General features: G+C 72.2%; 49 protein-coding genes (2 of these 49 running past the window's edge). 24 read left to right on the forward strand and 25 right to left on the reverse strand.

Going from position 1 to position 57348, the window contains the following annotated elements; translation table 11 throughout:
• Positions 1–695 carry the 3' portion of a winged helix DNA-binding domain-containing protein gene (locus tag ACZ6TV_RS43065; protein WP_465305161.1) on the forward strand. It extends 421 nt beyond the left edge of the window, so the window shows 695 of its 1116 coding nt (coding positions 422–1116); its start codon lies off the left edge, out of view; the stop codon is at positions 693–695.
• A 10-nt stretch (positions 696–705) separates the two neighbouring features.
• Here the strand turns inward: ACZ6TV_RS43065 and ACZ6TV_RS43070 are convergent, their stop codons facing one another.
• The 4 genes from ACZ6TV_RS43070 to ACZ6TV_RS43085 form a co-directional block, all read right to left on the reverse strand.
• Positions 706–1233, reverse strand: coding sequence for a DinB family protein (locus ACZ6TV_RS43070; RefSeq protein ID WP_465305163.1), 528 nt, complete (start codon positions 1231–1233; stop codon positions 706–708).
• Between the two features lie 123 nt (positions 1234–1356).
• A complete protein-coding gene (locus ACZ6TV_RS43075; protein WP_465305165.1) occupies positions 1357–1755 on the reverse strand; it encodes a PaaI family thioesterase in 399 nt (132 codons plus the stop codon).
• A gap of 44 nt (positions 1756–1799) precedes the next feature.
• Positions 1800–2270, reverse strand: coding sequence for a hypothetical protein (locus ACZ6TV_RS43080; RefSeq protein WP_465305167.1), 471 nt, complete (start codon positions 2268–2270; stop codon positions 1800–1802).
• Between the two features lie 291 nt (positions 2271–2561).
• Positions 2562–5843 carry a condensation domain-containing protein gene (locus tag ACZ6TV_RS43085; protein ID WP_465305169.1) on the reverse strand — a complete coding sequence of 1094 codons (3282 nt, stop codon included), beginning with the start codon at positions 5841–5843 and terminating at the stop codon, positions 2562–2564.
• A gap of 214 nt (positions 5844–6057) precedes the next feature.
• Here ACZ6TV_RS43085 and ACZ6TV_RS43090 point away from each other — a divergent pair, with 214 nt between their 5' ends.
• The 9 genes from ACZ6TV_RS43090 (at position 6058) to ACZ6TV_RS43130 (ending at position 20836) form a co-directional block, all read left to right on the forward strand.
• A complete protein-coding gene (locus ACZ6TV_RS43090) occupies positions 6058–7440 on the forward strand; it encodes an MFS transporter (protein WP_465305171.1) in 1383 nt (460 codons plus the stop codon).
• 45 nt (positions 7441–7485) lie between these two features.
• Positions 7486–9381 (forward strand): non-ribosomal peptide synthetase, encoded by a 1896-nt coding sequence (locus tag ACZ6TV_RS43095; protein ID WP_465305173.1) that lies wholly within the window; start codon positions 7486–7488, stop codon positions 9379–9381.
• An 86-nt stretch (positions 9382–9467) separates the two neighbouring features.
• Entirely contained in the window at positions 9468–10673 is a 1206-nt protein-coding gene (locus ACZ6TV_RS43100) for a cytochrome P450 (RefSeq protein ID WP_465305175.1), read from the forward strand.
• Between the two features lies 1 nt (position 10674).
• Positions 10675–11709: a methyltransferase gene (locus ACZ6TV_RS43105; protein WP_465305177.1), complete on the forward strand. Its 1035-nt coding sequence runs from the start codon at positions 10675–10677 to the stop codon at positions 11707–11709.
• Positions 11709–12446 (forward strand): thioesterase II family protein, encoded by a 738-nt coding sequence (locus tag ACZ6TV_RS43110; protein ID WP_465305297.1) that lies wholly within the window; start codon positions 11709–11711, stop codon positions 12444–12446. The genes ACZ6TV_RS43105 and ACZ6TV_RS43110 overlap by 1 nt, the downstream gene beginning before the upstream one ends.
• 151 nt (positions 12447–12597) lie before the next feature.
• The gene (locus ACZ6TV_RS43115) at positions 12598–15906 is read left to right on the forward strand and encodes a non-ribosomal peptide synthetase (RefSeq protein ID WP_465305179.1); all 3309 of its coding nucleotides are present in this window, start codon (positions 12598–12600) and stop codon (positions 15904–15906) included.
• An 82-nt stretch (positions 15907–15988) separates the two neighbouring features.
• Complete coding sequence (locus ACZ6TV_RS43120; RefSeq protein ID WP_465305181.1) at positions 15989–16780, forward strand: thioesterase II family protein; 792 nt, start codon at positions 15989–15991, stop codon at positions 16778–16780.
• Positions 16777–20385 (forward strand): SDR family NAD(P)-dependent oxidoreductase, encoded by a 3609-nt coding sequence (locus ACZ6TV_RS43125; RefSeq protein WP_465305183.1) that lies wholly within the window; start codon positions 16777–16779, stop codon positions 20383–20385. The genes ACZ6TV_RS43120 and ACZ6TV_RS43125 overlap by 4 nt, the downstream gene beginning before the upstream one ends.
• Positions 20386–20413: 28 nt before the next feature.
• Positions 20414–20836, forward strand: a complete 423-nt coding sequence (locus ACZ6TV_RS43130; protein WP_465305185.1) for an ABATE domain-containing protein — start codon at positions 20414–20416, stop codon at positions 20834–20836.
• Here ACZ6TV_RS43130 and ACZ6TV_RS43135 read toward each other — a convergent pair.
• Positions 20823–21428, reverse strand: coding sequence for a CGNR zinc finger domain-containing protein (locus tag ACZ6TV_RS43135; protein WP_465305187.1), 606 nt, complete (start codon positions 21426–21428; stop codon positions 20823–20825). The two genes, ACZ6TV_RS43130 and ACZ6TV_RS43135, sit on opposite strands and share 14 nt — an antisense overlap.
• A gap of 60 nt (positions 21429–21488) precedes the next feature.
• Here ACZ6TV_RS43135 and ACZ6TV_RS43140 point away from each other — a divergent pair, with 60 nt between their 5' ends.
• On the forward strand, positions 21489–21854 hold the full coding sequence (locus tag ACZ6TV_RS43140; RefSeq protein ID WP_465305189.1) for a nuclear transport factor 2 family protein: 366 nt from the start codon (positions 21489–21491) through the stop codon (positions 21852–21854).
• Positions 21855–22039: 185 nt separating this feature from the next.
• Complete coding sequence (locus tag ACZ6TV_RS43145) at positions 22040–23389, forward strand: DUF4419 domain-containing protein (protein WP_465305191.1); 1350 nt, start codon at positions 22040–22042, stop codon at positions 23387–23389.
• On the opposite strand, the gene ACZ6TV_RS43150 is transcribed toward ACZ6TV_RS43145, so the two are convergent.
• From ACZ6TV_RS43150 to ACZ6TV_RS43175, 6 genes are all read right to left on the reverse strand, one after another.
• Complete coding sequence (locus ACZ6TV_RS43150; protein WP_465305193.1) at positions 23376–23975, reverse strand: hypothetical protein; 600 nt, start codon at positions 23973–23975, stop codon at positions 23376–23378. The genes ACZ6TV_RS43145 and ACZ6TV_RS43150 overlap by 14 nt on opposite strands.
• A complete protein-coding gene (locus ACZ6TV_RS43155; RefSeq protein ID WP_465305195.1) occupies positions 23972–24883 on the reverse strand; it encodes an NAD-dependent epimerase/dehydratase family protein in 912 nt (303 codons plus the stop codon). The genes ACZ6TV_RS43150 and ACZ6TV_RS43155 overlap by 4 nt, the downstream gene beginning before the upstream one ends.
• Positions 24884–24996: 113 nt before the next feature.
• The gene (locus ACZ6TV_RS43160) at positions 24997–25812 is read right to left on the reverse strand and encodes a carbohydrate ABC transporter permease (protein ID WP_465305197.1); all 816 of its coding nucleotides are present in this window, start codon (positions 25810–25812) and stop codon (positions 24997–24999) included.
• Positions 25809–26672, reverse strand: coding sequence for a carbohydrate ABC transporter permease (locus ACZ6TV_RS43165; RefSeq protein ID WP_465305199.1), 864 nt, complete (start codon positions 26670–26672; stop codon positions 25809–25811). Before ACZ6TV_RS43165 ends, ACZ6TV_RS43160 begins: the two co-directional genes overlap by 4 nt.
• Positions 26673–26729: 57 nt before the next feature.
• Positions 26730–28010: an ABC transporter substrate-binding protein gene (locus ACZ6TV_RS43170; RefSeq protein WP_465305201.1), complete on the reverse strand. Its 1281-nt coding sequence runs from the start codon at positions 28008–28010 to the stop codon at positions 26730–26732.
• Positions 28011–28297: 287 nt separating this feature from the next.
• Positions 28298–30148, reverse strand: coding sequence for an ABC transporter ATP-binding protein (locus ACZ6TV_RS43175; protein ID WP_465305299.1), 1851 nt, complete (start codon positions 30146–30148; stop codon positions 28298–28300).
• Positions 30149–30261: 113 nt separating this feature from the next.
• Here ACZ6TV_RS43175 and ACZ6TV_RS43180 point away from each other — a divergent pair, with 113 nt between their 5' ends.
• From ACZ6TV_RS43180 to ACZ6TV_RS43190, 3 genes are read left to right on the forward strand one after another with little or no spacing between them, the layout of a single operon-like run.
• Entirely contained in the window at positions 30262–31065 is an 804-nt protein-coding gene (locus tag ACZ6TV_RS43180; RefSeq protein ID WP_465305203.1) for a MerR family transcriptional regulator, read from the forward strand.
• A 38-nt stretch (positions 31066–31103) separates the two neighbouring features.
• Complete coding sequence (locus tag ACZ6TV_RS43185; protein WP_465305205.1) at positions 31104–31457, forward strand: VOC family protein; 354 nt, start codon at positions 31104–31106, stop codon at positions 31455–31457.
• Positions 31458–31479: 22 nt separating this feature from the next.
• Positions 31480–32301 carry an isocitrate lyase/PEP mutase family protein gene (locus tag ACZ6TV_RS43190; protein ID WP_465305207.1) on the forward strand — a complete coding sequence of 274 codons (822 nt, stop codon included), beginning with the start codon at positions 31480–31482 and terminating at the stop codon, positions 32299–32301.
• Between the two features lie 892 nt (positions 32302–33193).
• On the opposite strand, the gene ACZ6TV_RS43195 is transcribed toward ACZ6TV_RS43190, so the two are convergent.
• The gene (locus tag ACZ6TV_RS43195; protein ID WP_465305209.1) at positions 33194–33514 is read right to left on the reverse strand and encodes a TSCPD domain-containing protein; all 321 of its coding nucleotides are present in this window, start codon (positions 33512–33514) and stop codon (positions 33194–33196) included.
• Between the two features lie 153 nt (positions 33515–33667).
• Entirely contained in the window at positions 33668–34507 is an 840-nt protein-coding gene (locus ACZ6TV_RS43200) for an RNA polymerase sigma factor (RefSeq protein ID WP_465305211.1), read from the reverse strand.
• 111 nt (positions 34508–34618) lie between these two features.
• Here ACZ6TV_RS43200 and ACZ6TV_RS43205 point away from each other — a divergent pair, with 111 nt between their 5' ends.
• Positions 34619–35560, forward strand: coding sequence for a hypothetical protein (locus tag ACZ6TV_RS43205; protein ID WP_465305213.1), 942 nt, complete (start codon positions 34619–34621; stop codon positions 35558–35560).
• Positions 35561–35585: 25 nt separating this feature from the next.
• On the opposite strand, the gene ACZ6TV_RS43210 is transcribed toward ACZ6TV_RS43205, so the two are convergent.
• The gene (locus ACZ6TV_RS43210; RefSeq protein WP_465305215.1) at positions 35586–36050 is read right to left on the reverse strand and encodes a peroxiredoxin; all 465 of its coding nucleotides are present in this window, start codon (positions 36048–36050) and stop codon (positions 35586–35588) included.
• A gap of 87 nt (positions 36051–36137) precedes the next feature.
• Between ACZ6TV_RS43210 and ACZ6TV_RS43215 the strand changes: the two genes are divergently transcribed.
• The 3 genes from ACZ6TV_RS43215 to ACZ6TV_RS43225 all read left to right on the forward strand — a co-directional run bounded on the left by ACZ6TV_RS43215 (position 36138) and on the right by ACZ6TV_RS43225 (position 38304).
• Complete coding sequence (locus ACZ6TV_RS43215; protein WP_465305217.1) at positions 36138–36680, forward strand: GNAT family N-acetyltransferase; 543 nt, start codon at positions 36138–36140, stop codon at positions 36678–36680.
• Between the two features lie 79 nt (positions 36681–36759).
• Entirely contained in the window at positions 36760–37335 is a 576-nt protein-coding gene (locus tag ACZ6TV_RS43220) for a hypothetical protein (RefSeq protein ID WP_465305219.1), read from the forward strand.
• A gap of 84 nt (positions 37336–37419) precedes the next feature.
• Complete coding sequence (locus ACZ6TV_RS43225) at positions 37420–38304, forward strand: SDR family oxidoreductase (RefSeq protein WP_465305221.1); 885 nt, start codon at positions 37420–37422, stop codon at positions 38302–38304.
• 37 nt (positions 38305–38341) lie between these two features.
• Here the strand turns inward: ACZ6TV_RS43225 and ACZ6TV_RS43230 are convergent, their stop codons facing one another.
• The 7 genes from ACZ6TV_RS43230 to ACZ6TV_RS43260 all read right to left on the reverse strand — a co-directional run bounded on the left by ACZ6TV_RS43230 (position 38342) and on the right by ACZ6TV_RS43260 (position 45338).
• Entirely contained in the window at positions 38342–39124 is a 783-nt protein-coding gene (locus ACZ6TV_RS43230; RefSeq protein WP_465305301.1) for a zinc-binding dehydrogenase, read from the reverse strand.
• A 195-nt stretch (positions 39125–39319) separates the two neighbouring features.
• Entirely contained in the window at positions 39320–39694 is a 375-nt protein-coding gene (locus ACZ6TV_RS43235; protein WP_465305223.1) for a MerR family transcriptional regulator, read from the reverse strand.
• Between the two features lie 17 nt (positions 39695–39711).
• Positions 39712–40569, reverse strand: coding sequence for a sugar phosphate isomerase/epimerase family protein (locus tag ACZ6TV_RS43240; RefSeq protein WP_465305225.1), 858 nt, complete (start codon positions 40567–40569; stop codon positions 39712–39714).
• Positions 40570–40579: 10 nt separating this feature from the next.
• Complete coding sequence (locus ACZ6TV_RS43245) at positions 40580–41776, reverse strand: substrate-binding domain-containing protein (protein ID WP_465305227.1); 1197 nt, start codon at positions 41774–41776, stop codon at positions 40580–40582.
• A 36-nt stretch (positions 41777–41812) separates the two neighbouring features.
• Positions 41813–42796: an ABC transporter permease gene (locus ACZ6TV_RS43250; protein ID WP_465305229.1), complete on the reverse strand. Its 984-nt coding sequence runs from the start codon at positions 42794–42796 to the stop codon at positions 41813–41815.
• Positions 42793–43818 carry an ABC transporter permease gene (locus ACZ6TV_RS43255; RefSeq protein ID WP_465305231.1) on the reverse strand — a complete coding sequence of 342 codons (1026 nt, stop codon included), beginning with the start codon at positions 43816–43818 and terminating at the stop codon, positions 42793–42795. The genes ACZ6TV_RS43250 and ACZ6TV_RS43255 overlap by 4 nt, the downstream gene beginning before the upstream one ends.
• Positions 43815–45338 (reverse strand): sugar ABC transporter ATP-binding protein, encoded by a 1524-nt coding sequence (locus tag ACZ6TV_RS43260; protein WP_465305233.1) that lies wholly within the window; start codon positions 45336–45338, stop codon positions 43815–43817. Before ACZ6TV_RS43260 ends, ACZ6TV_RS43255 begins: the two co-directional genes overlap by 4 nt.
• 584 nt (positions 45339–45922) lie before the next feature.
• On the opposite strand from ACZ6TV_RS43260, the gene ACZ6TV_RS43265 reads away from it, so the two are divergent.
• Complete coding sequence (locus ACZ6TV_RS43265) at positions 45923–47482, forward strand: sigma-70 family RNA polymerase sigma factor (protein ID WP_465305235.1); 1560 nt, start codon at positions 45923–45925, stop codon at positions 47480–47482.
• Between the two features lie 9 nt (positions 47483–47491).
• Here the strand turns inward: ACZ6TV_RS43265 and ACZ6TV_RS43270 are convergent, their stop codons facing one another.
• Entirely contained in the window at positions 47492–48688 is a 1197-nt protein-coding gene (locus ACZ6TV_RS43270; RefSeq protein WP_465305237.1) for a substrate-binding domain-containing protein, read from the reverse strand.
• Between the two features lie 582 nt (positions 48689–49270).
• Between ACZ6TV_RS43270 and ACZ6TV_RS43275 the strand changes: the two genes are divergently transcribed.
• Together ACZ6TV_RS43275 and ACZ6TV_RS43280 are read left to right on the forward strand one after the other, a co-directional pair.
• Positions 49271–52816: a ThuA domain-containing protein gene (locus tag ACZ6TV_RS43275; RefSeq protein WP_465305239.1), complete on the forward strand. Its 3546-nt coding sequence runs from the start codon at positions 49271–49273 to the stop codon at positions 52814–52816.
• Between the two features lie 140 nt (positions 52817–52956).
• Positions 52957–53403 (forward strand): Rieske (2Fe-2S) protein, encoded by a 447-nt coding sequence (locus ACZ6TV_RS43280; RefSeq protein ID WP_465305241.1) that lies wholly within the window; start codon positions 52957–52959, stop codon positions 53401–53403.
• Here ACZ6TV_RS43280 and ACZ6TV_RS43285 read toward each other — a convergent pair.
• On the reverse strand, positions 53369–53941 hold the full coding sequence (locus ACZ6TV_RS43285) for an RICIN domain-containing protein (protein ID WP_465305243.1): 573 nt from the start codon (positions 53939–53941) through the stop codon (positions 53369–53371). The genes ACZ6TV_RS43280 and ACZ6TV_RS43285 overlap by 35 nt on opposite strands.
• 72 nt (positions 53942–54013) lie before the next feature.
• Positions 54014–54478: a GNAT family N-acetyltransferase gene (locus tag ACZ6TV_RS43290; RefSeq protein WP_465305245.1), complete on the reverse strand. Its 465-nt coding sequence runs from the start codon at positions 54476–54478 to the stop codon at positions 54014–54016.
• 37 nt (positions 54479–54515) lie between these two features.
• Between ACZ6TV_RS43290 and ACZ6TV_RS43295 the strand changes: the two genes are divergently transcribed.
• Complete coding sequence (locus tag ACZ6TV_RS43295; protein ID WP_465305247.1) at positions 54516–55679, forward strand: MFS transporter; 1164 nt, start codon at positions 54516–54518, stop codon at positions 55677–55679.
• Positions 55680–55881: 202 nt separating this feature from the next.
• Here ACZ6TV_RS43295 and ACZ6TV_RS43300 read toward each other — a convergent pair whose 3' ends face one another.
• Positions 55882–56547: a hypothetical protein gene (locus tag ACZ6TV_RS43300; RefSeq protein WP_465305249.1), complete on the reverse strand. Its 666-nt coding sequence runs from the start codon at positions 56545–56547 to the stop codon at positions 55882–55884.
• Between the two features lie 202 nt (positions 56548–56749).
• Between ACZ6TV_RS43300 and ACZ6TV_RS43305 the strand changes: the two genes are divergently transcribed.
• Positions 56750–57348 carry the 5' portion of an ABC transporter ATP-binding protein gene (locus tag ACZ6TV_RS43305; protein ID WP_465305251.1) on the forward strand. 109 nt of this gene lie beyond the right edge of the window, so 599 of the gene's 708 nt are visible here — the first part of the coding sequence; its start codon is at positions 56750–56752; its stop codon lies beyond the right edge, outside the window.

A 57348-nucleotide genomic window follows, 5' to 3' on the forward strand; every position in this document is an offset into this window, starting at 1 on the left:
AGCTCATCGCCGACAAGCGCTTCCAGAGCATGGAGGAGCGGCTGCGGTCCGGCTGGGGTTCGGTGCTCAAGCCCCTCGCCTGGCGCGGCGCCCTGTGCCACGGCGTCAATCAGGGCAACAAGATCACGTTCACGTCGCCGGCGAAGAAGTTCGGCAAGGACTGGCAGGGCATCCCGGAGCCCGACGAGGCCGCCCCGCTGGCGATCGCGGCCTACCTCGGCGCCTATGGGCCCGCCGCCCCGGACACCTTCGACCGCTGGCTGACGCTCAACAGCACCAGCAAGCCGAAGCTGCGCAAGTGGTTCGCCGACCTGGGCGACAAGGTGACCGAGGTCGACGTCGAGGGCCGCAAGGCGCTGATCCTGGCGGAGCACGCCGACGAGCTCGCCGGCACCACCGAGTGCAAGGGCGTCAAGCTGCTCGGCCACTTCGACCAGTATGTGCTGGGCCCCGGCACCAAGGACGACGCGCTGCTGGACGCCAAGCACCGGGTCAAGGTGAGCCGCGCCGCGGGCTGGATCTCACCCATCGTCGTGGTCGACGGCCGCGTCGAGGCGGTGTGGGAGATCGACGGCAAGGAGCTCGTCGTGACGCCGTTCGACGGCGTCCGCCTGCCGCAGAAGGATCTCGAGAAGGAGGCCACCCACGTGGGCAAGGCCAACGGGATCAGCGGCCTGAAGGTCCGCGTCGCCTGACAGGACGCCGTTACGAGAAGTGGGCACGGTAGAGGTCGCGCAGCAGCGCGACCTCTGCGCCGTGGTGCATGATCTCGCGATTGACGTGCAGCATCAGCGTCGCCATCGGCCGGTCGCCCCACGGCCCCTCCGCCGCGCCGATCGGGCGCTCCAGCGCCGCCCTGTCGAGGGCGCTGACGGCGTCGCGCCAGTCCTGATAGTGCCACTTCAGCGCGGCGACGGCCGCGTCGGCGGACACCGGCAGCCGCGCGGTCGCCATCGTCAGCGAGCCGTCGCCGAAGTGCGTGCTGGTGCGGATCCCCAGCACGTGGAAGGCGACGTGCGTCATCCGCCATGCGATCGTGGTCACCGGTGGCGGCTCCGGGGTGTCCTTCGCGCCGTCGAGCGTCGCGCGGCCGTCCGCGGCGGTCCGCACCGACCAGCAGTCCTTCACGGGCTCCCAGAAGTACTCGTCGTCGGTGAGCCCGGCCAGCCGGGGCGTCAGGTTGTGCTCCCAGTAGAGGTCCAGCTGATCGAGCACCTCAGCGCGCCAGTCCATGCACGGCCCCCGTCCGGTTCTGTTGCGGCCCCTTCCTGCACCGTAGGACCGCCGCAACAACCGGCTCACCGGGATCGGCGCGCGTTCCCCCGTTCGGGAGAAGCGCGCCGAAACGCCTGCCGATCAGCGCAGATTCTGCAGCCTGACCTGCCCGCGGGCGACGAGCCCACCGGACGCGTCGACCGTCTCCACGACCCACACCTGCTGGGTGGCGCCGCGGTGGACGGGGACGGCCGTCGAGGTGAGCCGGCCGTTGGCCACGGTGACCGGGGCGTAGAAGTCGGTGGCGTTGCTGACCCCGACCACGGTGCCCCGGTCGCCGATCCAGCGGTCGGCGGCCACGCTCGCGACGGACTCGACGACCGCGCAGTGCACCCCGCCGTGCAGGATGCCGTGCGGCTGCAGCAGGTCCGCACGCGCCGACCAGGCGGCGACCACCCGGTCCGGGCCGACCTCCTCGAACTGCAGGCCCAGGTGCTCGACATAGGGTCCGAGTCGCTGCGCAACCATGTCCGTCGTCATGTCTTGAGTATCCCAGTGTCTGCCGGACTCTGCAGAGTCCGCAGTCAGTTGTCGAAGAACTCGAGCTGCCCGTTACGGCGCAGCCGGTCGACCCACGCCTGCGCCGTGTAGCGAGGGACGTCGAAGTGCCGGGCGAGCTGCCCGACGCTGCCGGTGCGGCGCAGCTCCGCGGCGACCAGCTCGGCGTCGGGCATGCGCCGGTAGGGCCGGTCGGGCTTGGCCCGGCTGACCTGCCGCTCCTCGGTCTCCGCGACCGCGACGCCGGGGAGCACGGTCGCGGCGACGGCGCTGCTGAGCGACCGGGCGAGCATGTCGAAATCGATGGACCTGGCGGCGTTGGTGGGCAGGGCCCCACCCTCGGGGGCCATCACGGACAGCTCGACGACCTGCGCTTCGAAGTTCTGGTTGATCCGGATGCGTGCGGTGATGGTGGCGGGCGCCTTGTCAGTGTCCGGGCTCTCGGCCACAATCTTGACCGTGTAATGCGTTTCAACGAACTCCTGATCGGGTTCCATCGGGACCGCCTTATTCTGTTGCGCTCCTCGGGGCGAGCCGAGGAAAAGGTGCGTGTCGAGTGGCACAGCCATCCTGTGGATACTATACTCCGGACGAATCTTGGGAGGCTGCCCCGAAGGGTGAGGCTTCGAAGGCCACGCACGGCGATCACACCGAGCCTGACCTGGGAATTCGCCGAAGCCCCGACCGTCAGGGAGTCGCAGTCTGCGACGCCTCGCCGCCGCGAGGCATGCGTAGATTTTCCGACTCTGTGCGACCGACTCACACCATAGGGTGACGGACGTCGCCGGTCAGGCCCCGCCGGGCGCGCCGGTTAACGCCAGCTCCCCGATCGGCGCGCCGGGCGACTCGGCGACCGCCGCCAGAAGATCGAGCACCTGATCGATGCGCCGGTAGCCGGACGCCTGGTCCCACAGGTCGGTGTTGAGCTCCACCATCGCGGACAGGCCGGACGGGCGCAGCAGCCCGTGGAACGCCATGTCGTAGCGGGCCGTGCCGTGGGAGATGAAGCGGTACTCGCACCCCAGGCCGGCGAAGGACGCCGGCATCCACGACTCCAGCTGCAGCTCGCAGGTCACCTGGTAGATCGGGTGCACCCCGGTGACCCGCTCCGGCTGCACGGTCTGCACGATGTCGGCGAACGGCGCCTGCTGGTGCTCGTAGGCGCGCAGCACCGAGGCGCCGACCCGCTGGACCAGTTCGTCGAAGCGCGGGTCGCCGGACAGGTCCAGCCGGATCGGGATCACGTTGAGGAAGCAGCCGACGAGGTGCTCCGCGCCGCGGGTGGTCCGGTTCGCCGTGGGGATGCCGATGACGATGTCGTCCTGGCCGCTGAGGCGGTGCAGCAGCACGGCGACCGCCGCGCAGAACACGGTGAACGGGGTGGTCCGCCCGGCGGCCGCGACGTCGCGCAGCGTGCGGGCCGCGCCGGCGGAGACCGGCCGCTCCAGGAACTCGCCGCGGAAGCGGGCCTTGTCGCCGCGCGGGTGGTCGGTCGCCAGCCGCAGCGCCGGCGCCCCGGCGAGCTCGCGGGCCCAGAACCGGCGCAGCCGCTCGCCCTCCGGCCCGTCGAGCAGCTCCTGCTCGGCCCGGGCGAGCTCGGCGAAGGAGACCTCGTGCCGGGGCAGGTCCGGCGCCCGTCCGGCGGCCCTGGCCTCGTACGCGCTGCCGAGCCCCCGCATCAGCAGCGTCATCGACACCTCGTCGGTCACCAGGTGGTGGAACAGCAGCTGCGCCTGGTGGTGCTCGGCGGCCAGCCGGACGACGCGCGCCTGCAGCAGCGGCCCGCGGGTGATGTCGAAGCCGGTGTAGGCGATGTCCCGCTCCAGCCGCGCCCGCTCGGTCTCCCGCGCGTCCTCGTCGAGCCCGCTCAGGTCGTGCAGCGGCACGCCGATCCCGGTGTGCGGGTGGATCCGCTGCATCGGCTGCCCGTCGACCTCGACGAACGTGCCGCGCAGGCCCGGCTGGTGCGCGACGACGTCGTTGACCGCGGCGGCAAACGCGTCGGCGTCCAGCGGCCCGGTCAGGTCCAGCACCAGCGGGATCGTGTGGGTGAGCGAGCCCGGGTCGGCCTGCTCGGCGAGCCACAGCTGGCGCTGCCCGGACAGCAGCGGCACGTCCACCACCGTGTCGGGGTCGTCGGCCGGTACGACGTCGTCCACCGCCTCGGGTTCGTCGCTGTCGGGCAGGTCGGCGACGAGCTCCAGCATGCCGTCCAGCTCCGGGTTGGCGGCCCGCAGCTCGGCGGTCAGCTGCGCCGGGGTCGGGTTCTCGAACAGGGTCCGGACCCGCACCCGCGCCCCGAGCGCCTCCGTCAGGTCGGCGACGAGCCGGGTGGCGAGCAGCGAGTGCCCGCCGCTTTCGAAGAAGTCGTCGTCCGGCCCGATCGCCGGCCGCTCCAGGGCCTGCGCCCAGATCTCGGTGACCAGGTCGAGCAGCCGGTCGGGCCCCGCCGGCGAGACGGCGGGCGCGGACCCCGGCTGTTCCGCGGCGGGCAGGCCGTCCACGACCTGCAGCCGGCCGTCGGCGCTCCGCCGGGCGGTGAGCCCGGTGGGGGCGCCGCCGCGCAGCAGCGCGGCCGGGTGGTGCGGCGACAGCCCGCCGGCCAGGGCCAGGTCCTCGGCGCGGGCACCGTCGAACGCGGTGAGCACCGGCCAGTCCTCCTCGCCGCGGGAGCGGTCCAGCCGCACCGTCACCGCCGTGCCGTCCGGCAGGTCGATCCGCGTCGCCTCCCCGGCGTCCTGCTCCAGTGCCGCGGCCCGCGGCTCGTGCAGTTCCAGCTCCGGCAGCCGCAGCTCCGGGTGCTCCAGCCACTGCCGCAGCACCCGGCCGTAGTCGTCCACCAGCGCCTGGACCCCGTCCGGGGTGTACAGGTCACCGTCGTACTCCAGCCACAGCCGGACCTGCCCGCCCGCGAACTCGATCTCCACGACGGTGTCGAACCGGCCACGGCCGCGCTCCACGTCCAGGACCCGCACCGGCAGCCCGCCGAAGCGCAGGTCGCCGACGGCGTCGATCCGCGGCAGGAACAGGTGCTGGATCAGCGGGGTCCGGTCGGTGGGCCGCGGCGCGGACGCGGCCCGCACGATCCGGTTGAACGGCAGCCGGACGTGCTCGATCGCCGCCGCGACCCGCTTCGAGCAGCGGGCCACCGTCTCGGTCAGGTCGGGCGCGCCGGCGAGGTCCAGGCGCAGCGGGACGGTGTTGGACAGCTGCCCGACGAGCGACTCCAGCTGCGGCGCGCCGCGGTTCGCGGCGAGCACGCCGAGGATCAGGTCGTCGCGGCCGGTGGAGCGGGCGATCGTGGCGGCCCACCCGGCGAGGCACAGCGCGTACGGCGAGCTGTGCAGGTCGCGGGCGGTGGCGCGCAGCGCGGGCCCGCCGACGCCGGGCAGGACGAACTCGACGCGGCTGCCGACCCCGCGCCGGATGCGCCGGCGCGGCCGGTCGGGTCGCACGTCGAGACTCGTCGGCGCGTCGCGCAGGGTCTCGCTCCACCACGCGGTGTCGGCGTCCTGGGTGGCCGGCAGGAGCGCCTCACGCTCCCAGAAGACGAAGTCGCCGTACTGCAGCTCGGGCGCCGGCACGGTGGAGGGGCGCCCGTCCACCGCGGCGGTGTAGTCGGCGGCGAGCTCGGCCAGCAGCAGCCGGACGGCGGTCGCGTCGGCGACGATGTGATGCACCGCGAGCGCGAGGACGTCGCCGTCCGGGGCGCCGCCGTGCACCAGCAGGAACGCGACCCCGCAGCCGGCGGAGGGGTCGATGCCCCGGGCGGCGAAGCCGTCGAGCTCGGCGCCGGTCGGCTCGTCGACCACGGTCACCGGCAGCGGGTCCGGCACCGGCCGCACGACCTGGCCGGGCTGTCCGTCGCGCAGCAGCAGCGCGGTGCGCAGGACCTCATGCCGGGTCAGCAGCGCGCCGACCGCGGTGCGCAGCGCGGACTCGTCGAGACGGCCGGGCACGGCCAGTGCCACGCACTCCGTCAGCGGGGCCTGCTCCGCCGCCGACGCGTCGGAGGACCAGAAGTGCTCCTGGATGACCGCGAGCGGCATGAAGTCTTCGTAGTCTCTCATGGAAATACGGTAACTCACTGCGCCTCCAAACGCGCGAGAGTGACCGGTTCGGGTGGCTTCTGCCCCGGCAAGATGCGCTGTCTGCAGACTCGCGTTACCGTAAGGCCGTCGGCAGTTGTGGTGTGTGGGTGAAGACTCATGCCGACAAACAGCGCAGACCCGCGCACCGGAATACGAGCGTCTCGCACGAATTCCCGCAGAGGAGTCATGGGGCATGACCTCAACCAACGCGCAAAACAGGACACCAACCGCACGGGTCGGGCATCCCGAGGGCGCTGCCCCGAAGACGCCGCAGCAAGCTCCGAAGCCCGCCGACGGCGGTGGCCGACGGCCCTCGGTGCTGCGCAACCGCGACTTCGCCCTGGTCTGGGGCGGTGAGTCGATCAGCCTGCTGGGCAGCGAGATCAGCGTCATCGCGCTGCCGTCCCTCGCCGTGCTCGTCTTCGGTGAGGGCGCGCTCGGCGTCGGTCTGCTGATCGCGCTGCAGTGGATCCCGTTCGTGCTGCTCGCCCCGGTGATGGGGGTGCTCACCGACCGGTTGAACCGGCGGATGATGATGCAGGTCGCCAACCTCGCCCGCTTCGTCGTCCTCGGCTCGCTGCCGCTGCTGTGGGCGCTGGACGGGCTGACGATCACCCACCTGTACGTGGCGGCGGTGCTGAAGGGCATCTTCGACGTCGTCTTCCAGCTCGCCTATCAGGCGTACCTGCCGCAGCTGCTGCCGCGGGAGGACCTGGTCGACGGCAACGCCAAGACCCAGCTGAGCCGGTCCGTCGCGCTGATCTTCGGCCGGAGCGCCGGTGGCGCCCTGGTCGGTCTGCTCGGCGCCGCGCGGGCGATCACCGCCGACGCGGTCACCTACCTGTTCGCCGGGCTGAGCCTGATGTTCGTGAAGTTCCGCGAGCCCGCGCCGCAGCCCCGCCCGGGCGGTGTCCAGGCCACGCTCAAGGACCTGCGCGGCGGGGTGTCGATGACGTTCGGCAACCGGCTGCTGCGGTACCTGACGCTGATGGCCACGTTCGGCAACACGGCCGTGTCGATGGTCCTCGCGATGATCATCGTGTTCGGCTACCAGGACCTGGACCTCAGCGCCGCGCAGATCGGCCTGGTGCTCGGCGTCGGCGGCACGCCCGTCATCCTGGGCGCGATCCTGTCCCGCCGGATCAACGAGAAGCTCGGCATGGGCCGCACGCTGCTGCTGACCCACTCGATGCTGATCGTCGCGTTCCTGCTGCTGCCGTTCGCGCAGTTCGGCAACACCGCGACCGCGGTCACCATCCTGATCGTCTCGCAGGGCATCTCGTCCTTCACCACCCCGGTCGGCAACGTCGGTGTCATGACGCTGATCCAGAAGGCCACGCCGCCGCAGGCGATGGGCCGCGTCGGCGGCGTCGCCCTGCCGTTCGTCTGGGGCGCCAATGCCGCCGGTCCGCTGCTGGGCAGCGCGGTCGCCGTGGCGTTCGCCAACATCACCGCGTTCTACCTCGCCGCGGCCCTCGCCGTGATCGCTGTCTGCTGGGTCCTGGCGGGCCGGGTGCACAAGCTGATCGACGACGTCCCGGAGAACGAGCGGGTGGTCGTCCCGGACGCCGCGTAGGCCGACCGGACAACCAGCAACCAGCAACCAGGGAGGAGCGCAGACATGACCACCCACCAGGACACGACGACCCTGGTGTCCCGGATCGAGGAGTTCGCCCGGACCGCACCGCGGTCGCCGGCCGTCCGGCACGGCGACCGGGCGCTGACCTACGGGGAGCTCAACCAGCAGGCCAACCAGCTCGCCCACGAGCTGTCGGTCCTCGGTGTGCGGCGCGGTGACATGGTCGCCATGTACCTGGGCCGCTCGATCGAGTGGGTGGTCGGCATGCTCGGCTGCCTGAAGGCCGGCGGTGTCTGCATGCCGCTGGATCCTTCGGTGCCGGCCGAGCGCTTCCACCGGGCCATCACGGCGGGACGCCCCACCGCCGTGGTGGCGGCCGCGCACTGCCCCAACGCGGCCGAGGTGCCGCCCGTCCCGGTCGGGGTGCCCGTGGCACCCTGCCCGGGCGGCGGGAACCCCACGCCGCCGGTGCCCAGCGGGCTGCCGGTGGTCACCATCGACGCCGGTGTGCCCGCCCGCGAGCAGCTGCCGGACCCCGGTCCGGCGGCGCGCCGCGACGAGCTCGCCTACGCGATGTTCACGTCCGGCTCCACCGGCGCGGCGAAGATCGTGCTCGCGCAGCACTCGTGGCTCGCGCTGAGCGCCGCCCGCAGCGCCACCATCAACGGCACCACCGCCGCGGACCGCGGCTCCTGGCTCGGCGCGGCCGGCGCCGGGATCGCCATCCACGAGGTCGGTGGCCTGCTCTGGCAGGGCGCGCAGATCGTGATCGGGGAGCACGACGTCATCGCGTCGCCGCCCGCGCTGCGCGACTGGCTCCTCGACGAGGAGATCACCCTCAGCTTCGTCATCACCCCCGTCGGGGAGGTGCTGCAGAACCTGCCGTGGCCGCGGGAGACCCCGCTGCGGCTGCTCACGCTCGGCGGCGACCGGCTCAACAAGTGGGGGCCGCCCGGCCTGCCGTTCGAGATCGCCGTCTCGTACGGCAGCCTCGAAGCCTTCCAGGTCGCCAACTCCAGCTACCCGTGGGACCGGCGGTGCACCCCGTCCACGGCGACGGACGCCGACCGGCAGGCCGCGCCGCCCGTGGGACGGCCGATCGAGGGCGTGACCGTGCACCTGCTGGAGGACGACGGCCGCACCCCGGTGGGTGACGGCATCGGCGAGGTCTGGATCGACTCCGACTGCCTGAGCCTCGGCTACCTGGGCGACCCGGCGCAGACCGCGGACCGCTTCCGCCCCAACCCGTTCGGCGCGCCCGGCACCCGGCTGTACCGCTCCGGCGACGCCGGCCGCTTCCGCCCCGACGGCGTCCTGGAGCACCACGGCCGCATCGACGACATCGTGAAGATCCGCGGGCACCGCGTCGAGCTCGGCGACGTCGACTGGGTGCTCGGCCGGCACCCCGCGGTGCGGCAGGTCTCGGTCGTGCCGGCGATGGACGGCGACCAACGCCGGCTCGTCGCCTGCTTCACCGCCGAGACCGCCGTGTCGCCGCTCGAGCTGCGCGACTACGCCCTGCAGCGGCTGCCCGACTTCATGATCCCGGTCGCCTTCGTCCAGCTGGACGAGCTGCCCCTCAACACGTCCAACAAGATCGACCGCCGCCGGCTCCCCCCGGCGGACTGGGCCCGCGGCCGTCCGGTGCGCGCCTGGCGCCCCCCGGCGCCCGGCGCGGAGACGGAGCTGGCGCGGCTGTTCGCCGAGCTGCTGCACGTCGACCGGGTCGGCGCGGACGACCACTTCCTGGAGCTCGGCGGCGACTCGCTGCTGCTGGCCCGCCTGCAGGGCCACATCGAGCAGGACCTCGGCACCCGGGTCGAGATGAACGACCTGGTGACCGACCCGACCGTCAGCGGCCTGGCGCAGCTGGTGTCCGCGGCCGGTCCCGCCACCGCGACCCCGGCGATCCCCGCGATCACCCCGCGGCGGCGCTGACCCTTCCAGTACCCGCAGACCCCAAGAACGTCACGGGCCCATGGGACGCACTCCCATGGGCCCACCGACCCGGCTTGGAGGCCGGCATGACCGCACAGACGACAGACGCCACCGACAGACTGGTCACCGCGTTCGACCATCACGACCCCGAGTACACGCCGCAGACCGCGCAGGCGGTCAACAGCGGCATCCGCGACCGCGGCGTCACCTACTCCCCCGCGTACGGCGGGGTGTACATCCTGTCCCGCTACGCCGACGTGCGCGCGGCCCTCACCGACTGGCAGACCTACAGCTCGGCCCGCGGCGTGCACTTCCCGCGCGCCGAGGGGATGCCGATGTTCTCCCCGATCGACTTCGACCCGCCGCAGCAGCGCGAGATCCGCGACCGGATGGCCCCGCCGATGACGCGCGAGACGATCGGCGGCCTCGAGGCGCAGCTGCGCGAGATGGCCGACCGGCTGCTCGCCCCGGTCGCCGAGCGCGGGCACGGCGACCTCATGAAGGAGCTCGCGGAGCCGTTCGCGATCGAGGTGCTCGGCGTCGCCTTCGGGCTGTCCGAGGAGTGCCGCGGCCGGGTCCGCGAGGCGACGAAGACGATGTGGACCTACATCTCCACCGACAAGGACGCGAGCAAGTTCTGGCCCGCGTTCCACGACATCCTCGCCGAGGAGATCGACCGGGTGCGGCGCGAGCCCGACGGCGGCTACATCGCGCAGCTGGCGGCGATGACCCGCGACGGCGAGCCGCTGCCGGACGAGGAGCTGTACTCGATCATCGTCAGCTTCTGCGTGGCCGGGCACGACAACACGATGAACTCGATCACCCGCCTGGTGCACACCCTCGGCCAGGATCCCGTGCTGCAGCTGCGGTTGCGGCGCGAGCCGGAGCTGCGCGCGGCCGTCGCCGAGGAGACGCTGCGGCGCTGGTGCCCGACCGACCGGTTCACCCGGATCACCACCCGGGAGGTCACCGTCGCCGGCACCACCATCCCGGAGGGCGCCCGCGTGGTGCTGCTGTTCGACGCCGCCAACCGCGACCCGGAGAAGTTCCCGGATCCTGACGCGTTCGACCCCGACCGCGGCAACTCCCACCAGCATCTGGGTTTCGGGCACGGCATCCACCACTGCATGGGGGTGCACCTGGCCCGGGCGGAGTTCGCGGCGGTACTGGACGCGCTCGCCGAACTGCCCGTGTTCGACCTGGACGGGCCCAGCGAGCTGCACTTCGAGAACGGCCGGCACATCATGTTCGACCAGGTGCCGGTGCGGTTCCGGGTCGGGGAGGAGCGCTGAGATGACCCTCGATGTAGCACCTGAGACCACGTTGGCGCCGCCGCCGACGCTGCTGATCGACCTGGCGACCGGCCTGTGGCGGTCGCAGACGCTGACCGCGGCGATCGAGACCGGGACGTTCGAGACCCTCGCCGACGGCGGCGCCACCGCGCCGGAGCTCGCCGAGCGGATCGGCATCGCCCTGCGCCCGGCGGAGATCCTGCTGACCGCGTGTGCGGCGCTGGGCCTGCTGGAGCTGCGCGAGGGCCGCTACTACAACAGCGCCGTCGCCGACACGTACCTGGTGCCGGGGCGGCCGGACTACTTCGCCGACTACGTGCAGATGGTCGCCAAGTACACCGCACCCGGCTGGCTGAAGGCGACGGAGGCGGTGCGCACCGACGCGCCGACCAAGCCGGTGCCGGACCCGGACCGCAACATGTTCGAGGAAGGCAACCGGCCGGACTCGTTCTGGGACGGGCTGTTCGCCTTCTCCACCCTGACCGCCCGGCACCTGGCGCGGGCCGTGGACCTGTCCGGGGTGCGCGGCCTGCTGGACGTCGGCGGCGGGGCGGGCGCGACGCTGCTCGAGCTGTGCCGGCAGTACCAACACCTGAACGGCACCGTGCTGGACCTGCCGCACGTGTGCGGCCTCGCCCGGCAGCGGATCGACGCGGCGGGCCTGCGGGGGCGCGTCGGCACCGCGGCCGCGGACTTCTTCAACGACCCGCTGCCCACCGGGCACGACGCGGTGCTGCTGTCGATGATCCTGCACGACTGGGACGAGGCGCAGAACCGCAGGATCATCGCCGCGTGCCTGGACGCGCTGCCGTCCGGCGGCACGCTGCTCATCAGCGAGCTGCTCGTCGACGACGACAAGGCGGGACCCGTCGACGCGGCGCTGATGAGCATGAACATGCTCGTCGGGTGCTGGGGGCGCAACTACACGGCGGCCGAGTACAGCGGCTGGCTGCGCGACGCCGGGTGCGCCCGGGTCCGCACGGTCCGCTTCGCCTCGCCCGGCGCGAACGGCGTGGTGATCGGGGAGAAGGCGTGATGGACCCGCAGCAGCGACGCTGGTTCCTGCGGGAGCCGTCACCCGAGTCGAAGATGCTCCTGCTCGCCATGCCCTACTCCGGCTGCGGCGCCTCCATGTACAAGGCCTGGCCGGCGAGCATCGGCGACGCCGAGGTGGTGCCGATCCAGCAGCCCTTCCGGGAGAACCGGATGCGGGAGCCGCACTTCGGCACCTACCAGGACGTCACGAAGATGATGTTGGACGACATCGGCGACATCGTCACCGGCCGCCCGTGGGCGGTGTTCGGGCACTGCGGCGGCGCGCTGCCGGCGTTCGAGACGGTGATCCAGGCCCGCGAGCGCGGGCTGCCGGCGCCGCACCAGTGCTTCATGTCCAGTCAGGTGGCGCCGCAGGACGGCCCGTGGGGCCGGTTCCTCGGCCTCGACGAGGAGGGCCTGCGGGGCGAGATCGCCGGCCTGCTCAGCGCGATGGGCGCCGCGGAGTCCGCGGCGGAGGAGCTCGTCGACCTGTTCATCGACACGATGGAGGCGGACGTCGAGGCCAACCGGGTGTACTGGCGCCCGGCCGGCACCGTCGACTGCCCGATCACGGGCATCGGCTGGGACGAGGACGTCGAGGTGCCGCACGGGCTGATGACGGGGTGGCCGGTGTGGGCGCCCTACGAGAAGGTCCTCCTGCACGGCACGCACTACAGCTTCCTGGAGGCCCCCGGCGAGCTCGTCGATGTCATCGCCGAGCGAATGCGCGCCGGCTGACCGGCCCCTCGCGCGTACACGCCTCAGGGACCCCGGCGACGTCGGGGTCCCTTGTCGTGCTGACTGTGAAGTATTCATGCACTCAAATGGCAGACTCAGCAAAGTCTGTATAGCCTGTACTGAAACGCACGCTGACTGGGAGGACCGTTCCATGCCTCAACAGAGCGAGTTGCTTCGTCGACTGCGCCGGCTCCCCGGGGAGCGCCGGGACGAATTGCTGGCCCGGCTGGAAGGCGTCTCGTCGGGGATCCGATCGGCGCCGCTGTCGTTGCGGCAGGAGCAGCTGTGGCTGTTCGACCGGTTCGCCCCCAGCAGCCGGGCGTACGGGCTCGGCTTCGCCTTCCCGATCGAAGGCCCCCTCAACCCCGAAGCGCTGCGCGCCGCGCTCGTGGACCTGCAGCAGCGGCACACGGTGCTGCGCTCGACGTTCCCCGACGACGACAAGCAGGGCACCCAGCACGTCCAGCAGGCGCCGCAGGACGTCCGCCTGGACGTCGAGGACGTCGCCACCGAGCGGCTGCGCGAGCGCGCCGACGAGGTCGTCAAGGACGAGCTGCGCCGCGGCCTCGACCTCAACTCCGGCCCGATGGTCCGGTTCAAGCTGCTGCGCGCCGACGAGGAGCGCCACCTGCTGGTGCTCACCAGCCACTACATCGTGCTCGACCCCCGCTCCGCCCGCGTGCTGCAGCGTGACCTCGCCGTCGCCTACGAGGCCCGGCTGGCCGGCGCCGCACCGCAGTGGAAGGAGGAGCCGGTCGACTTCGGCGCCTACGCGAGCTGGCAGCGCGAGTGGTGCGAGCAGGACAGCGTCCGCGAGGCGAGCGACTACTGGCGCGGCGCCCTCGCCGGCTGGGAGGGCACCGAGCTGCCCGCCGACCACCCGCGCCCGCGCCTGCTCGACCTGACCAGCGACGTGGTCCGCGTGCCGGTCGCGCCCGAGCTGCTCGCCGCCGCGGACGCCCTGCCCGGGCACGAGCGCCGCGACGTGCTGCTCGCCGCGTTCCTCGTCGTCGTCGCCCGGCACACCGCCCGCAGCGACCTCACCATCGGCGTCCCCACCGACGTGCCCGGCCCGTTCGACGCGGACCTGCTCGTCGGGGACTGCGGCAACCTCGTGCCGCTGCGGGTCGAGCTCGACGAGGCCGACACGTTCGCCGCCGTCGTCGCCGAGATCCGCGCCGCCCGGCACGCCGGCGCCGACCACGCGATCCTGCCGTTCAAGCTGATCCTCGACGCGCTCGGCGTCGAACCCGACGCCGGCAGGCTGCCCCTGGTGCAGATCGGCTTCGCCGACACCGGCGAGCCGCCCGCGCCGGTGGAGGCCGACGGCCTGCGCATCGGCTGTGAGCAGGTCGACGCCGGCGCCGGCACGTTCGAGCTGGCGCTGGAGGTCAGCGGCGGCGAGCGGCCCACCGCGGCGGTCCGCTTCGCGACGTCGCTGTACGAGCGCCGCACCGCGAACCGGCTCCTGGAGCGCTTCCTGCAGACGCTCGGCGCGCTGTGCGCCCAGCCGGACCGGCCGCTCGGCGACGCCCGCCTCGGCACCGGCGAGGAGCGCGCCGACGTCCTTTCGCGCTGGAACGCCCCGATCGGCGACCCGGCCGACACGACGCTGCACGAGCTCTTCGCCGACGTCGTCGCCGCCGACCCGGACCACACCGCGCTGTCCTGGCAGGACGGCAGCCTCACCTACCGCACCCTCGACACGTGGTCGTGCCGGATCGCCGACGAGCTGGTCGCCACCGGCGTCGGTCTCGGCGACCTCGTCCCCGTCGTCATGGAACGCGGCCCCGCGCTCATCGCCGCCGTGCTCGGCATCATGCGCGCCGGCGGCGCCTACGTCCCGATCGACACCGGCCAGCCCGACGAGCGGCTCGCGATGATCCTGGAGGACACCGGCGCGGGCACCGTCGTCGTCTCCCCCGGCACCGCCGAGCGGATCCCCGCCCCGCTGCGGCTCGTCGTCGGCACCGACCCCGCCGACGTCGCACCGGCGGAGGAGGTCGCCTGCCACCGCTGCGCGCCCGCCGTCGTGCCGCCCGCGTCCGCGGCGTACGTCATCTACACCTCGGGCTCGACCGGCCGGCCGAAGGGCGTGATCGTCGAGCACCGCAACGCCGCCAACTTCGTGCGGACCGTCAAGGAGATGTTCGACCTCACCCCCGCCGACCGGGTCCTGCACTTCGCGTCGCCCGGCTTCGACGTGTCCGTGTTCGAGATCTTCGGCTCGCTGCTCAACGGCGCCGAACTGTACGTGATGGACGAGGACCAGCGCCGCAACGTCGACGCCCTCGACACCGTCCTGCGGGAACGGCGGATCACCGTCGTCGACCTGCCGCCGGCCATCATGGAGCTGCTCGCCCCCGAGGGGTACCCGGACCTGCGGATCGCGTTCGTCGGCGGCGAGGCGTTCACCGGTGAGCTCACCACCCGGTGGGCCCGCGGCCGGGGCTTCTGGAACGGCTACGGCCCGACCGAGACCACGGTGACCGTCGTGGCCAAGCGGTGTGAGGGCGAGTGGACGTCGTCGCCGCCGATCGGCCGGGCGATGGCCAACCACCGCGCCTACGTCGTCGACGCCGCCGGCGCCGGGGTCCTCCCGGTCGGCGCGATCGGCGAGCTGGCCATCGCCGGGCTCGGCGTCGCCCGCGGCTACCTGGGCCGCGCCGACCTGACCGCCGACCGCTTCCGGCCCGACCCGGACGGCCCGCCCGGCTCCCGCCGCTACCTCACCGGCGACCTCGCCGTCTGGAACGACGAGGGCGAGCTGGAGTTCGTCGGCCGCGCCGACCGGCAGGTGAAGGTCCGCGGGGTGCGGATCGAGCTCGGCGAGGTCGAGGCCGCGCTGCAGGCGGTCGACGGGGTCGCCCAGGCGGTCGCCGACGTCGCCAACGACCCTCGCACCGGTGCGCTGCTCATGGCGTACGTGGTGCCCGAACGCGCCGGGGAGCTGCAGCTGGACACGGTCCGCTCGGCCGTCGCTGGCCGGCTGCCGTCGGCGATGGTGCCGTCGGTGCTGGTGCCCCTCGAGGCCGTGCCGCTCACCCCGAGTGGCAAGATCGACCGGCGCCGGCTGCCCGCGGTGGAGTTCGCCGCCGTCGACGAGCTCACCGAGGCCGACGAGGAGAACAGCACCCCCACCGAGCGCACCATGCGCGAGGAGGTCTTCGCCCCGCTGCTGGGCGCCCGCATCGGCAACGACGTCAACTTCTTCGCCGCCGGCGGCACCAGCCTCCAGGCGATCCAGCTGTCGTCGCGGGTCAACGCGGTCTTCGGGGTCGCGGTGCCGATCGCGGAGTTCTTCGCCACCCCGACCGTGTCCGGCCTGTCCGCGCTGGTCGACGCGGCCGGCTCCGCCCAGGGCTCGCAGCGCGACGCCCTCGCCGAGGCCCTCGCGGCCGTCGAGGGCCGCAGCGACGAGGAGATCGCCGAGCTCGCCGCCGAACTGGACGCGCGATGAGCGGCCGGCGCAGCGGAAAGGCTGCGAATCGGCATGGCAGGTCCGGCCCAGGCCGACGCCGGAGCATCGCGGAGGCGGCGGCATGAGCGCGCCGACGGTCAGTTTCGCCACTGACTCGCAGTGGGTCCGCCGGGTGCCCCGGGAGGGCGCCCGGCTCCGGCTGATCTGCCTGCCGTTCGCCGGCGGCGGCGCGTCCGTCTACCAGGGCATGGCGGCGCACCTGCCGCCGTGGGTCGAGGTCATCGCCGTACAGCCGCCGGGGCACGAGGACCGGTCCCGTGAGGACCTGCCGGGCAGCATCCCCGGGCTCGTCACGGGGTGCTCGATCGCGCTGCGGCCGTACACGACGATGCCCTACGCCCTGTACGGCCACTGCGCCGGCGCCCTGCTCGCCTACGAGGTCGCGCACGAGATGGGCCGGCGCTTCGGCACCTGGCCGCGGCGGCTCGTCGTGGCCGAGCAGCCCGCACCCCAGGCCCCGCCGCCCGCGGACCCGCTGCACCAGCGGTCCGACGAGGAGCTCCTCGCGTCCATCCGCGACCGCGGCGGCCTGCCCGACGCCGTCGCCGGCAACGCGCAGCTGCTGGAGTTCCTGCTGCCCCTGCTCCGTAGCGACTTCGCCCTCTGGGAGAACTACCGGCACCGCCCGCGCCCGCCGCTGCCGGTCCCGATCACCACCGTCCGCGGCACGACCGGATCGGTCGACGAGGCCGCCATGGCCGGCTGGGACGAGCAGACCACCGCCGGGCGCACCGGCGTGACCGTCGAGGGCGGCCACTACTTCATCGTCGGACTGACCGCGGCGGCCGCGGGTGGGATCGCCGCCGCCCTCGACGCCGCCCTCGACGCCTCAGAAGGAAGGACACCCCAGTGAGCAGCACCGAGACCATCGCCCGCATCGCCGCCGGCGCGGCCGGTGTCCAGGACGCCGCCGCCGTCTACGACCGCAAGCTGCGCGCCCCGAACGCCCGCAGGTCCGCGGTCCAGGACACCGGCCTGCCCGACGGCGTCGAGGTCCCCGCCGACCGGCCGGCGCTGGTCCGCGGCCCGGAGCCGGTGCTGCCGCCCGACGCGGTCGCGACCCTGCCGGAGGCTCTGGAACGCGCCGCCCGGATCGCGCCCGGCCGCGGCACCACCTACGTGCTCCCCGACGGCGGCACCGACCGGCAGACCTACGCCGAGCTGTACGACGAGGCCCGCCGCGTCCTGGGCGGCCTGCGCGGGCACGGCCTGGCCCCGGGCGACGCGGTGCTGCTGCAGTGCGCCGACAGCCGCACGTTCGTCACCGCCTGGTGGGCGTGCGTCCTGGGCGGCTTCATGCCCACGGCCGTCGCGCCGGCACCGGAGTACACCGGCGACAACGCCGCCGTGCGCAAGCTCGCCTCCGCGTGGGAGCTGCTCGGCAAGCCCCCCGTGATCGCCGACGACGCGCTGGTGGACGGGGTGCGGTCCCTCGCCGGCCGCATGCCGGGCCTGCGCGTCCTGGCCGCCTCCTCGTTGCCTTCGCAAGAGCCGGCGCAGTGGGCCGTGCCCGACCCGGAGACGCTGATCGTCAACCTGCTCACGTCCGGGAGCACCGGCACCCCGAAGTGCGTCCAGCACCGGCACCGCACGATCGTCGCCCGCACGTACGCCACCATCGCCGCCAACGGCTTCACCGAGGACGACGTCTCGCTCAACTGGATGCCGCTCGACCACGTCGGCGGCATGATCATGTTCAACCTGCGGGACGTGTTCCTCACCTGCGAGCACGTCAACGTCCGCACCGAGTCGGTGATCCGCCGGCCGCTGCTGTGGCTCGACTGCGTCGACAGGTTCCGCGCCACCTGCACGTGGGCGCCGAACTTCGCCTTCTCCCTCGTCGTGCAGCGCGCCGACGAGATCGCCGCCGGGTCCTGGGACCTGAGCACGCTCACCAACATCTGCAACGCCGGCGAGGCCGTCGTCGCCCGCACCGCCCGCCGCTTCGTGGAGCTGCTCGCCCCGCACGGCCTGCCCGCCGACGCCATGATCCCCTGCTGGGGCATGTCGGAGACGTCGTCCGGGGTCACGTACTCGCGCATGCACCGCGACGACCCGGGCGCCGGCACGATCGCGCTGGTGCCCGCGTCCCTGGACGGCGCGCTGCGCGAGCTGCCCGCCGGCACCCCGGGCGCGGTCGTCGTCACCGAGGTCGGCGCGCCCATCCCCGGCGTCGCGCTGCGCATCGTCGACCCCTCCGGCGCGGTGCTGCCCGAGGGGCGGGTCGGCCGGCTGCACATCAGCGGCACGACGGTGCAGAACGGCTACGCGCACAACGACAAGGCCAACGCGGAGAGCTTCACCGCCGACGGCTGGTTCGACACCGGCGACCTCGGCTTCCTGCGCGACGGGCGGCTGTTCCTGACCGGCCGGCAGAAGAACATGGTCATCGTCAACGGCGCCAACTTCCCCGCGCACGAGATCGAGGCCGTCGTGGAGCAGGTCGCCGGTGTACGCCCGGCGTGCTCGGCCGTCGCGGGCGTGCCCGACGAGGACACCGGCACCGACGCGCTCGTCGTGTTCTTCGTGCCCGCCACCGACGACGTGCCGGCGGTGGTCGACGACATCCGCACCGCGCTGTCCCGCGACCTGGCGCTGCGCCCCACCTTCCTGGTGCCGGTGACGGAGCGGGAGTTCCCCCGGCAGAACGGCGGCAAGGTCCAGCGCGAGCGGCTCCTGGAGGGCTGGCGCGAGGGCACCTTCGACGACCGCTGCTACGCCGACTCCACCGCGCCCGCCGCCGCCGGGGACGACGCCGATCTCCCGGCGCTGTCGGTCGTCTGGGAGTCCGCCGGTACGCCGCTGCGCCCCCGCCCGTCCGGTCCCGTCGCGGTCTTCGTCAGCGGGCCGCGGCCGGCGTGGCCGGACCGGGTCGCCTCGCCCTCCGACCTCGGCTCGGCCGCGCAGGTGCTGTTCGTGGCCACCGAGGCGGCCCCGGACCCGCTCGGTGACTTCCTCGCGGTCGCCGCGGCCGTCCGGCCGGACGCCGAGCTCACCGTCCTCACCCAGGGCGCCGTCCGGGCCGCCGACGGCGACGTGGTCGTGCCGGCGCTCGCGGGGCTGACCGCGCTGGTGCGGACCGCCGCCTCGGAACGCGTCGCCGCCCGGGTCCGCCTGCTCGACGCGCCCGCCGGCGCCGACCTGGCCGCGCTCGCGCAGGTGCGGCACGACGACGACGTGGTCGCGGTCCGCGACGGCGAGCCGCTCGTCCAGCGGCTGCGCACCACGTCGCTGCCCGAGGCGTTCGACGTCCCGGCCGGTGTCCTGCCCCGCGGCGGCACCTGCCTGGTCACCGGCGGGCTCGGCGGCCTCGGCCGGACGATCGCCGAGCACCTCGTCGCCGCGCACGGGGCGCGGCTGCTCATCGTCGGGCGCACCCCCGCGTCGCGGCTGGACGACGGCTCGCGCGAGGCGCTGGAGATTCTCGCGTCGGTCGGCGACGTGCGGTACCGCACCGCCGACGTCGCCGACGCCGACGCCCTCGCCCGTGCGGTCGCCGACGCGGAGGCCGCCTGGGGCCGCGGGCTCGACCTGGTGCTGCACCTCGCGGGCGCGCCGGTCGCGCCGCAGTGGGAGCACCTGACGGACCACGAGCTGCGGACCGAGACCGCGGACTGGCTCGCCGGGATGCTCCGCCCGAAGGCCGGCGGGTGCGCCGCCGTCGACGGGCTCCTGCAGACCCGCCCGGACACGGCCGTCGTGGTGTTCTCGTCCGTCAACGGCGTCTTCGGCGGCACCGGGTTCGGCGCGTACGCCGCCGCCAACGCCGTCCTCGACGGGTGGGCGCAGCGGTGGGCGGCCACCGGCCGGCGGGCGCAGAGCCTCGGCTGGAGCATGTGGGACGGGCCCGGCATGAACCAGGGCAGCCCCCTGGTCGCCGCGGCGCGGCACCGCGGGCTCAGCCTGATCGACCCGGCCCGCGGGACCGTGGCGTTCCTCGGGGCGCTGCACGCCGGGGTGGTGCACCTGCTGATCGGCGCGGACCCGTCGAACGAGCAGATCAAACCGTTCCTGGCGGCGGACCAGCTGCGGGGCGGCACGATCGCGGTCGCGGTGGTGCCCGGTCCCGGGGAGGACCCGCAGACGGTCCGGTCCGCGGTCGCCGCACGGCTCGCGGGCGAGGGCATCTTCGCCCGGATCGCGGTGACGACCCGGATCGAGCGGGACCGCAGCGGCGCCCCTGACCCGTCGGCGGTGCTCGCGGCGATCGGCTCCGGCGGTGCGGGCTACCTCGCGCCGGAGGGGCGCCTGGAGGAGCTCGTGGCGGGCGCCGCGGCCGATGTGCTGTCGGTGCCCCGGATCGGGCGCGAGGACTCGTTCTTCAGCCTCGGCTGCGACTCGGTGCGGGCGCTGCAGCTCGCCCAGGCGCTCAGCGAACGGCTCGGCGCACCGGTCACGGTCGGGTCGCTGTACGAGTCGCCGACGGTCCGTGCCCTGGCGGCCACGATCGCCGCCTGACTCGCCGCCGCCCCGCTAGGGTGGCCGGATGGCGCAGCACTGCCGACCCGGACGGATGGCCCTGGATCTGCTGCACGACCCCGTGCAGCACGATCCGGGGCTGCTGGGCCGCTGGCTCGAGGTCGTCACGGGGATCGACGGGATCGTGGCGATCGCCGCCGACATCGGGCCGGTGCACGCCCTGCGGGACGCCGTGCGCCGCACCGCGGAGCGGGCCGTGGCGGGCGCACCGGTCGGTGTCGTCGACCGGCTGGCGCTCAACGCGGCCGCGGCGGTCACCCCTCCGGTGCCCGTGCTGCGCGCCGACGGGCGCCGGGCCGTGGACGGCGGCGCGGCCGGCGTGCCTGAGGTGCTGTCGCTGGTGGCCAGGGACGCGATCGACCTGTTCGGCGGGCCGGACGCGGCCCGGATCCAGCAGTGCGCCTCGTGCGGCCGTTTCAGAGTGGTGTGACCGCCCGCCGGTTGCGGGCCTTGTTCCTGTTGCCGCAGCGCTCCATCGAGCACCAGCGCCGGTTCCCCGGCCGGGACGTGTCGAGGAAGATGAGCCGGCAGCGGTCGCCGGCGCACTCCCTGACCCGTTCGCGCAGCCCGGGGGTGCCGATCACGTCGAGCGCGTCACGGGCGAACGCGCCCAGCAGCTGCCGCCCGGTGACCGGGGTGACCCACCGCCGGCTCAGGTCCGCCGCTTCGACGCGGAAGCGGGGCGGCGTCCCGGCGTAGCCGTTGATGACGTCGACGTCGTCCGTGCCGACGCCGCGACGATGCGCGAGGGCGGCCGCGACCGACCAGAAGGTGTCCCGCAGGTGCCGGATCCGGTCCAGGTCGGCGGACCCGATCCGCAGGTCACTCACGGTGAGCGGGGCGGGCGCCGCGAGGCGCGTGCGGGTCAGCCAGCCGGCGAGATCCTCGGGGCGGTGCAGGATCTCCCACCGGCGGCCCTCGCCGGGCCCGCCGGTGGCGAGAAGCTCGATGCTGAGACTGCCGGGATCGAACGAGAACCGCTGCCCGTCCGCGCTGGTCAGCACGTGGATGCCGGGGTGCACGTAACCAGTTTAACCGGTGCAGAACGCGGGTATCCCGACCACGAACCGGAAGGGGGCGACATGACCATCGCAACTGAGTTGAAGCAGCTCGAGAAGGAGATGTGGCGCGCCAACCGCGAGGGCGACGGCCGCTTCTACGAACGGGTCGTACGAGATGATGCGCTGACCGTGAGTAAACACGGGGTCGCCGGGAAGGCGGACATCGTCCCGAACGTCACCAAGAACGAGAACCCGTTCCTCAAGACCGATCTGACCCACCTGAAGGTCGTCCAGATCAGCGAGGACAGCGCCCTGGTGACCTACAAGGCGACGGTGACCGCGCTGATCGACGACGAGAAGAAGAAGTTCGAGGTCTTCGCCACGAGCGTCTACGCCCGCGAGGACGACGAATGGCGCAGCGTGTTCCACCAGCAGACCGAGGTCTGATCCTCGTCGTGGGTGGGCCCCGGTCACTCGACCGGGGCCTTCAAACCGCCCGGGCTCCCTTACAGTCTGCGGGTGGTCACGTTGAGGTCGATGCCGTCACGCCCGCCGCCGCCCCACTGCCCACCCGCCCGCTCGGCACCGCGTTCCCGGACGCGCTCGCCGTCGGCGGTGACCCCGCACTGCCGGTGCTCGAGCCGGACGGGGTGCACCCGCTGCTGAGCGCGGTCGCCCGGGCGTTCGCCGACCACCGCCCGCTCGTCCTGTCCCCCGACGCGGTGTGGCTCACCATCGCGCAGGGCGTGGCGCAGCACATCCGCCTGCACGCCGAGGAGCTGCGGCCGCTGCTGGTCGGCCACACCGGGCGCAAGCGCCTCACGGTCACCGTGGACGTCCCCGTGCGGTCGGTGTCGTGGCCGGACCTAGTCGACACGTTCGCCGGTCTCGTCGCCGGCTCGGCCGCGGACGCCGGCCTGTTCGAGTGCGACTTCTCCACCAGCACCGCGGTCGAGCGGACCGCCGCCCGCATCGTGCTGCTCGACGCGTACTCGCCGTACTTCTCGCTGTGGCTGGACAGCATCTGCGGCATCCCGTCGGTGACGCTGACCGGCACCGCCGAGGACTGGCGGCGCATCCGGTCCCGGATCGACGAGATCGCCCGGTTCGGGCTCGAGACGTGGTGCCGGTCCCTGGCCACGCTCGCCGACGCGTTCGTCGCGGCCGCGGAAGGCAACCCCGACCGCGCGTTCTGGCAACGCATGTACAACCCGTCCGACGCCTACGGCGGCGACGTCATCACCGGCTGGATCGCCCGCTTCTACCCCTACCTGAAGAGCGCCTCGATCGACCGGCCGAACCGGCTGCTGGACCTCCCGGTCGGCGAACCGCGCGACGTCACGATCAGGCCCGGCGACTTCTATTTCGGCCCCGGCATCACCAGCGCCGACGTCCCCGCCACCCTGTCCCGGGTCGTCGTCAACGTCTGCGACGAGGACGGCGCCGCCGGGGCCGTCGCCCTGCACGGTGGCCTCGTCGCGGTCGCCCAGGACCCCGGCGGCGCGCTGCGCCCGGTCGCCGGCTGGCACCTCACCCGGGCCGACGTCCAGATCGACGACGTGATCGACCGGATCGTCGAGGAGCACGAGACCACCCCCGTGGGCGAACGGGCGGAGGACGTGCCCGCCGACGTGGTCGCGCTGTACACCCGGATCGGCTCGGCGACCCTGTTCGGCGGCGCCTGGCACCTGCCGCCCGCGGGCCCCCGCCGCACCTTCCGCACCGGCCTGCCGGGCGTGTGGGGCACTACGGTCATCGAGCTCGCCGACGGCCGCAGCATCGCCTTCGTCAAGCACGACGAGACCGGGGCCGAGTCGTGGGTGCTGTGCCGGATCGGCGAAACCGGCGAGCTGATGGACGACCCGGCCACCGTGCCGGTGCTCGGCCCGTCCCTGGCCGCGCTGCTCGCCGCCGCCCTCGGCTCCGGCGGCGACATCACCCACCTGGAGACCGGCCGGCTCAGCGGCCTCACATCGGGGTGAGCCGCACCCAGCGGCAGCTCCAGGCGTCGTCGTCCGCCGGCACCGGCGGCCCGTACTGCTCCTCCAGCGGCGCGTACCGCCCCCGCACGCCGTCCAGCCACCCGGCGCTGACCCGGCAGCGCGCGCCGGCCAGGTCGACCTCGACGGCGTGTTCCGCCTGCGCGGCGGTGACCGGCGCCCAGGCCACGGTGACCGGACCGGCCGTCAGGTCCAGCTCGGCGACCGGCAGCTCCCTCGCGCGGGCGGCGGCGCTGCCGGCATACCGGCGCGGCGCATCGCAGTTGCGCACCCATGACCGCATCACGAGCAGCCCGCCGTCGCCGGTGACCGCGACCTCCGCGGTGCCCGGGCCGTCCATCGCCCACACGAGACCCGTGTGCCGGTCACCTTCGCCGAACCGGACGACGCCGGCCTCGAACTCGTCGTCGTCCGACGGGTACAGCACCGCGGTGGCGCGGGCCAGGTCGCAGGCCGGGTCGAGCTCGTAGTCGTCGGACAGCACCGCGCCGCCCCAGTCCTGGAACGCGGCCGAGGCGCACACGAGCAGCGGGCCGCCCTCGCAGCCGACCCTCGCGACCCAGTTCACGCGGCGCTGAACGTCTCTTCGATGGACCCGCCCAGCGACTCCCCGGTCAGCGGCGCGACGTAGAGCTCGGCGAGCAGCACGTCCGCCAGATACGACGGGTTGACCCCGGCCTCCTTGCGCCCCAGCGCGTGCATCGCCCCGCCGAGCCGCAGCGACGCCCGGACCGCGGCGGCCGGCATGCGGCGGACCTTGCGCGGCCGCCCGACCGCCGCCGCGACCCGCCCGAGCATCTCGTCCCAGGTGAGGTTCTCGTCAGCGACGGGAATGTCCTCGCCGCTGCCCCGCTCCAGCGCGTCGGCGGCCACGACCGCAACGGCCCGCGCCGACGTCACCGCAGTTCCGCCCGCCGGGGCGAGCAGCGGGGAGCCCGACCTCGCCCACTTGTCCAGCGGTCCCGCCCAGTTCGGCAGCCGGTCCCCCGCCCGCCCGAACACGAACGGCAGCTCCAGCACGGCGACGGGCAGCTGCGGCCCGGCCGCGGTGCGCGCCTCCCGGGCCTGCTCGACCCGGCAGCGGATGTACGCGTGCCGCTGCGTCAACCGCAGCTCGGGATGCAGACGGTCCCAGTACGTGTAATACGACCCCATCACGACCCCGCGGGTGAGCCCCTCCTCCCGGGCCGCGGTGAACAGCCGCACCACGGGGTCCACGATGTCGCGGCGGAACTGCGGAAGGATCGGCTTGCGCAGCGGCTTCTGCTCGTCGGTGCGAGCCGCGAACACCACCCCGTCATGCCCTGCGAGCACCGCCCGCAACCGGTCCCCCGGCGCGCTCTCCATGTCGAGCAGGTGGTCCACCCCGGGCTGCGCGCTGCGCGCCACGGTCGTCACCTGGTGTCCCCGCTCGCGGAGCACGTCCACGACGTGCGCCCCGATCAACCCACTGCCACCCACCACGAGAATCCGCACGCCGAATCCTGCCCGTCTCCCCCACCCACTTGTCAACCTCCGATTCCCGGCCGGACCTGCCGAGGGCCAGGCGACCCGTGCTCCGGCCGAGCCGAGCGAACCACCGGCGGCGGCTATTTGACGGCGCCCGCGGTGAAGCCGTTGTAGATGAAGCGTTGCAGGGCCAGGAAGGCGATCAGCGTCGGGATGATGACGAGGATGACGCCGGCTGAGATGACCTCCCATTGTGCGCCGAACGGGCCTTTGAAGCGGTACAGCGACGTCGAGATGACCCCCAGCTCCTGCGAGGGCATGTACAGGAAGGGGATGTAGAACTCGTTGTACATGGCGATGCCCTTGATGATGACGACGGTCGCGATCGCGGGTTTCAGCAGTGGCAGGATGATTTTCCAGTAGATGCCGAACGCGGTGGCGCCTTCCATCGCGGCGGCCTCGTCGAGCTCGCGGGGGACGCCGCGCAGGAACTGCTGGAAGATGTAGATGGAGATGATGTCGGTGCCGAGGAAGAGGACGATCGCCGACCAGCGGGTGTCGTAGAGGTCGAGGGCGTCGACCACCTTGAACGTCGCGACCTGGGTCGTCACGCCGGGCACCAGGGTGGCCAGGAGGAACAGGGCGACGACCACCCCGCGGAGGCGGAACCTGAAGCGGTCGATGGCGTAGGCCGCCATCGACCCGATGAGGACGGTGCCGGCGAGCGAGACGGCCATGATGACGGACGTGTTCACGAAGCCGCGGAGCATGTGCCCCTTGGTGAACGCCGTGGCGTAGTTGTCGAAGTTGAACCAGTCGCCGGGCGGGTCGAAGGGCCCGCTGGTGAGGTATTCCTGGTTCGTCTTCAACGATGCCATCACCAGGACGACCGGCGGCAGCAGCACCACCAGGGAGGCGCCGATCAGCGACAGGTACTTGAGCAGCCGGCCGATCACGTCAGGTCCACCTTCTCGTCGGGTGCGATGCGGCGCTGCAGCCACGTCACCAGCAGGATGATGAGCAGCAGCACGACCGCCATCGCCGAGGCGAGACCGAGCTTGTAGTACTTGAAGGCCATGTTCACGGTCTGGATGACGAACGTCTCGCTGTCGTTGGCGCCGCCGGTCATGATGAACGGGATCTCGAAGACCGAGAGCGAGCCGGAGATCGCGAGGATGAACGACAGTCCGACGATCGGCCGGATGCCCGGCAGGATGATGTGCAGGAACTGGTCCCAGCGGTTCGCGCCGTCGAGTTCCGCGGCCTCGTACAGGTGCGCGGGAATCGACTGGATGGCGCCGAGGAACAGCACGAAGTTGAGTCCGAGATAGCGCCAGACCGAGGTGCCGGCGAGCGAGTAGTTGACGACGGCGGGGTCGCCGAGCCATTGCTGGGTGGCGCCGCCGAGACCGACCGCCGACATCGCCGAGTCGAGGGTGCCGCCGGGCTGGAAGAAGAACAGGAAGATCATGCCGATGGCGACGCCGTTGATGAGGTACGGGAAGAAGAGCACGCCCTTGAACAGGTTCCGGAACCGCGTGTTGAAGCTCAGGATCGTGGCGAAGTACAGGGCGAGCACGATCTGCACGACGGACGCGCCGATGTAGTACAGGCTGACCTTCAGCACCCCGAAGAGCTCGGGCCGGGTGGCGATCTCGACGTAGTTGCCGAATCCGACGAACTCCCGGCTGGGGCTCAGCCCGTCCCAGGACGTGACGCTGTAGCCGAACATGTTCACCACCGGGACGTAGGTGAACACGACCAGGAACGTCAGCGGCGCGACGAGAAACAGGTAAGGCGTCAGCGTGCGCCTCATGAAGTCCTCCAAGAAACGCGTGCGGCCCCAAGCGCTGGGGCCGCACGCCGAATGCGTCTACTTGAGCTTCGCCCGGGTGTCGGCCCATTTCTTGTTCAGGTCGGCGAAGATCTGCTCCTTCGTCTCCTTCTTCGCGCCGCGCGCCGCGTCGACGAGCCGCTGGCGGTACTTGCCGTCGAACAGCGCGATCTCCGCCGTGTTGCCGATCTTGTCGGCGAGCCCTTCCTCGCCCTTCGGCGCCGGGTTCAGCTCGATGAACTCCGTCTTCGCCGCCTGCAGGTCGGCGAGGGAGGCCGGCAGCTGCGCGCTGGTCACCACGGACACGCCGCCCTGGTCGGTGGCGTAGTTCGACTCGTCGGCGAACCAGTCGACCCACGCCCGCGCGGTCGCCTTGTTCTTCGAGTTGACGTTGATGCCGTTCTTGTAGTCGCCGCCGACGACCGTGTGGAACTTTCCGCCGACCTGGTTGGGGAACGGCCAGTAGCCGATGTCGTCCTTGCTCGCGGCGGCCGCCTGCATCTGCACGACGGACCAGGAGCCGAGCATCATCGTGGCGATCTTCCCGGTGCCGAGCAGGCCCTTGGACTGCTCCCAGTTCGTCGTCGTCGGGTCCGCCTCGGTGTAGCCGCCCTTGACCGCGTCGAAGAGCAGCGAGTCGATGATGTACTGCTCCTTGCCGGGGCTCCACGGCGCGTCGTCCTTGGCGAGCTTCGTCGCCGCCTCCGGGTCGCCGCTGACCGCGCCGCGCACGCCTTCCCACTGGCCGAGCGGCCAGCCGTCCTTGTAGTTGGTGTACAGCGGGGTCACGCCCGTCTTGTCCTTGATGGCCTTCAGCGCCGTCAGGAACTCCTCCGGCGTCTTCGGCGGCTCGGTGATCCCGGCGGCGGTCCACACCTTTTTGTTGAACACGTAACCCTGGGCGTTGCCGGTGATCGCGAGGCCGTAGACCTTGCCGCCGAACGTCTGCTCCGAGCGCACGAAGCGATACTTGTCCTTGAGCTCGTCGACGGTGCCGAGGGGCTCGAAGAACAGCGGGAGCTGATCGGCGGTGACGGAGTTGGGGATCGGCAGCACGTCGCCGTAGTTCTTCGTGTTCATCCGGACGCGCACCTCCCCCTCGTAGTCGGTGATCGCCTCGAACTTCACGTTCGTGCCGGGATATTTGGCCTCGAACTTCTTCTTGTACTCGGGCAGGACGGTGTCGACGAGGTCGGTCCGCTGCGTCAGTACCGTGATGTCACCGGCGATCTTGCCGTCGCCGCCGCTGCCGGCGTCGTCCCCGCAGGCGGTGAGGACGAGGGACGACACGGCGAGCAAGGCGATGAGGTGCCGCTTCATATGCGCGGGTACCACCTTCCGATTCGTGGGGTGTTATCGGTCGTGCCGCACAGGTGCCAAGCTCGGAACGCATTCACTGAACCGGATAAGTTTCATCAAGGTAGGCCCGCACCCTGACCCTGTCAATCCCACGGCGCGCAGCACGCTCCCGCTCATCCCGCGACGCCGGCGGCACCATGCCGGGCGCTCCGGCACGACCACACTGAAGCGCATAATCAGGCAGGCGGCACAACGGAAACCGCCCGCGGAGACCGTCGGTCTCCGCGGGCGGCGGGGGTGGGCAAGGCCTATGAACGGACGGGTTCGGGTTCGTCGGCGAACTGGGTGCGGTAGAGCTCCGCGTACCGGCCGCCCGCGGCGAGCAGCTCGGTGTGCGTGCCGCGCTCGGCGATCCTGCCGCCCTCCACGACGAGGATGAGGTCGGCCGCCCGCACGGTGGACAGGCGGTGCGCGATGACGACGGCCGTGCGGCCGCTCAACGCTTCGGCGAGCGCCGCCTGTACCGCGGCCTCCGACGTCGAATCGAGGTGGGCGGTCGCCTCGTCGAGCACCACCACCTGCTGACCGGCCAGCAGCAGCCGGGCGATCGTGAGGCGCTGCCGCTCGCCACCGGACAGGCGGTAGCCGCGCTCCCCGACGACGGTGTCGAGGCCGTCGGGGAGCGCCTCGACGAGCTGGTCGAGGCGGGCCCGGCGCAGGACCGCCCAGAGCTCGTCCTCCGTCGCGGTGGGCCGGGCGAGGAGCAGGTTGGCGCGCACCGACTCGTGGAACAGGTGGCCGTCCTGGGTGACCATGCCCAGCGTGGCCCGGATCGCGTCGGCGGTCAGGTCCCGCACGTCCACGCCGGCCAGGCGCACGGCGCCGGAGTCCACGTCGTACAGGCGGGGCAGCAGCTGCGCGATGGTCGACTTCCCGGCGCCGGACGAGCCGACCAGGGCGATCATCTGCCCCGGTTCGGCCTTGAACGACACGCCGTGCAGGACCTCGACGCCGCCGCGGGTGTCGAGGGTCGCGACCTCCTCCAGGGAGGCGAGGGACACCTTGTCGGCGGCGGGGTAGCCGAAGCGGACCGCGTCGAACTCCACCGACACCGGGCCGGCGGGGACCGTGCGGGCGCCGGGCTTCTCCGCCACCAGGGGACGCAGGTCGAGGATCTCGAAGACGCGTTCGAAGCTGACCAGGGCGCTCATCACCTCGACCCGGGCGCTGGCGAGGGCGGTCAGCGGCGCGTACAGCCGGGTCAGCAGCAACGCGAGCGCCACCACGGCACCCGCGTCCAGGCTCCCCTTCAGGGCCGCGACGCCGCCGACGCCGTACACGAGGGCGAGGGCGAGCGCCGACACGACCGTCAGGGCCGTGACGAACACGGTCTGGTTCATGGCGGTGCGGATGCCGATGTCGCGGACCCGCCGGGCCCGCGCCGCGAACTCCGCCGACTCGTCCGCCGGTCGCCCGAACAGCTTGACCAGGGTCGCGCCCGGTGCGGAGAAGCGCTCGGTCATCTGGGTGCTCATCGCCGAGTTGTGCGTGGCCGCCTCCCGCTGCAGCCGGGCGAGCCGAGCGCCCATCCGCCGGGCGGGCAGCACGAACACCGGCAGGAGCAGCAGCGCCAGCACCGTGATCTGCCACGACAGGCTCACCATCACCGCGAGCGTCAGCGACAGCGTGACGATGTTGCTCACGACGCCGGACAGGGTGCCACTGAACGCCCGCTGAGCGCCGATGACGTCGTTGTTGAGCCGGCTGACCAGCGCGCCGGTGCGCGTGCGGGTGAAGAACGCGACCGGCATGCGCTGCACGTGGTCGAACACGGCGGTGCGCAGGTCGAGGATCAGCCCCTCGCCGATCTTCGCCGACAGCAGCCGGGCGAGCAGCCCGACCCCGGCCTCGACCAGCGCGATGACCGCGATGAGCACGGCGAGGGTCACGACGGTGTCGCGCGATCCGCCACCGACGATGGCGTCGACGACCCTGCCGGCCAGCACCGGGGTGGCGACCGCGAGCAGCGCAGCCACGACGCTCAGGGACAGGAACCCGGCGAGCCGGGCCCGGTGGGGGCGGGCGAAAGCGACGATGCGCCGCAGGGTGACGGCCGAGAACGGCCGCCGGTCCTGGGTCGCATGGGAGGCTTGATACATCTGGTTCCAGGCGGTGACTTCCATGCTCACGTCCGCCACCGTACGACCTCGAGTGTGGTTGAGGTCCAGTCGGCTTGACCTTCCCCCTACTGGAACGGGTTCTAATGAGCGGCATGACACCGGGCGTGACCATCGGGGAGTTTTCGCGGCTGTGCCACCTCAGCGCCAAGACGCTGCGGTACTACCACGACATCGCACTGCTGGTCCCGGCCGGCGTCGACGAGGACACCGGGTATCGGCGGTACGCGCCCGGCCAGGTCGACGACGCGCACCTCATCCGGCGGTTGCGCGACCTCGACATGCCGATCGCGGAGATCCGCACCGTGCTCGCCGAGCCCGACCCGGCGGCGCGGCAGGACACCCTCGCCAGGCACCTGGACCGGATGGAGGCCTCGCTCACCCGGACCCGGGAGGTCGTCCTGTCGCTGCGGCGGCTGCTGGGGGCCGCGCCCTCGCTGCCCGTGCGGCACCGGCTCGCCCCGGGATCGCCGGTGCTCCGCGTGTCGGCGCGGATCTCCCGGGACGAGGTGTCGGCGTGGTGCGGGCAGGTCTTCCCGCAGCTCTACGGCACCCTCGCGGAGCTGCGCACCGACCCGGCCGGGCCCTCCGGGGCGACCTACTCGTCCGAGTTCTTCGCGGGCGAGACCGGGGAGGTCATGGCTTTCGTCCCGGTTCCCGCGGCCGCGGTACCGCCGGGCGACGACCGCTTCGGGTTCCTGCCGCCGCGCCGGTACGCCGTGGCCGTGCACAACGGGCCGTTCGCCGACTGCGACACCACGTACGGACGGCTCGGGCTGCACGTGGCCTCGCACGACACCGCACTGCCCGACCCGATCGCCGAGGTCTACCTCGTCGGTCCTGACGACACACCGGACCCGGACGAGTTCCGGACCGAGATCTGCTGGCCCATCGCCTGATCGCTTTGTCGCTCCATCGCTTAGGGGTGTTTTTCCGAATGTCTGATCTCGCCATCGCCCACGTCACCGTCGACTGCGCCGACGCGGCGCTGCTCGCGGGCTTCTACGCCGCGCTGCTGAACAGCACCGTCGACCCCTCGCCGACCCCGTTCTTCGCCACGGTCGGCCGCACCACGGGCGCCCAGCCGGCGCTCATGTTCATCCAGGTGCCGGACAGGACCCCGGGCAAGAACAGCATCCACCTGGACCTGCACACCAGCGACCTGCCGGGCGCCGTCACCCGGGCCGTCGGCCTCGGCGCGAAGCACGTCGCGGACTTCTCCGAATACGGCGTCGTCTGGACAACATTGTCGGACCCCGAGGGTAACCTCTTCGACATCGGTGCCAGCTGATCGGATCTCGGGGGTCTGTGCCGTGGGTCGGTTTCTCGAGCTCCACCAGTCGGGCTGTTTCCTGCTGCCCAACGCGTGGGACGTGGGCAGCGCCCGGCTGCTCGAGTCGGCCGGCTTCCCCGCCGTCGCGACGACGAGCGCCGGGATCGCGTTCTCCCTCGGCCGGCCCGACCACGACTTCTTCACCGAGCACGGCCCGCGCGGCCGCCTCGACCGCGACACCATGCTCGACCGGGTCCGGCAGATCGCCGCGGAGATCGCGGTGCCCCTGAGCGCCGACCTCGAAGACGGCTTCGGCCCCTCACCCGACGCGGTGGCCGCCACGATCACGACGGCGGTCACCGCCGGCGCCGCGGGCGGCAACATCGAGGACTTCACCGGCGACCGCACCACCCCGCTGCACGACCTCGCCCTCGCCACCGACCGCATCCACGCCGCCCGCGCCGCCGCCCCCTCCGACGAGTTCGTGCTGGTCGGCCGCACCGACGCACTCCTCGTCGGCGGCACCCTCACCGACGCCGTCACCCGCGCCAACGCCTACCTGGCGGCCGGCGCCGACTGCGCCTTCGTCCCGGGCGCCGCCGACGCCACGACGATCGGCACCCTGGTCCGCGAGCTCGACGGCCCGCTCAACGTCGTCATGGGCCTCACCGGCGGCGCCCTGTCCCTCGCCGACCTGCGCGCCCTCGGCGTCCGGCGGGTGACGATCGGCGGCAGCCTCGCCCGCTCCATGTATCACCACCTGCGCCGCGCGGCCCAGGAGCTCGCCGAGCACGGCACCTTCACCTACGCCGACGACCAGATCTCCCAGTCCGACCTCAACGACCTCTTCCGCCCCCGCTGACCACGGACGCCTCACCGCAGCCCGCCCGCGCCGCGCCACACGGACGCGCGCAGGTCGCTCGGCACCATCTCCGGCGCCCGCCACCTGCACGCCCCGGGGGTCCTGCGCGCTTCCACCAACCACGCCGCACGGACGCGCGCAGGTCGCTCAGCACCATCTCCGACGCCCGCCACCCTCACCGCCCGGAAGGCCCCCGCGGTTTCACCAGCCACGCCTCGCCACACAACCGCCCGCGCGCGCCCCACACCGGGCAGACACCCGCAACTCGCCCGGCACCATCTCCGGCGCCGGCGACCACATGCCGGGAGGTCGACGCGCCCTCACCAACCACACCTGCACGCGCATGCCCACGCCGCACGGACGCCCGTAGCTCGCTCGACGCCATCTCCGACGCCGGTCACCCTCACGTCCAGGAGGCCCCGCACGCCCTGACCAACCACGTCCCACAACCGCCCGACCACACTCACCACGCGGACATCCGCCCACGCGCGGTCGCCAGTGACGAACGCCGGCAACAACCGATCACCCAGCCGCCCGCCATGCCCTGCGCGAGGCTCCCCGCCCGGCCCTGCGTGGAGGTTGCCGCCAGGACGGCGTGGAGGACGCCACCCCGGGGGCGGTGCGGAGCGGACGCCCGGCGCTCGCCACCCACTCAAGGGGAGCCGCACGGAGCACGCCGGCCCAGACGGTGCGGTGTGTTCGCTGTCCACGGCGGTGCAGAGGGGCCGACCTCGCCGAGATCCCGAGGCGTGACGCAGCGCCGTCCTCGAGACCGGCGTGGCACACGGTGTCTTCGGGCAGGCCGTTCCGCCGGTGACGCCGCAGGTGAAGCGCCGCGGCCGGGGGTGCGGTGGGCTCTCCCGCACAAGGTCCCGGACCCGCGGGCCTCTCGTCAGGGTTCGAGGGCCTCGGCGAGCGGGTGGCCCGCGGCTTCGGTGTCGAGCTGCAGGCGGCGCAGGGCGTCGACGTACGCCGCGGGCGGGGCGCCGTGCTGGAGGCCCAGTGTGATCGCCGTTGCGAGGGCGTCGGCGAGGCCGGCCAGCTCCGAGCCGTGCACGCCGGCGCGCAGGTCGACCCGGCGCAGGGTGCCGTCCAGGCCGTGGCCCGTGGTCATCACGCCCGGGACGCCGGCGATCGTGAAGTCCACCGTGCAGCCGGTGGTGTGCCGCTCCCGCTGTCCCGGCACCGACGAACCCCGTGTCACACCCGTCATCGTTCCACCCCGTCCGGTTTCCGGCCGGTCCCCGAGGACCGGCGACGTCCCGAACCGTAGGGCACCCGGGGCCGGACCGACAGCACCGACACGGCCCGGTGTCGAACACCCGATCGACACGCCGTGCGACACGCGGCGGGAAGGCCTGCGACCCTACGGCGCCGGGGGCATCGTCGTCGGCCTGGCCGAGCACCTCACCTGACGACCGTCGCGCCGCACGACGTTCAGGTGCGGCGGCGGTACCAGCAGCGGCAACGTCGCGAGGAGCCACTCCGGCGGGACCAGAGGCCCTCCGGTCCGGGCGGCGCAGCCGGGGCACACCGGCAGGTGCCGGGCGATCCGCTTGCGCCACAACGGATCCGGCTCCCCGTCCCATCCCGCGGTCAGCTCCCGCAGCAGACCGCACCGCGGCGAGGCCCGCAGCGCGGCGACCACCCGGCGGGCGGTGTCGAGCTGCTCCCGCATGCGCTGCACCCGCACCGCCACGTGCGGCACCGGCAGCGCCACCGCGGCGGCGACGTCCGCCCTACCGAGGTATCCGCCGGTCTCCAGCCACCAGAGTGCCAGCAGCTCCCGGTACGACGGGTTCAGCCACCGGGAAGCGGACGCCACCTGCCGCTGCTCGTGCGTCAGCGCCTGCCGCAGCAGGACCAGCCGCTCGACGCGGGGGCCGGGCCCGGGGGCGGTGTGGCGACCGTCCCGCGTGAGCCGCTGCCGGTGGGCGGCGCCGCGCGCGTCAGCGAGCTGCCGCATCGCGATCGTCACCGCCCAGGCGCGCAGCCGCGCCGGGTCGCGCACCGCCGCCAGTCCCGTCACCACCCCGAGCATCGCGTCCCGCACGATCTCCTCGACGTCCAGGTCCCGGTCCGCGGCGCGGCCGACCACGCTGTACACCAGCGGCAGACACCGCGCGGCGAGCTCACGCATCGCGTCGTGGTCCCCGCCGCGGGCCGCCGTCACGAGCTCGTCGTCCCGCCGTTCCGGTGCGTCCACTGCCTGCTCCCGCACTGTCGCGGACGCCGGGCGGCGTCCCCTTCACCGGCAACAGACCGGAACCCGGCCCCCCGGATAACACTTTCTCCACCCGGCCGGGAGGATGCGGGGATGGCGGAGCAGGTGTGGGACGGGACGACGCAGTCGACGGCGCAGGAGCGGCACCGGCTCGCCGACCTCGCGAAACGCTACGACTGGCCCGGCGTGCTGGCGCTCCTGGCGGAGCATCCCGGCCTGGTCAACGCGACCCGTCCCGGCGGCACGTCATGGTTCGCGCCGCTGCACCAGGCCGCGCACGGCGGCGCGCCCGCGGAGGTCGTCGAGCGGCTCGTCGGGCTCGGCGCCTGGCGCGGGCTGCGGACCGCCGCCGGGGACCGCCCCGCCGATCTCGCCGGGCGGGCGAAGCACCCGCACCTCGCCACGCTCCTGGAGCCGCCCCGACGGGCCGACGTGCCGATCACGACGTTGCGGCGGATCCAGGTGTACTGCCATGCCGTCATCCGGGCACGGCTCCAGCACCTCGTCGACGAGCAACGGCTGCGGCTGCCGGAGCTCGAGGTCCTGCTCGAGCTCGACGACCCGCGGATGACGTTCCGGGTGCCCGGCGCGCACGGCGCGTTCGAGCTCCGGCTGCGGGCCGCCGGGCCGGACACGACGCTGACCGTCGACGTGTTCGGCGACCGGCACGAGGTCACCGCCAGGGAGGTCCGCGTGCGCCCGCACCCGGCGCCGGACCTCGTCGCCGTGCCGGGTGAGGGCGCCGGGTTCGCGGAGCTGGTGCGGTTCGCTCACACGTACAACGGCTATGACCTGCACGGCGGCTCCCCCGGGCTGGCCGAGCTGGTGGTCGCGGCGCGGGAGCGGTGGCAGCGCACCGGCGACCTGCCCGGCGACGTCGACGAGCTGCGCGCGTGCCTGTTCTTCCAGCAGCGGTCCCACTACTGGGACGGCGGCCTGTGGGACTTCGGGACCGAGCCGTTCGTCGTCGCGCTCCTCGACCGGATCCGCGGGCTGTCCGGCGGCACCGCGCCACGCCGGTCCGTGCCGTCCTGACGGCACCGACCGGTCCGGCGAGACGCTACGCGCCCTGCTGCCGCTTGCGCAGCGCCTCGATCGCCTTGTCCGCGTGCGCGTCCATGCGGATCTCGCTCCTGATGACGTCGAGGACCCGGCGGTCGGTGTCGATGACATACGTGACGCGCTTCGTCGCGGTCAGCCCGAGCAGGCCGCGGCCCAGCCCGAACCGCGCGCGGACCGTGCCGTCCCTGTCCGACAGCAGCGGATAGCCGAGCCGGTGCCGGGTCGCGAACTCGGCCTGCCGCTCGACCTCGTCGCCGCTGATCCCGACGGGGTGCCCGCCGACGGCCCTGATGTCCGCGGTGAGGTCCCGGAAGTGGCACGCCTCGGCGGTGCAGCCCGCGGTCAGCGCCGCCGGGTAGAAGAACAGGACCACCGGCCCGTCCGCGAGCAGCCCGGTCAGCGACCGGGTCACGCCAGTCTCGTCCGCGAGCTCGAAGTCCTCGACGATGTCCCCGACCTTCATGCCGCCCATCATCTCACCCGCGTCCGGCGGGCCCGGCGCAACCCGGCGGGGCGGACAACCCCCTGGGCGGGCTGCGACGATCGCGGCATGCCGAACTCAGGTGAGCCGCCCCGCGGCGCACTCCCCGGGCCGTCCTTCGTCCGCGCGACCGCCGCCGACGTGGCCGACGTCCTCTCCGTCCTCGACGAGGCCGCGGCGTGGCTCACCGCCGGCGGCGTCCGGCAGTGGCCGGCCTGCTTCGACGCCGCCTGGGTCACGCCCGCCGTGCGGCGCGGCGAGACGTGGCTGGTCCGCGCCGGTGACCACACGGCCGGGACCGTCACCCTCGACTGGTCCGATCCACTGTGGACCGACGAGCCCGCACCCGCCGGCTACGTGCACCGGATGGCGGTGCGGCGCCGGTACGCCGGCACCGGCCGCACCATCCTGGCCTGGGCCGCCGGGCAGGCCCGCGACCGCCACGCCACCGCCCTGCGCCTCGACTGCGTCGCCGGCAACGCCGCCCTGCGCGCCTACTACGAGTCCGCCGGCTTCCGGCACCGCGGCGACGTCGAGGTCGGCGGCGCACCCGGCCAGCGCTCCACCGGCGGGACCCGCACCCTCGTCAGCCGGTACGAGCGTCCCCTGTAACCGGCGTCGTCGACGACGTGACCGGTGGTTGCGGGAGGGCACTAGCATCGCGGCTGCCTTCGGCGAAGGGGACCATGACATGCGACCCATCGGATTCGCGCTGCTGCTCGCCGTGGCGGCGCTCACCGGCTGCTCGGGCGGCACCGCCGCCGACCCGGCACCGTCGACACCCACAGCGACACAGGCAGCGACACAGACCGCCGCGGCGGCCAGTGCGACGGCCGTGGCGGCGACGCCCGGCTGCGAGTTCTACCAGGCCGCCGACGCGCGGGCGGTGCTCGGCGGGGAGCTCAAGGGCGCGGCGAAGTTCACCGACAACGAGCCCGGCAAGACCGACACCAGGTTCAACTCGTGTGTGTACTGGTCCGCCGACGACCAGCGGTACGCCAACGTCGGCTACCGCAAGGCGCTCACGGCGGCCGGCGCCACCGACAACCGCAAGCAGTTCACCAGCCAGCGGACGGGCGACGCGGCCGCGGTCGCGGGGCTGGGCAGCGACGCCTACTGGGACACCCCGAACGGTCAGGTCATGGTGCTCGTCGGCGACGACCTGCTGGTCATCTCCACCGGCGTCAAGGACGCGCCGAAGGAGGGCCGCAGCCGCACCGACACGGAGAAGCTCGCCAAGCTCGTCGTCTCCCACCTGCCCGCCTGAGGCGGCGCAAGTTCGTCGCAAGTGATCCGAAAGGTCGCTGCCGCAGGTTCTGGGCAGCGACCTTTCGACTGCTTGGAGGAAACGATGACGGTTCTGGTGACGGGCGCGACCGGCAGCATCGGCGGCGCCGTGACGAGGGCGCTGCTGGCCCGCGGCGCCGACGTGCGGGCGCTGGTCCGCGACGCGGGCCGGATCCCGCTCCTGCCCGCCGGGGCGGTGCCGGTGCACGGCGACCTCGCGGCCGCCCTGGTGGGTGTCCGGGCGGCGCTGTACGTGTCGCCGCACCATCCCGACGAGCTGCGGCTGGCGGAGGCGTTCGCCCGGACCTGCGCGGACCGCGGGGTGCGGGTCGTCTTCGCCGGCGTGTACCTCGGCGGGCGGACCGCCGTGAGCAGGTGGCTGCTGCGCACCGCGCTCGGGCTGGCGCTGTCGCACTACCGCGGCAAGCTGCGGATCGCGCACCTGATGTCCCGCGCCGGTGCGGACGCCGTGGTGTTCGGCCTGCCGAACTACTACCAGAACGACGAGATCGTCCGCGACGACATCCTGGCCGGCGGCTACCCGCTGCCCGTCCACGACAAGGGCGTCAACCGCATGGACCTGCGCGACGCGGCCGAGGTCGTCGCGCGGGCCCTGACGGAGCCCGCGTTCCCGTCCGGCGGGCACGTCCTGTCCGGTCCCGCGTCGATCAGCGGCGCCGGGGCCGCCCGCGTGTGGAGCGACGTCCTCGGCCGCCCGGTCCGCTACGACGGCACCGGCGACTGGCGGGCGGCGCTGGCCCGCCGGCTCGACGGCCAGAAGCTCGACGACTTCCTGCACACCTACGCCCTGCTCGCCAGGCGTGGCATGGCCACGTCCGCCCGGGGCGTGGCGGCCACGACCGCGCTCCTGGGCCGCCCGCCCCGCTCCTACGAGACGTACGTCCGCGACACCGCCGACCTGTGGCAGGCCACCCGGCGGCGGGGGTGAGCGCCGGTCAGGGGCAGTCAGGGGCAGTCAGGGGCGGTCAGGGGCGCAGCGCGAGCTTGCCGGTCGTGGCGCGCGCCTCCATGGCGGCCAGGACCTCGGGCCCCCGTGCCAGGTCGTGGACGACCGGCGCGCCGGGAGCCAGGACACCGGCCGCCCGCAGCGGCTCCAGCTCGGCGAGCAGCGCCGCGTACAGGTCCGGGGCGGCGCCGATCAGCACCCCGAGATGCAGGCCGATGACGTGCACCGGGTGGACGAAGTTCAGCTCCCGGTTGCTGACGGTCGCGTCGCCGCCGGCCACGCCGTAGACGACGACCCGGCCGGTGACCCGCCGGGCCGCGGCGAGAGCGGCCCTGAACGCGGCCCCACCGGCGGACTCCAGCACGACGTCGGCACCCCGTCCGCCGGTGAGCCGCAGCACCTCCGCGGCGACGTCGGCCCGTGCGTCGACCACGTGCGCCGCGCCGAGCGCGCGGACCAGGTCGTGCTTGCCCGCGGACGCGGCGGCGATCACCGTCGCGCCGCGGTGGACGGCGATCCTGACCGCGGCCTGCCCGACCCCGCCGGCGGCGGCCTGGATCAGCACGGTCTCGCCGGCGGCGACGGTCCGCAGCGCGGCGAGCGCCGTGACCCAGTTCAGCACGAGACCGAGGGCCTGCTCGTCGGTCCAGCCGCCGGGGACCGGTACCAGCGCGGCGGCGGACAGCACCATGAACTCGGCGAACGCCCCCGGCCCCAGGCCGATGACGTGCTCGCCGGGCTGCACGGCGGTGATGGACGGGCCGGTGGCGACGACCTCACCGGCGGCCTCGAACCCGGCGATGTACGGCGCCGCCGGCCCGCCCTCGTAGGTGCCGCGGGCCTGATGACGTCGGCGAAGTTGACGCCCGCCGCGCCGACGCGGATCAGGACCTCACCGGGTCCCGGGACGGGCACCGGGGCGTCGACGAGCCGGAGGTCGGAGGGGCCGTTCAGGGACGACTGTCGGAGCGCTCGCATGCGGCCGACGGTAGAACCCTCACGGTTGCGTGAGGGTCAACCCCCGCGCGGCCCGCAGGTACGCGGTGAGCGCGTCGTGGTCGCGGGTCAGCCGGGTGATCCGCTGCCGCAGCTGCCCCGCCTGCCGGGCGACCTGGTCGAGGAGGTATGCGCACGGCACCTCGGGCATGAGGTCGGCGGGGCCGTCGAGGTAGGGCAGGACGTCGCGGATGATCCGGGTCGGCAGCCCGTTGTCGATGAGGGCCTTGATCCGCAGCACCGCGTCGACGTCGCCGCCGGCGTAGTCGCGGTAGCCGTTGCCGGCCCGGTCGGGCTTGAGCAGGCCCTCGTCCTCGTAGTGGCGCAGCGCGCGGACGCTGACCCCGGTCCGCCGCGCCAGCTCCCCGATCCTCATCCCTCGAAGCTGGCCGGTCAGGGGCCGCTGAGCAGTCCCCGCAGGTACGCCAGGCCGTCGAGGGCGAGCTGGTCCTGTGTCGGGGCGAGGGGGCGCCAGATGGAGGCGGCGGTGGCGATGGTCTCGTTCTCCGCGGTGAATGACTCGATGCACAGCGCGCCCGTGTAGCCGGTCTTGTCGAGCTCGGCGAGGAACCACGGCCAGTCGAGGTGGTCGCTGCCCGGTGCGCCGCGGTCGGTGCCGCTGACCTGGACGTGCTTGATGAACGGCCCGGCCAGGCCGACCGCCGCGTAAGGGTCCTTCTCCTCGATGTTCATGTGGTACGTGTCGAGCATGATCCCCACGCTGGCCGGCAGACCGTCGATGAGCTCGACCGTCTGCTCCATCGTGTTGACGACGCTGGTCTCGTAGCGGTTCAGCGCCTCGACGCCGATCGACACGCCGCGCTCCCCCGCGTGGTCGGCGACGGGGGCGACGGCGGACCGGAAGTCCGCGTAGCAGGCCCGCCGCTCCGCGGGCGTCATCCGCCAGGTGCGGCCGACGGCGGCGTAGACCGGGCCGCCGACGCAGGGCGCCCCGACGGCCGCCGCCGCGTCGACGCAGGCCCGCAGATAGGCCTGGGTCGACGCGACGGTCGCCGTGTCGGTGCACACCAGGTCGCGCCCGGGTGGGGTGACCGCGCAGACACCCGCGGCGATCACCCCGTGAGCGGCGAGGAGGTCGCTCGTGCGTGCCGGGTCCCAGTCCCCGACCTGTTCGATCGGCAGTTCGACCGCGTCGAAGCCCCACGCCGCGAGGCGCGGCACGATCAGGGCCAGGGCGGCGTCGTCGACGGGTGAGGACCAGATCCAGGGATTGGCACCGATGGCACGCACGATCAGAACCCTACTTCCAGCGTTGGGGGTAGCCGGGCAGGTCTTTGCAGCCGCACATGGCGTAGTGCAGTGGCGGCATGTTGGCGTCGACGTAGCTGTCGAGGTTGTCCTGGGTCACCGTCGGCTGGGGCAGCTTCCACGGGCTGGACACCTGCTCACCGTTGAGGATCTTGATCGCGGCGAGGATCGGGGTGCGCCACTGGTAGGTCGGGTAGGTCGGCGCGATCGCGGTGAGCTTCTTGTCCTTCCACAGCTTCAGGAAGTCCAGCTGGTCCTCACCGTTGATCGGCGGGACGGGCTTGCCGGCGTCCTGGAACGCCTCCACCGCAGCAACCGCCGTCGCACCCGCATCCATCCAGATGCCGTCGATCGTGCCGTACCGCTGGATGTAGTCGTTGACGATCTTCTTCGTCTTCGCCGGGTCACCATCAGTGAACTCGACCCCGACGACGTTGACCTTCGCCTTGTCGAACTGGACCTTGGCGGCGGACCAGCGGGTCTCCAGGACGTCGACGCCGGGCAGGATACGCAGCGCGAGGACCTTACCGCCGGGCTTGACCTTCTCCGACAGGAACGACGCACCGACATGCCCGAAGCCGTAGCCGCCGATGGGGTTGATGAACGTGACCGGGCACTTCGTGTCCACGCCGCGGTCGAACACGATGACCGGCAGGCCCTTGGCGCAGGCGGCCTCGACGGCCGGGGTCAGCGTCGCGGTCGTGTTCGGCGACACGATCAGCGCATCACAGCCCTTACCGAGCAGGTCGTTGATGTCCGCGATCTGCTTGCTGTCCTTACCCTCGGCGTCGACGTGGACGAACTCCTTGATGTTCGCCTTCTGCGCCTCGACCTCAGCCTGCATGACCTTGTAACCAACCTGCCGCCACGGGTTGTTGAGCGCGGCGTTGGAGAAGCAGATCTTGTACGGGCCCGCCTTCTTGTACTTCGCGGTGTCGACCATCTTCGGGTTCAGCACCTGCTCCCACGGCTTGTCGGCGGGGCCGGTCGCGGTTGCCTGCAGCAGCGACAGCTCATTGTCGTAGTCCGCCTGCACGAAGAACTTCGACTGCTCACCGGTGCCAGAGCCGGCCGCGGCACTGGACGACGCGGCACCGGAAGCCGTGGTGGTGGGCTCGTCGGTGGCGCAGCCGGTCAGGATCAGCAACGCCGCCGTCATTGTCGCGGCGACGTACGTGTTTCGTCTCACGTGTTCTCCTAGGGATGGGGTGTTGGGGAGCGCGCCTCAGCGGCGGCGCAGTGCTCCGACTGCGACGGCGATGAGGATGATCAGGCCCTGGACGGTGGACCGGAGGGCGCCGGAGACGCCGTAGAAGTTGAGGAGCGCGAAGAGCGTCTCGAGGGTCAGGGCGCCGAGCATGGCGCCGACGACCGCGCCGCGGCCGCCGCCGAGGACGACCCCGCCGAGGACGACGGCGGTGATGGCGCCGAACTCGAGTCCCGCGCCGGCCTGGAACGACACGCCGCTGTAGCCGCCGAGCAGGATCGCGGCGACGGTGGCGAAGACGCCGCTGAGCACGAACGCGGTCGTCTTGGTGCGCCAGACCCGGATGCCGGTGAGCTCCGCGGTGCGCGGGTTGCCGCCGACGGCGACGAGCGTGCGGCCGAAGTCCGAGCGCATGACCGCGACCGCGACGGCGGCGACGCCGAGCAGGATGAGCAGCGCGTAGGGCACCCGGCCGAGCAGCGGCACGTCCTCGAACGCGCGCCGGCCGAAGCGGCGGAACTCCTCGGACAGGCCGCCCTTGGGCGCGCCGTCGGACCACAGGTAGACGGCGCCGACGAGGATCAGGTACATGCCGAGCGTCGTGATGAACGACGGCACCTTCAGCAGCGTGGTGACGAGGCCGTTGACGAGCCCGACGACGACGCCGAAGGCGAGCACGACCAGCACCACCGGCCAGGTCTTGGCCGGGTCGCTGTCGATGAGCCGGGCCGCGACGACGACCTGGGCGGTGACCAGCGAGCCGACGGACAGGTCGAACTCGCCGGAGACGATGACGAAGTACTGCCCGGCGGCGAGCAGGATGATCGGCGCGGACCGCCCGATGAAGGACAGCAGCGACGCCGGGGCGAAGAAGTCGGGCTGCCGGATCGCGACCAGCACCAGCAGGATCGCGAGGATGCCGACGATCGGCGCGATCCCGCCGGGCTTCAGGAGGTTGACCCGCTTCCGGGGGGTGGTTTCGGCAACTGCGGTGCTGGTCATGCCGCCGCCTTCCGGGTCGCAGTGCGGCGGCGGTGCATCCGCCGGGCGTAGACGGCCACCGCGGCGATGATGATGACGCCGCGGATGACCTGCTTGAAGAACGCGTCGACCTCGAGCTGGTTGAAGATGCTGTCGATGCTGGCGAGCAGCAGCACGCCGCCGACGGTGCCGAGGACGCCGCCGCGGCCGCCGGCCAGGGCGGTGCCGCCGAGGACGACGGCGGCGATGGACTCCAGGTCGTAGAGGCCTTCGACGCCGACCCGGGGCGCGCCGGAGCCCAGGCGGCTGGCGAGGTAGATCCCGGCGAGGCCGGAGCACAGCGCGCACAGCACGTGGGCGGTGATGAGGATCCGGTCGTTGCGCACGCCGGAGAGCCGGGCCACGTCGGGGTCGCCGCCGACGGCGATGAGGTGGTGGCCGAAGCGGGTGTTGCGCACCGCGAACCAGGCGGCGGCCGCGACGGCGAGCAGCAGCAGGAACGCCACCGGCACCGGGCCGACGCGCTGGTAGCCGAGGCTCTGCACGAAGGCCGGCGCGGTCTTGCCCGCCGGACCGTCGTAGCCGTTGTCGAGGTACCCCTTGAGCAGCAGCCCGACGCCGACGGTCGCGATGAACGCGTTGATCCGCAGCTTCGTCACCAGCAGCCCGTTGAGCAGCCCGATGGCGGCGGCGACGAGCAGCACCAGGCCGAGCGCCGGCAGGATGTTCCCGTCGCTGCCCGCCATGGTCTCGGCCGCCACCAGGGTGCTGATGCTGATGACGTACGCGACGGAGAGGTCGAGCGATCCGGCCAGGATGACCAGGGTCTGCCCGACGGCGACGAGGCCGAGGCCGGTCGCGACGTGCAGCAGGCTGACGACGGTGGACTGGTTGAACAGCGACCCGCCGTCGATGGCGACGACGATCCAGCCGATCGCCAGGGTCAGCGCGAGGGCGATGTAGACCCCGCGGGCGGGCCCGGCAGCGGATGCCTTGAGCCGGATCGCGGTGGTCTTCGCCGGTACGGGCGGGGCCACGGTCACGCGTTCACCTCATCTACGGTCAGTGCGCCGGTCGCGAGCCCGACGACGTCCTCTTCGCTCGCGCCGGCGGGCAGCTCCCCGGCGATGACGCCGTCGCGCATGACGACGATCCGGTCGCTCATGCCGAGCAGCTCGGGCAGCTCGGAGGAGATCATCAGCACCGCGGCGCCGTCGCGGGCGAGCTTGCGGACGAGGTCGTGGATGGCGGACTTCGCGCCGACGTCGATGCCGCGGGTCGGCTCGTCGAACAGCAGGATCTTCGGGCCGACGGCGAGCCAGCGGGCGAGGACGACCTTCTGCTGGTTGCCGCCGGACAGGAAGCGGATCTCCTGGTCGTCGCCGGCGGCGTGCACCTCGACGGCCTTGAGCAGGTCGCGGATCTTCGTCGTGCGGTCGGTCCGGCCGCGCATCGAGAACAGCCCCGAGGGGAAGACGGCACGGCCGGCGAGCAGGGCGTTGTCGAGGACGGACTGACCGGCGACGATGCCTTCGCCCTTGCGGTCCTCGGTCACGTATGCGATGCCGGCCCGGATCGCCGCGCGGGGCGAGCGCAGCTGCACCCGGGTGCCGTCGAGCTCGACGGTGCCGCCGGTGAACGGGTCGGCGCCGAAGATCGCCCGGGCCAGCGCGGAGCGGCCGGAGCCCTGCAGGCCACCGATGCCGAGGATCTCCCCGGCGCGCAGCTCGACGCCGACGTCGCGCAGCTTGTGGTTGGATCCACTGTGGACGGCGAGGCGGACCGCGCCGATGTCGCCGGGCGCCGCCCGCGGCGGGTAGTAGCTGGCCAGGTCGCGGCCGACCATGTGCTTGACGAGCTGGTCGCCGGTGGTGCCGGCGGTGGGAAGGGTGGTGACCCGCCGGCCGTCCTTGAGCACCGTGATCCGGTCGGACAGGTCGAAGACCTCGGTGAGGCGGTGCGACACGTAGAGCAGCCCGATGCCGCGCTCCTGCAGGCGGCGCACCAGGGCGTAGAGCAGCTCCACCTCGTGGTCGGCGAGGGCGGCGGTCGGCTCGTCCATGATGAGCAGGCGCGCGTCGAGGGCGAGGGCCTTGACGATCTCGACGACCTGCTGCTGGGCGACGCCGAGGCGGCCGACCTTCACCCCCGGGTCGAACGACGTCTCGCCGGCGGCGGCGAGCAGCTCCGCGGTGCGCTCGTGCATGGCCTTGCGGTCGACCAGGCCGCGCCTGACCGGCTCGTGGCCGAGGAAGACGTTTTCGGCGACGGTCCGCTCGGGCAGGAGGTTGAACTCCTGGTGGATGATGCCGATGCCGGCGGCCTGCGCGTCGCGCGGGCCCTTGAAGCTCACCGGCCGGCCGTCGAGCTCGATCGTGCCGCCGTCGGGCGTGTACACCCCAGAGATGATCTTCATGAGGGTGGACTTGCCGGCACCGTTCTCGCCGACGACGGCGTGCACCTCGCCGGCGTGCACGTCGATGTCCACATCGGACAGCACGCGCACGCCGAGAAAGGACTTGCCGATCCCACCGAGCCGTAGCAGCGGGGGCGTTTCAGCCATGCCAAACCCCTAACTTACCGTAACCATCGAAGACAATCATGATTGCGGTCGAGCATCGGTGGAGCACTCAGCGTGGGGACTTTCGCCTTTGAAGTCCGTAACTTTTGCTGGTTTCAACTAAAGGTCGCGGAGAGCAGACTAAATGTTTCGATGTTCCGCCGCAACGGCGCAACGACACCGAAACAAAGCCGTTGCCCAACCTCCGCCGATCGACCGATGCCAGCAGGCCGGACGGGCGAGTCCACGGAGAGCGCTTCCCCGCCCCTCTGGCTCACGAGATGGCTTTTACCTGCTGGTACGGGCGAACATATTGACATCAGAAGATGGCTTCAGCACGCTTGGCGACGCGGCCACGGCCCGGGAACGTTGAGCGTGACTGTCCGTTGTCGCCGAACCGCTCCCGGAAAAATTGTTATGCCGATTCGCGCAATGGACCGCTCCGCGGCGGGATCTTGACACCATCGCCTTCCGTCGACACTGTGGTGGGCCGATGCACGACCTCCGCATTCATGACAGCGATTGTGGGACCTGATATGCACGGCGGACCGGCACCCCGGCTGCGGAAGCCGCCATCCGTGCCGCCCGTGACCTTCCGGGGTGACTATGCGCCGCTGGTCATCGCCGCGCAGGCCGGCAGCAGGGACGCGCGTGACGAGTTGATCTCGGCGTGTCTGCCCCTGCTGTACAACATCGTCGGCCGGGCCGTGGGCAGGCCCGCCGATGTGGACGACGTCGTGCAGGAGACATTGCTGCTGGTGCTGCGGGACCTGCCGGGCCTGCGCAGCCCTGAGAGCTTCCGGCCGTGGCTGGCCGCGGTGGCGATGCATCAGATCGGCAGGCACAGGGACCGCTGGCAGTCCACGGCGGCGCGGACCACCGCGATCGAGGAGGCGGCCGACGTCGCGGACAGCGCGGCGGACATCGAGCGCACGACAGTGCTGCACATGCAGCTCGCCGAGCAGCGACGCCGGTTGGCCGAGGCGAGCCGATGGCTGGATCCGGACGACCGGACCCTGCTGTCGTTGTGGTGGCAGGAGACGGCGGAGCTCATGAGCCGCGCCGAGGTGGCCGAAGCCATGGGGGTGAGCGTCGCGCACGCCGGTGTCCGTCTGCAGCGGATGCGCGAGCAGCTGGAGCGATGCCGGGGAATCGTCAGCGCCCTCGCCGCCGAGCCTCGCTGCGCCGGCCTGGACACCGTCGTGTCCGAATGGGACGGGCAGCCGTCGACCGTCTGGCGCAAACGGATCGCCCGGCACGTCCGCGACTGCGCCGTCTGCACCGCGACCACGGCAGACCTGATCAGGATCGACAAGATCATCACCGCCCTCGCCGTGCTGCCCGTCCCGGCCACGCTCATCGCCGCCCTCATGGCCAAGGGCCTGCTTCCGGCGGCCGCGAACTCGTTCGCGCACGCCGCGACCGGCACCGCGCACCTCTCGCTGGCGGGCAAGCTCGCGGGTGCCGTGGCAGCGCATCCCCTCGTCTCCCTCGTCGCGGGCACGGTCGTCGTGGCCGGGATCGTCATCACGCCGATCGCGGTGTCCACGCCACCGGTCGAACCGACGCCCACCCGCGTCGCGGTGCCACCGCCGAGACCTCCGCAACCACCGGTCACCGCCGGGTCCGCGACCAGAGGACCCGCACCGGGCACCCGCGAGCCCACCGCACCCTCGACACCGGGACCGAGCCTTTCCAGCGCCGTGCCGGTCATCGGGCGGACGTGGACGCTGACCGCGGAGCACAGCGGCAAGCTCATGGACGTCGAGGCACATTCCGGCGCCGATCGGGCCCCGGTCATCCAATGGCCCGGGACCGGCGCCGACAACCAGCGGTGGCAGGTCATCGACGCCGGCGGTGGCACCGTCACGCTCAAAGCCGTGCAGTCCGGCAAGTGCCTGGACGTCGCCGGCCGCTCCACCTCCGCAGGGGCCTACCTGCAGCAGTACCGGTGCCACAACGAAGACAACCAGAGGTTCACCGTCACACCGGTGACGACGGCGCCCGCGGGTGTCTACGTCATCAGGAACGTCCTGAGTGGACTGTGCGTCGACGTCTTCGGCAACGCGGCGGACGATGGCGCCCGGCTGGTCCAATGGACCTGCCAGGGCACCACCAACCAGCAGTGGCGATTCACGCAGGCCTGATCGGCGTCTTTACTTCCAGCGTTGGGGGTAGCCGGGCAGGTCTTTGCAGCCGCACATGGCGTAGTGCAGTGGCGGCATGTTGGCGTCGACGTAGCTGTCGAGGTTGTCCTGGGTCACCGTCGGCTGGGGCAGCTTCCACGGGCTGGACACCTGCTCACCGTTGAGGATCTTGATCGCGGCGAGGATCGGGGTGCGCCACTGGTAGGTCGGGTAGGTCGGCGCGATCGCGGTGAGCTTCTTGTCCTTCCACAGCTTCAGGAAGTCCAGCTGGTCCTCACCGTTGATCGGCGGGACGGGCTTGCCGGCGTCCTGGAACGCCTCCACCGCAGCAACCGCCGTCGCACCCGCATCCATCCAGATGCCGTCGATCGTGCCGTACCGCTGGATGTAGTCGTTGACGATCTTCTTCGTCTTCGCCGGGTCACCATCAGTGAACTCGACCCCGACGACGTTGACCTTCGCCTTGTCGAACTGGACCTTGGCGGCGGACCAGCGGGTCTCCAGGACGTCGACGCCGGGCAGGATACGCAGCGCGAGGACCTTACCGCCGGGCTTGACCTTCTCCGACAGGAACGACGCACCGACATGCCCGAAGCCGTAGCCGCCGATGGGGTTGATGAACGTGACCGGGCACTTCGTGTCCACGCCGCGGTCGAACACGATGACCGGCAGGCCCTTGGCGCAGGCGGCCTCGACGGCCGGGGTCAGCGTCGCGGTCGTGTTCGGCGACACGATCAGCGCATCACAGCCCTTACCGAGCAGGTCGTTGATGTCCGCGATCTGCTTGCTGTCCTTACCCTCGGCGTCGACGTGGACGAACTCCTTGATGTTCGCCTTCTGCGCCTCGACCTCAGCCTGCATGACCTTGTAACCAACCTGCCGCCACGGGTTGTTGAGCGCGGCGTTGGAGAAGCAGATCTTGTACGGGCCCGCCTTCTTGTACTTCGCGGTGTCGACCATCTTCGGGTTCAGCACCTGCTCCCACGGCTTGTCCGCAGGACCCGTCGCCGTCGCCTGCAACAACGACAGCTCATTGTCGTAGTCCGCCTGCACGAAGAACTTCGACTGCTCACCCGTGCCAGAGCCGGCAGCAGCGCTGGACGACGCGGCACCGGAAGCCGTCGTGGTGGGCTCATCAGTGGCACAACCGGTCAGGATCAGCAACGCCGCCGTCATGGTCGCGGCGACGTACGTGGATCGTCTCACGTGAACTCCAAGGGGATGCGGTGCCTCGCCAACACTTCGGAGCGTGAGCAGCGAGTTCCATGGCATGGCGATTTCTCCTAACGGTGTGTCACCTCATGGCGTGACCGCATCGCCGAACGCAGCACGCAACGTAGGCATCGAACTTCACATCGCTAGATCTTCCGATTGTCCGCTGCAGCACTTCTGCTGGAGGAGACAAAAGTTTGTGTCCGCCACGTTAAAGGTCGGAGCGCCGACTGGCAATGACGTAACCCGATCAAGACAGAACAGCTACGAAACCGTGCTCTCCGGGCGAAGAAATGGGCTGCGAAAAAGCGTTATGAGCTGCCCATGTGTTGTCCGTATTGACTTCAAAAGGTCTGCCAGAGCAGGCTTGGCGCCGCGAGCCATGGCAGAAGAACCCATCGTTGTGACTCTTCGTCACGGCAGCTGACGTGTCTCCATCCGGTCGATGTCACTGTCCGTCGCGGCGGACGGCAGTCGGCCCGACCGGATCACTCACACGTCGCTCAACCCTGTCCACGGGTGGTGCTGTCGTGCGCCCATGGCCCGCATCGCGTTGTCCCGCCGAGAGGAAACGGCATGCGAAGAAGCACGTTGATCCTGGGCACCATCGTCGGCATGTTGCTGTCGATGGCGCTCGTCAAGCCCGCGGCGGCGGCGCCCGCCTTCCGCGCGCTGGTGTTCACCAAGACCGTCGGGTATCGGCACGACTCGATCCCCGCCGGCATCCAGATGATCCAGCAGCAGGCCGCCGCCAACAACTTCGAGGCGGTGTTCAGCGAGGACTCCGCCGTCTTCACCCCCGCCAACCTGGCCACCTTCGACGTCCTCGTCATGCTGCAGACGTCAGGCATGGTCTTCACCACGGCCGCCCAGCGCTCCGCCGTGGAGGGCTACCTGGCCAGCGGCAAGGGCATCGTCGCGATCCACAACGCCACCGACATGGGCATCGACACCGAATACCCGTGGTGGGACCAGACGGTCAACGCGGGTGCGCACATGCCCGAGCACTCCCCCGGCGTCCTGGCCGGCCAGGCCATCGTCGCGGACAAGTTCCACCCGTCGACCGCGGGTCTGCCGGACCGGTGGAACCGCAGCGAGGAGTGGTACAACTTCGACAAGAACCCGCGCGGCGACGTGCACGTGCTCGTCACCGCCGACGAGCGCACCTACAACCCGGGCGGCCGCGCCATGGGCAGCGACCACCCGATCTCCTGGTGCCGCAACACCGGCGGCGGGCGGGTCTGGACGACCGCGATGGGTCACGCCATCGAGTCCTACAGCGAGACGTTCTTCCGCAACCACGTCCTGGGCGGGATCCGGTGGGCGGCGGGCAACCTCGCGGGCGACTGCGGCGGCACCGTCTGGGGCAACTTCGAGAAGCGCACCCTGGACGACAACACCGCCGACCCGATGGCCCTCGCCGTCGCACCCGACGGGCGGGTCCTCTACGTCCAGCGCGCCGGGCAGGTGCGGATCTTCAAGCCCAGCACCAACACCACCGTCACCGCCGGCACCCTGAGCGTCTACACCGGCGGCGAGGACGGCCTCACCGGCCTGGCCCTCGATCCGAACTTCGCCAGCAACGGGTACGTGTACGTGTACCACTCGCCGGCGAGCAGCACGACGGACATCAACCGGGTGTCCCGGTACACGCTGAGCGGCGACACGCTGAACATGTCCAGCGGCGTCACCATCATCGACATCCCCGCCACCCGGGACCGCACCTCCCCGGAGCCCGGCCACACCGGCGGCTACATCGCCTTCGGGCCGGACGGCAACCTGTACATCGGCACCGGTGACGACGTCGCGCCGAACCTCGACAGCAACTGGCAGGGCTACGCCCCGCTCGACTGGCGGGCCGGCAAGTCGCACCTGGACGCCGCGAAGACCGCGGGCAACACCAACGACCTGCGCGGCAAGCTGCTGCGGGTCCGCCCGGCGGCAGCCGGCGGCTACACCATCCCGTCGGGCAACCTCTACCCGCAGGGCACCGCCCAGACGCGGGCCGAGGTCTACGCGATGGGCTTCCGCAACCCGTTCCGCTTCTCCATCGACCCGGCCAACGGCTGGGTCTACCTGGCCGACTACGGCCCGGACCGGGGCCTGCCGACCACCAACCGCGGGCCCGAGGGTCTCGTGGAGCTCAACGTCATCAAGGCCGCCGGCAACTACGGCTGGCCGTTCTGCCACGGTGACAACCAGCCCTACGCGCCCTACAACCCGGACACCGGCGTCGTCGGCGCGAAGTTCAACTGCGCCGCGCCGGTCAACAACTCGCCCAACAACACGGGCCTGACCAGCCTCAAGCCGGTCGTCGCGCCGAACATGTGGTACGGCTACGGCGCGTCGCCGAACTTCCCGGAGCTCGGCTCGGGCGGCTCGGCGCCGATGGGCGGTCCCGTCTACCGGTACAACGCCGCCAACCCCTCCTCGACGAAGTTCCCGCAGTACTACGACGGCGTCAACTTCTTCTACGAGTGGTCCCGCAACTACGTCAAGGAGGTCCACTTCGACGGCAACACCGCCGTCACCCGGACCAACACGTTCCTGCCCGGCGGCGGCTTCAACAAGCCGATGGACATGGAGTTCGGCCCCGACGGCTCGCTGTACCTGCTCGAATGGGGCTCGGCGTTCGGCGGCGGCAACAATGACTCCGGCCTCTACCGCATCGACTACGTCCAAGGTGGACGGTCGCCGATCGCCAAGGCCAACGCGACGCCCACCAACGGCAACGCGCCGCTGAACGTCCAGTTCTCCAGCGCCGGCACCATCGACCCGGACCCGGGCAACACGATCAGCTACCTGTGGACGTTCGGTGACGGCACCACGTCGACGGCGGCCAACCCCGCCAAGACGTACACCGCCAACGGCAACTACACGGCCCAGCTGAAGGTCACCGACAACACCGGCAAGACCGGCTTCGCCAACGTGCAGATCACCGTCGGCAACACCGCGCCGACGGTCACGGTCAGCACCCCGGTGAACGGCGGCATGCTCAACTTCGGCGACCAGGTCTCCTACACCGTCACCGTCACCGACCCCGGTGGCGCGGCGATCGACTGCTCGAAGGTCTACGTCAACCCGGCCCTCGGCCACGACGACCACCTGCACGAGACCACCGAATACCCGGGCTGCTCCGGGACCATCTCCACCGACCTGCTCGGCGGGCACCCTGACGGCGCGAACCTGTTCTACGCCCTCATCGCCCACTACACCGACAACGGCGGCGCGGGCGGCGCGGCCCCGCTGACCGGCTACGGCCAGGCGATCCTGCAGCCGAAGCACAAGCAGGCGGAGTACTTCACCGCCCAGTCCGGCATCCGGGTCATCGACCAGGCCGGGGCGGAGAGCACCAAGCGCATCGGGGACATCTCCAACAACGACTGGATCTCGTTCAACCCGATGAGCCTGCAGGGCATCACCAACGTCACCTACCGGGTGTCCACGCCGACCGGCGGCGGCTCGATCGAGCTGCGCGCCGACTCGCCGACCGGCACCCTGCTGGCGACGACGCCCATCGCCAGCACCGGCGGCTGGGACAACTACGCCAACACCGCGACGGTCAACACCGCCGCGCTGTCCGGCACGCACACGCTCTACATGGTGTTCAAGAACAGCGCCAACAACGGCTTCGACCTCGACTCGTTCACGTTCGGCGGGGCCGGCGTCGGCACCCCGAACACCGGCGGCGTGGCCGGCAAGACGTGGACGATGACCGCGCAGCACAGCGGGAAGAACGTCGACGTCAACGGCGTGTCGACCGCGGACGAGGCCCAGATCATCCAGTGGGCGCCGACCGGCGGCAACAACCAGAAGTGGCAGGCCGTGGACGCCGGTGGCGGCGCGGTCTACCTGAAGGCCGTGCACAGCGGAAAGTGCCTCGACGTCGTCGGCAACTCCACCGCCAACGGGGCGTTCCTGCAGCAGTTCACCTGCAACAACGGCAACAACCAGAAGTTCACCGTGACCCCGACCGGCACGTCCGGCGTGTACACGGTGAAGAACGTCCAAAGTGGATTGTGCATCGACGTCAACGGCAACTCCACTCAGGACGGCGCGCGCCTGCTGCAGTGGACCTGCCACGGCGCGACCAACCAGCAGTGGCGCTTCACCCTGGCGTAGCACCCGCATGACGGCGCCGGCCCCCGCAACGTCGCGAGGGCCGGCGCTTCCTTGCTCCGTGAAAACAGATGTAATTCATTGCCATCGATCGCCTTCGTCCGTACCGTGCGGTGCCGGTGTACGACGGAAGGAGCACGGACATGTCGATGCGATGGTGTGCGGGGCGCCGGGCCCTGCTGCTCGGCGCCGGTTCCGCGGGGCTGCTCGCGGCCTGCGGTACCTCGGAAGGTCAGGCCGCGCCCGCCGCCCCGCCGGCGCCCGCCTCGCCGGTGCCCGCTTCAGCGTTGGCCGGTCTGGTGAGCGCCGCGGACGTCCCCGTCGGCGGTGGGACCGTCATCGGGGACGTCCTGGTCGTGCAGCCGGTCGCCGGCACCTTCAAGGCCTACGACGCGGCCTGCCCGCACAAGGGCGTGAAGGTCACCCCGCCGAAGGACGGCGTCGCCACCTGCCCGGCGCACAACTCGACGTTCGCCATCGCCGACGGCGCCCGCATGAGCGGCCCGGCGACCAGCGGCCTCAAGGAGATCGCCATCGAGGTGACCGGCGGCGTCATCACGCGAACGACCACACCTGGCGGATCCAGTTGATGTTGCTCTGCGTGTCGTACAGGCAGCCCGCGGTGTAGACCCGGACGCTGTTGTCGCCCGAGCTGTTCCTCGTCGCCATGCACGTGCCCGGGTAGCCGACGCTCTCCAGGCCGAGGTAGGGGCCGACGTTCGCGGTGGGCCGCACCCGCCACAGCCCCTCGGGGTAGCCGTTGCACGGCTGCTGGACGACCGGACCCCAGTAGCTCGTGTGCAGGCACAGGTTGCTGCCGGTGTTGCGGATCTCGTACTGCGGGTCCGCGGCCGTGCCCCGGTTCCAGAACTGCCAGCGCTGCATGGCGCCGCCGGACTGGTAGCCGTGGCAGCCGTAGACCTGCATCGGGTTGCCGGCCGCGTTGCTGCCGTCCTTGTTGTCCAGGCACTTGTTCGACGACGTGTTGTAGTACGGCGCGTGCAGCTCCACCCAGACGTCCGGGTCGGGCACGGTGTTGTTCGCCTGCGCCGCGCTGCCCGCGGCGCCGACGACGGTGGCTGCGAGCAGGAGCGTGAGCACCATGCGCAGGCCGTTACGGATGACCATGAAGCCTCCCTGTCGATTGCGTACAGGCACCGTCGCAGGGGCTCCTGACGCCGCACTGACGCGGCGCTGTGGTCACAACATCAGCTTCATGCCCTCGTGGCTGGCGACGAAGCCGAGCCGCTCGTAGAACCGGTGCGCGTCCGGGCGCCGCTTGTCGGTGGTCAGCTGCACGAGCGCGCAGCCGCGCTCCCTGGCCCGGTCCACCACCCACGTCATCAGCGCCGCGCCGAGCCCGCGGCCCCGCCGGTCGGCACGGACCCGGACCGACTCGACGAGGGCCCGCTCGGCGCCGTGCCGGCCCAGCCCCGGGATGTACGTCACCTGCAGCACCGCGACGACCTCACCGCCGGTGCCGTCCTCCTCGCCGTCTTCCTCGGCGACGACGAGCAGGTTGCGCGGGTCCTCGTCCACCGCCTTGAACGCCCGCTCGTAGGCCTCGTCGACGACGGCGGAGTCGCGGGTCCTGCCGAGCACGTCGTCGGCGAGCAACGCGACGACGGCGGGCAGGTCGGCGTGGACGGCCTCGCGGAAACGCATCCGCCGATGGTAGCCAGCCCTCTGGCACAATCGTCCCGTGCCGCCCCGTGACCTCCTCCGCGCGCGGGTCGCGACCGCGCTGTTGTTCCTGCTCTTCGGCATCACGCTCGGTGTGTGGACCGTCCGCATCCCGGCGATCAAACGCGACCTGTCACTCGACGACGGCGCGCTGAGCATCGCCCTGCTCGCCTTCGCCGCCGGTGCCATCACGGGCATGCAGGCGACGGGCCGGCTGGTGGACCGCTTCGGCAGCCGCCGGGTGATGCTGCCCGTCGCGTTCGCCGAGGGGCTGGTCCTCATCCTGCCCGCCTACGCCCCGGGGCTGCCGGCCCTCGCCGTCGCGCTGTTCGTGTTCGGCGCCGTGCACGGCACGCTGAACATCGCCATGAACGCGAACGCCATCGACGTGCAACGCGCCTGGCAGCGGCACATCCGTCCGAGGCCGATCATGTCGTCCTTCCACGCGGTGTACAGCATCGGCGGCTTCATCGGCGCGAGTATCGGCGGCCTGTTCGCCCACGCCGGCATCGGCCCGCGGGGCACGTTCACGTCCGTCGCCGCCGCGATGGCCGCGCTCGCCGCCTGGTCGGCCCTGTGGGCGATGACCGGCGATCCGTCCACCGGCCCGGCCCCCGCGCAGGACGGCGGCCGACCGGTGCGCGGGGTGCTGTTCCTCGGGGTGCTCGTCTGCTGCGCGCTCGTCGGCGAGGGCGCCGCCGCCGACTGGAGCGCCGTCTACCTCCGCGACGACCTGCACAGCTCCGCGGGCTTCGCGGCGGCCGCGTTCGCCGCGTTCTCCGTGGCGATGACGGTCACCCGGCTCGTCGGCGACCGCCTCACCGCCCGCTTCGGCCCGGTCCTGCTGGTCCGCGCCAGCGGGCTGCTCGCCGCCGCGGGCCTCGGCGGCGCGCTGCTCATCGGCGAGCCGCCCGCCGCCGTCGCCGGCTTCGCCTGCCTGGGCGCCGGGATGGCGCTCATCGCCCCGCAGGTGTACTCGGCCGCCGGCGACCGCAACCCGGACGCCGCGGGCCGCGCACTGGCCCGCGTGGTGGGCCTCGGCTACCTCGGGTTCCTGCTCGGCCCGGTCCTCATCGGCGCCGCCAGCACCGTCGCCGGCCTGCCCGCTGCCCTCGCCATCCCGGTCGTGCTGGCGCTCTTCGTCGCCGGGTCCGCGACCGCGCTGCGCCCCGCAACCGGTTGAACGGCTCCGGACAGCCACCGGCGCTCTCGGCGCGGTCACGCCACGTCGACCTTCCCGGTCGCGGCGTCGTGGATCAGCATCCCGGGCGGCAGGCGGGCCGGCGCGCCGACCGCCGGTGCGGCGATGCTCCGGTGCGTGCCGGCCTCGGGCCGTCCATGATCTCCATCAGGCTCGCCTCGCCGAGGTGTTCTGACGGACCGGCTCAGCTCCCGGCGCCGGGGGTGTGCTGGCCGGGAGGGCGGGCGGCCGACAGGATGAGGGCCGACGTGGCGAGGACGAACACGGCGAACGTCAGGAAGCTCACGAACCGGACCGTCCACAGCGGACCCGCCAGCGGGAACGCGGCACCGGCCGTGAGCAGGACGGCGGCGGTCCAGCCGAGGGCCCTGACGAACGCGTTGCGGACCAGGGTCGCCGTGGCGGCGGCGAACACCGCGGCGGGCAGGCCGATGAGCGCGATGCCGGCACTGTTGGCGAAGAGCAGCGCCGCGACCGTCGAGTCGTCGAGCCGGGCGTCGCCGCGGGCCATGGCGACCGCGTCGAGGAACGAGGTGGCGGTGCCGCCGGCCACGACGAGCGCGGCCGCCGCGGCCGCCGCCAGGGTCGCGGCCGGCGGGTGCGGCGGGCGGGTCAGCACGCGGGGAGCGAGCACCCCGAACGGCAGGAGCAGCAGCAGGAACGCGCAGCCGGCGACGTAGTCCCCCGCCAGGTACCGGGCGCCGTGGTCGTGGAAGAAGGCGCGCACGTCGGCGACCGGGGCGTCCGCCGCGGGCGGCTCGCCCTGCAGGACGGCCGCGCCGATCAGGAACAGCACGAACCAGCCGATGCCCAGCAGGCCGACCCATCGGCCGTCGGAAAGTCGAGACATGGCCACCATGCTGCGCCGGACCGCCCGTCCGGCACGTCATGCCGGCGTCCACATCGGAGGGTCGTCCTGTGGTGGTACACCTGCCGCCGCCGCGTCATCCGCGGGACTGACGTGGCCGGCGCGGGCTGCGGTGGCGGCGGTAGCCGGTGGACGGTCCCCGGGCCGGACGACGGGACCGCCGATCGGGGCCACGATGCGAGACATGACGAATGCCATCAGGACACGGGGGCTGACGAAACGGTACGGCTCCCGCACCGTCGTCGACGGCCTCGACCTCGACGTGCCGGCGGGCGTGGTCGCCGGCTTCATCGGCCCGAACGGCGCGGGCAAGACCACCACCCTGCGGATGCTGCTGGGTCTCGTCCGGCCCGACGCCGGCGACGGCAGCGTGCACGGCGTCCCGCTCAGCCGGCCGGCCGCGTACCTGCCGCGGGTCGGCGCGCTCATCGAGAGCCCGGCGTTCTACCCGGGGCTGTCCGGCGCGCGGAACCTCGCCGTCCAGGCGGCTCTCGGCGGCACCGACCCGGCGGCCATCCCGGCGCTGCTGGAGCGAGTCGGGCTCGGCTCCGACCAGCCGTTCCAGCGCTACTCCCTCGGCATGAAGCAGCGGCTCGGCATCGCGGCCGCGCTGCTCGGCGACCCGGCGCTGGTCGTGCTCGACGAGCCGGCCAACGGCCTCGACCCGGCCGCGATCCGCGACATGCGCGGGATCGTGCGGTCCATCAACGCCGACGGGCGGACCGTGCTGGTCTCCTCGCACCTGCTCAGGGAGGTCGAGCAGGTCTGCGACTGGCTGATCGT

The sequence above is a fragment of the Dactylosporangium sp. NPDC051087 genome (genome assembly GCF_055586325.1).

Excerpts from the sequence above, each read along its gene's own strand:
- ACZ6TV_RS43070 (WP_465305163.1), bottom strand. The coding sequence starts at position 1,233 with ATGGACTGGCGCGCTGAGGTGCTCGATCAGCTGGACCTCTACTGGGAG.
- ACZ6TV_RS43075 (WP_465305165.1), bottom strand. The coding sequence starts at position 1,755 with ATGACGACGGACATGGTTGCGCAGCGACTCGGACCCTATGTCGAGCAC.
- ACZ6TV_RS43080 (WP_465305167.1), bottom strand. The coding sequence starts at position 2,270 with ATGGAACCCGATCAGGAGTTCGTTGAAACGCATTACACGGTCAAGATT.
- ACZ6TV_RS43085 (WP_465305169.1), bottom strand. The coding sequence starts at position 5,843 with ATGAGAGACTACGAAGACTTCATGCCGCTCGCGGTCATCCAGGAGCAC.
- ACZ6TV_RS43090 (WP_465305171.1), top strand. The coding sequence starts at position 6,058 with ATGACCTCAACCAACGCGCAAAACAGGACACCAACCGCACGGGTCGGG.
- ACZ6TV_RS43095 (WP_465305173.1), top strand. The coding sequence starts at position 7,486 with ATGACCACCCACCAGGACACGACGACCCTGGTGTCCCGGATCGAGGAG.
- ACZ6TV_RS43100 (WP_465305175.1), top strand. The coding sequence starts at position 9,468 with ATGACCGCACAGACGACAGACGCCACCGACAGACTGGTCACCGCGTTC.
- ACZ6TV_RS43105 (WP_465305177.1), top strand. The coding sequence starts at position 10,675 with ATGACCCTCGATGTAGCACCTGAGACCACGTTGGCGCCGCCGCCGACG.
- ACZ6TV_RS43110 (WP_465305297.1), top strand. The coding sequence starts at position 11,709 with ATGGACCCGCAGCAGCGACGCTGGTTCCTGCGGGAGCCGTCACCCGAG.
- ACZ6TV_RS43115 (WP_465305179.1), top strand. The coding sequence starts at position 12,598 with ATGCCTCAACAGAGCGAGTTGCTTCGTCGACTGCGCCGGCTCCCCGGG.
- ACZ6TV_RS43120 (WP_465305181.1), top strand. The coding sequence starts at position 15,989 with ATGAGCGCGCCGACGGTCAGTTTCGCCACTGACTCGCAGTGGGTCCGC.
- ACZ6TV_RS43130 (WP_465305185.1), top strand. The coding sequence starts at position 20,414 with ATGGCGCAGCACTGCCGACCCGGACGGATGGCCCTGGATCTGCTGCAC.
- ACZ6TV_RS43140 (WP_465305189.1), top strand. The coding sequence starts at position 21,489 with ATGACCATCGCAACTGAGTTGAAGCAGCTCGAGAAGGAGATGTGGCGC.
- ACZ6TV_RS43165 (WP_465305199.1), bottom strand. The coding sequence starts at position 26,672 with ATGAGGCGCACGCTGACGCCTTACCTGTTTCTCGTCGCGCCGCTGACG.
- ACZ6TV_RS43170 (WP_465305201.1), bottom strand. The coding sequence starts at position 28,010 with ATGAAGCGGCACCTCATCGCCTTGCTCGCCGTGTCGTCCCTCGTCCTC.
- ACZ6TV_RS43175 (WP_465305299.1), bottom strand. The coding sequence starts at position 30,148 with ATGTATCAAGCCTCCCATGCGACCCAGGACCGGCGGCCGTTCTCGGCC.
- ACZ6TV_RS43180 (WP_465305203.1), top strand. The coding sequence starts at position 30,262 with ATGACACCGGGCGTGACCATCGGGGAGTTTTCGCGGCTGTGCCACCTC.
- ACZ6TV_RS43185 (WP_465305205.1), top strand. The coding sequence starts at position 31,104 with ATGTCTGATCTCGCCATCGCCCACGTCACCGTCGACTGCGCCGACGCG.
- ACZ6TV_RS43195 (WP_465305209.1), bottom strand. The coding sequence starts at position 33,514 with ATGACGGGTGTGACACGGGGTTCGTCGGTGCCGGGACAGCGGGAGCGG.
- ACZ6TV_RS43205 (WP_465305213.1), top strand. The coding sequence starts at position 34,619 with ATGGCGGAGCAGGTGTGGGACGGGACGACGCAGTCGACGGCGCAGGAG.
- ACZ6TV_RS43210 (WP_465305215.1), bottom strand. The coding sequence starts at position 36,050 with ATGAAGGTCGGGGACATCGTCGAGGACTTCGAGCTCGCGGACGAGACT.
- ACZ6TV_RS43215 (WP_465305217.1), top strand. The coding sequence starts at position 36,138 with ATGCCGAACTCAGGTGAGCCGCCCCGCGGCGCACTCCCCGGGCCGTCC.
- ACZ6TV_RS43220 (WP_465305219.1), top strand. The coding sequence starts at position 36,760 with ATGCGACCCATCGGATTCGCGCTGCTGCTCGCCGTGGCGGCGCTCACC.
- ACZ6TV_RS43225 (WP_465305221.1), top strand. The coding sequence starts at position 37,420 with ATGACGGTTCTGGTGACGGGCGCGACCGGCAGCATCGGCGGCGCCGTG.
- ACZ6TV_RS43235 (WP_465305223.1), bottom strand. The coding sequence starts at position 39,694 with ATGAGGATCGGGGAGCTGGCGCGGCGGACCGGGGTCAGCGTCCGCGCG.
- ACZ6TV_RS43250 (WP_465305229.1), bottom strand. The coding sequence starts at position 42,796 with ATGACCAGCACCGCAGTTGCCGAAACCACCCCCCGGAAGCGGGTCAAC.
- ACZ6TV_RS43260 (WP_465305233.1), bottom strand. The coding sequence starts at position 45,338 with ATGGCTGAAACGCCCCCGCTGCTACGGCTCGGTGGGATCGGCAAGTCC.
- ACZ6TV_RS43275 (WP_465305239.1), top strand. The coding sequence starts at position 49,271 with ATGCGAAGAAGCACGTTGATCCTGGGCACCATCGTCGGCATGTTGCTG.
- ACZ6TV_RS43280 (WP_465305241.1), top strand. The coding sequence starts at position 52,957 with ATGTCGATGCGATGGTGTGCGGGGCGCCGGGCCCTGCTGCTCGGCGCC.
- ACZ6TV_RS43285 (WP_465305243.1), bottom strand. The coding sequence starts at position 53,941 with ATGGTCATCCGTAACGGCCTGCGCATGGTGCTCACGCTCCTGCTCGCA.
- ACZ6TV_RS43290 (WP_465305245.1), bottom strand. The coding sequence starts at position 54,478 with ATGCGTTTCCGCGAGGCCGTCCACGCCGACCTGCCCGCCGTCGTCGCG.
- ACZ6TV_RS43300 (WP_465305249.1), bottom strand. The coding sequence starts at position 56,547 with ATGTCTCGACTTTCCGACGGCCGATGGGTCGGCCTGCTGGGCATCGGC.